We start from the raw sequence: 56,837 nt of genomic DNA, 5'->3' as shown, positions 1-56,837 counted from the left end.
GCAGGAGCGGAAGCCGAAAGCCCTGCTAGCGGCGGCCGAGGATGAGGGCCATGGCCTCGGCGCGGGTCTTGTCGCTCTCGCGGAAGTCGCCGCGCACCGCCGAGGTGATGGTCTTGGCGCCCGGCTTGCGCACACCCCGCATCGTCATGCACAGGTGCTCGGCCTCGATGACGACGATGACGCCGCGCGGAGCGAGCACCGCCATCAGCGCGTCGGCGATCTGCGAGGTCATGCGCTCTTGCACCTGAGGCCGCCGGGCGTAGACGTCGACGAGCCTCGCGAGCTTGGACAGGCCGGTGATCTGGCCCTTCTCGTTCGGTATGTAGCCGACGTGGGCGACGCCGTGGAAGGGGACCAGGTGGTGCTCGCAGGTGGAGAACACCTCGATGTCCTTCACCAGGACCATCTCGTCGTGGTCGGCGTCGAAGACGGTGGTGAGCACCTCTTCGGGGCTCTGCCCCAGCCCGGCGAACTGCTCGGCGTAGGCGCGGGCGACCCGGGAGGGGGTGTCGAGCAGGCCGTCTCGGTCCGGATCTTCACCGATCGCGAGCAGGATCTCGCGAACGGCCCTCTCGATCCGGGCCGAGTCGACCTTGAGCAGTTTGACCGACACCCGTCAGGCCTCGTCCTTGGGCGCCGGAAGGTGGTGGTCGTTGGTCAGACCGGACCCCGGGACGGCCTGGCTGCCGGCCGGGAGCGCCGCGCCGTTGCCGTTACCCGCGATCTCCTTGGGGGTCAGGATGGGCGGACGGTCGGAGGGGAGCCGCTTGCCGTACCCGGAGTAGGAGGGCCGCTTCTCGCGCACGACCACCGGAGCGAAGATCTCAAGGACCTGCTGGCGGGACAGGGTCTCCTTCTCCATGAGCTCCAGCACGAGGTTGTCCAGCACGTCGCGGTACTGGACGAGGATCTCCCACGCCTGGTCGTGCCCGGCCTCGATGAGACGACGGACCTCTTCGTCGATCGTGGAGGCGATCTTCTCGGAGTAGTCGCGCTCGTGGCCCATGTCGCGGCCGAGGAAGACCTCGCTGTTGCCGGTGCCGAACTTGCGGGCGCCGAGGTGCTCGCTCATGCCGTACTCGGTGACCATGCGCCGCGCGATCGTGGTGGCCTTCTCGATGTCGTTGGCCGCGCCGGTCGTCGGCTCGTGGAAGACGAGCTCTTCGGCGGTGCGCCCGCCGAGCAGCATGGCCAGTTGGTCGAGCATCTCGGACCGCGTGGCGAGGAACTTGTCCTCCATGGGAAGGGTCATCGTGTAGCCCAGCGCCCGGCCGCGGGACAAGATGGTGATCTTGTGCACCGGGTCGGAGTTCGGCAGGGCGTGCGCCACCAGGGCGTGGCCGCCCTCGTGGTAGGCGATGATCTTCTTCTCCTGGTCGGACATGACCCGGCTCTTGCGCTCGGGACCTGCCATCACGCGGTCGATGGACTCCTCGAGGGTGTTCATCGTGATGAGCTTCTGGTCCTGGCGGGCGGTCAGCAGCGCCGCCTCGTTGATGACGTTCGCCAGGTCGGCGCCGGTGAACCCGGGGGTGCGCCGCGCGATGACGTCGAGGTCGACGTCCGGCGAGAACGGCTTGCCGCGGCCGTGGACGCGCAGGATGCCCTTGCGGCCCTCGAGGTCGGGGCGGTCGATGACGACCTGGCGGTCGAACCGGCCGGGACGCAGCAGTGCGGGGTCGAGGATGTCGGGCCGGTTGGTGGCCGCGATCAGGATCACGCCGCCCTTGACGTCGAAGCCGTCCATCTCGACCAGCAGCTGGTTCAGCGTCTGCTCGCGCTCGTCGTGGCCGCCGCCGAGGCCCGCGCCGCGGTGCCGGCCGACGGCGTCGATCTCGTCGATGAAGATGATCGCCGGAGCGTTGGCCTTGGCCTGCTCGAACAGGTCGCGAACGCGGGACGCGCCGACGCCGACGAACATCTCGACGAAGTCGGAGCCGGAGATCGAGTAGAACGGCACGCCCGCCTCGCCCGCGACCGCGCGGGCCAGCAGGGTCTTTCCGGTGCCGGGCGGGCCGTAGAGCAGGACGCCCTTGGGGATCTTGGCGCCGATCGCCTGGAACTTGGCCGGGGCCTGCAGGAACTCCTTGATCTCCTGGAGCTCCTCGATGGCCTCGTCGGCGCCCGCGACGTCGGCGAAGGTGGTCTTGGGGGTGTCCTTGGTGATCAGCTTGGCCTTGGACTTCCCGAAGTTCATCACCCGGGACCCGCCGCCCTGCATCTGGTTCATGAGGAACAGGAAGAGCAGGACGATGAAGACGAGCGGCAGGAAGCTCACCAGCAGGCCGACGAGGAAGTTCTCGGTCGGCACGGTGACCTTGTAGCCGTGCGGCAGCTTCTTCGCGTCAACCTGCGCCTGGAGCTGCTTCTGCAGCTCGACGCCCTGCCCCTGGACCCAGTACGCGTAGAAGCGATCCTCTCCGTTGATCTTCTGGAGGGTCTTGATCTCTACGCGCTGATCCTTGTCGACGATCACCGCGTTGTCGACATTGCCACTTTGGATCTGGCTGATGACGAACGAGGTGTCCTTCTGGGCATAGTTGCTGTTGCCGCTCCAGAATGTGGAGGCGAGCAGGAGCAGCACGACGATGCCCAGGATCCACAGCAGTGGCCCACGTGTAAATCGCTTGAGATCCATCCGATGCGGAACCCCTGCGGGCCCGTCCCTTCCTGAACACGGCCTGACGCCCCGGGCGAACCCAGGGTTAGCGGCATCCCGAACCGCTCCTGCTAATGACCCCCCGGAGGCGGTCGTACCTCCGGAGACATCCGAAGGTACACCGGGCCGCCGCGCAGGGTCACTGCTCCGGCGACACCGGCTTTGTCCTACCAACGTACGTCAGGCGGTCCCGTGTTCCCCACGACGAGATCGATTGACGGCGTATTACAGCACTTGGCGCGTTGGAACTTCGCTCAGGGCTTACTCCGCGCCGTAGACGTGGCGCGCCAGAGTGCCGATGAAGGGGAGATTGCGGAAGCGCTCGGCATAGTCGAGCCCATACCCGATCACGAATTCGTTGGGGATGTCGAAACCGACATATTTCACATCGATCGGCACCTTCACCGCCTCCGGCTTGCGGAGCAGGGTGCAGATCTCCACGGAGGCGGGGTTGCGCGACTGGAGGTTGTGCACCAGCCACGACAGGGTCAGCCCGGAGTCGATGATGTCCTCCACCACCAGCACGTGCCGCCCGGCGATGTCGGTGTCGAGGTCCTTGAGGGTCCTGACCACACCCGACGACTTGGTACCGGCCCCGTACGACGAGACGGCCATCCAGTCCATCTGCACCTCGACGTGCAGCGCGCGCGCCAGATCGGCCATGATCATGACCGCGCCCTTGAGCACCCCGACGATCAGGAGGTTCTTGCCCGCGTAGTCGGCGTCGATCTGCCCGGCGAGCTCCTTGATCTTCGCCTGAAGTTCTTCCTCGGGAATGAGGACCTTTTCGAGGTCCGTGCCCATGTCGGCTGCGTCCACCTGCGGTTTTCCTTCATGTGAGGGTGCTGGCGAATATCAGGGTGCCATACCGCCGGACCACCTCCACCCCCCCGGGTAGCTCAACCATCCGCTGGCCCCGCCACTGGGTGATCAGGCGGTCGACCTGCTCGATGTGCACGGCCGCCAGCGACGAGCCCGCCGCGCCGGCCGCCAGGGCCGCCCGCTGGATCACCCGGCGGCGCACGGCGGCCGGCAGCGCGGCCAGCTCGGTGACCGTCAGCCCGGCGCCGAGGTCCCTGAGCCGCGCGTAGACCTCGTCCGCCCACTCGTCGAGCGCGTCGGCGTCGTCCCTGCACAGCCCGGCGGTGCGGGCCAGCGCCTCGGTCACGCCGGGCCCGAGGGCCGCTTCGAGCACCGGGAGCACGTCATGGCGGACCCGGACCCGGGTGTAGGCGGGATCGGCGTTGTGCGGGTCCTCCCAGGGCGAGAGGCCCAGCGCCTCGCACGCGGCCCTGGTGGCCCGCCGCGCGACGCCGAGCAGGGGGCGCCGGTAGAGGCCCGTGCTCGCCGGCATGCCGGCCAGGGACCGGGTGCCGCTGCCCCGCGTGAGCCGCAGCAGCACGGTCTCGGCCTGATCCTCGCGCGTGTGCCCGAGCAGCACGGCCGCCGCCCCGAGCCGCTCGGCCGCCGCCGAGAGCGCCTGGTACCTCGCCTCCCGCGCCGCGGCCTCAGGCCCGCCGGCCGTGCCCACGGTGACCGTGAGTGCCTCGGCGGGCTCCAGCCCGAGCCCGCCCGCCAGACGGACGACCTCCTCGGCGCGCTCGCGCGACCCCTGTTGCAGCCCGTGGTCGACGGTCAGCAGCCCGGCGCGCAGGCCCAGCCGCGGCGCGGCGAACCCCAGGCAGGCCGCGAGCGCCAGCGAGTCGCCTCCGCCGCTGCACGCGGCCAGCACCAGGGCGCCCTGCGGCAGGCCGGCCAGCGAGTCGCGCACGGCGCGGCGGATCTCCGCGACGGCAGGATGCGGTCCCATGCCCCCTAGTGTGGTGCGCCCGGCCGGCGGCGCCGACCATCGGCCGGAATCAGCGCCTCAAGGCCGGGACAGGAGGTCAGGGCCTCATAGCCGGAGCCTCAAGCCGGGGTCTCAAGACCCAGGTCTCAAGACCCCGCCTCAAGGTCAGGCGTGCCCGTTGGCCGAGGGCAGCTCCGGGGCGCGCACCACGCGGGCGACCCACGCCTCGGGGTTGCGGATCTCGTTGTGGTCGGGCAGCGTCGCGGGCGAGCCCCAGACGCGGTTGAACCCGTCGACGCCGACCTCGTCGACGACCTTGCGCACGAAGGCGGCCCCCTCGGCGTACTGCTTGAGCTTGAGATCGACGCCGAGCAGGCGTCTGACCGTCTTGTCGAACCGAGAGCCGCCGTGCCTGCGGTGCTGGAACTTGGCCCGGATGTCGGCCACCGAGGGCACCACGGCCGGCCCGACGGCGTCCATCACATAGTCGCCATGGCCCTCGACCAGGGTCATCACGGCCGTCAGACGGTCGAGGATCTCCTTCTGCTCGGGGGTCTGGATGGCGTCGATGAGGTTGCTGTCGCCGCCCTTGATCGCGTCGGCGACGGCGTCGGAGGCCGCGCGCAGGCGCTCGAGCATGGTGCCGAGGTCGATGTCGGAGGCGAGCAGGAACTGGGTCATCTGGCCGCGCACGTACTCGCGCAGCCAGGACACGCCGGTGAACTGCACGCGGTGGGTCTCTTCGTGCAGGCAGACCCACAGCCTGAAGTCACGAGGGTTCACGCCGAGCTCGCGCTCGGTGTGCACGATGTTGGGCGCCACCAGGGTCAGCCGCCCCGTCGGCGCCCGCCCGCTCGGGTCCGGGGGCAGGAACAGCTCGTACTGCCCGAGCACGCGCGTGGCCAGGAACGCCAGCACCGCGCCCACCTCCACACCCGTGACGCGCGATCCCACCGCGCCCACGAAGGCCGGGATCTGCGTGCGCTGGGCGTTCATGCGCTCGGTCAGCGGCTCGAGGACGACCCGGAAGCCCTCGACGTTCGCGCGGATCCACCCCGGGCGGTCGACGACCGTGGCCTCTTCGGGCTCGGCCGCGCCGTTGATGCGGGCGAACTCTTGCACGTGGCCCTCAGCCTCGCGCGAGAGCCGCCGGAGTTCGGTGACGGCATGCCGGGCCTCCTCTCGGCTCACCTGTGGCCCGGGTCGTACAAGGCGCACGCCGGTCGAGACGGCCAGATCCCAGTCGATCACCTGCATGTTCACCACCGTACGTCGTGCGGCGCGGTTATGGGCAACCGCATCCGCTGACGAGCGCGGCCAGCCGGTCGAGCGCCGCCACGGCTCCGTCGGGATCCTTCACCTTGTCGGCCATGAACGCGAAGGCCAGCAGCCGGCCGTCGGCGGTCCTGGAGAGCCCCGTCAGGGTGTTCACCCCGTTCAACGTGCCCGTTTTGGCCCGCACCACTCCCGCCGCCGACCTGCTGCCCTTCTCGTCGTACCTGTGGCCGAGCGTGCCGGTGAACCCGGCGACGGGCAGCCCGCTGATCACGGCGTGCAGGCGCGGGTTGGCCGGAGCGGCCGACAGGGCGATCAGGCGGGCGAGCGCGGCGGGCGTGATGCGGTTGCGGGTCGACAGCCCGCTGCCGTCGTACACCCTCACGCCGCCCGCGACGCCGAGCCGCTTCAGCGTCCCCTGGACGGCCTGGGCGACGCCCGAGAACGTGCCTCCCCTGCCTTCCTTGACCGCCACCAGGTGGGCGAGCGCCTCGGCCAGGTCGTTGTCGCTCTCGGTCAGCATGTGCTCGACCAGCTCGTACACCGGCGGCGACTCGACCCTGGCGACCTCGGCGGCCGTGGCCGCGGCGCCGGCCCGCTTGATCGACTTGCCGACCTTGACGCCGTCGCGGCGCAGCAGGGACGCGAACGCCTCGGCCGCCGAGCGCGGCGGGTCGCCGTACCGCGCCGAGCCTCGCGGATCTTGGCGGCCCTCGTCGATGGTCAGCGCCGTCACCGGGGCGACGCTGCCCTCAGGCACGTACCCCGGCTTCCAGCCAGGAGCGGTGCGCGGCCCGCCGAACAGCGAGTCGTCGTAGGACAAGGTCACGGACGAGACGCCCGCGGTCTTCAACGCGCGGGCGGTGCGGGAGGCGAGGACGGCCAGCGAGGCGAAGCGGGGCGAAGAGGCCGACCCGGTCGCCCTCGGCCCGGCGAGCGTCGGATCGCCGCCGCCGACCAGCGTGATCGCGCCGGGCCGCCGCTGGACGACACGGGTGGCCACGCGGGTGTCGGGGCCGAGTGAGGTGAGCGCCGCGACGGCGGTCGCCACCTTGGTCGTGGAGGCGGGGGTGAGACCGGTGTCCGCCTTGCTGCCGTACAGTGTGCTGCCCCCGGCGACGTCGACCACGACCGCGCCGACGCTGCCGCCGAGCGCGGAGTCGCCGAGGGCTCGGGAGATCCGGGCGGCCAAAGTGCCCTTCGCGGGGAGAGGCCCGTCCGGAGCCGGCCGCAACACCGGGCCGGCGGTCACGACGGCGACGGGCGGGCGCGTCGGTGCGGGGCTCGCGGCCGGGCCCTTCGCCTCCGGCGCGTCAGGCCCGCCACGGGTGAGGAAGTAGGCGCCGGCGGCGCAGACGAAGAGCTGGAGCAGGGCGAGGGTCGTCACAGCGACCAAGCGCTCGCGCCGCACCACCTCACCGACCTCTTTCCCGAATGCGTCATCCTGGATATACGCCTACGAGACATTAACGCCCACCCCGGAGTGTCCGGGAGGCTTGAGCGGAGGAACCGCAGTGGAGTTCGACGTTGTCGTTGAGATCCCCAAGGGACAACGCAACAAGTACGAGGTCGATCACAAGACGGGCCGCATCCGGCTGGACCGCCTTCTTTTCACCTCCACGCAGTACCCCGCCGACTACGGCTTCATCGAGCACACCCTCGGCGAGGACGGCGACCCGCTGGACGCGCTCGTCCTGCTGCAGGAGCCGACGTTCCCCGGCTGCCTGATCAGCTGCCGGGCCGTGGGCATGTTCCGGATGACCGACGAGAAGGGCGGCGACGACAAGGTGCTGTGCGTCCCGGCCACCGACCCTCGCATGGAGCACATCCGCGACATCCACCACGTGCCGGAGTTCGACCGGCTCGAGATCCAGCACTTCTTCGAGGTCTACAAGGACCTTGAGCCCGGCAAGTCCGTCGAGGGCGCCAACTGGGTCGGCCGGACGGAGGCCGAGATCGAGATCCACCGTTCGATCAAGCGCCATCTCGACCACGAGGCCACCATCGAGAGCGAGGCCACCGCCGAGAGCGGGTACCCGGACACCGCCGAGCACTGATCGCGCCCGCGAGGGCCGTCGCGGCGGGCCGGCACGTCGCGGCGGACCGGCGCGTCTCCGCGGACCGGCGCGTCCCCGCGGCGGGCCGGTGCGTCCCGGCCACTTCACCCGGCTCACGCGGCGCCTCGGCGCCCCGGCCGCACGGCGGCGTGCGTCGTGTGGCATCGCCCACCCCCCACCCGAATCGCCACGCGGAGAACGACCCCTGGGCGGCGAGTGCCGTCGCGCCCCCACCGACAGGCTTCCCCGCGGCGTCACCGCGCACACGCCCTTTGACTACTCCGCGTGACAGTCGAGGCGCAGCAGGCGGGAGATCCACGGGCGGACCCCGGCGCCCGTCGGCAGCGGGCCGCGAGGGTAGGTGAACACCGGCGCCTCGCGCTCGTACGCCGCGCCCAGTTCGGCGGCCTTGCACCAGTCGGCGACCGTGCGGCACACGGCCCAGGCCGCGCCGAGCGCGGGCCTGGCCTCCGGATGCCGCTCCCAGATGCGCATCAGGGTCACGGTGGCCTGGGCGGCGGTGTACCCGTCGTCGGGATAGGCGGTGCCGGCGAGATAGGGCGCCGTGACCTGGCCGGCGAACCGGGTGTCGAGCACCCACGTCCAGTTGGCGACCACCAGGGTGAGCACGGGGCCAGGGACGACGGAGGCGGCGCCGTACATGAGCTGCTGGCGCGGGCCGGCGAGACGGCGGCCCGGCCACAGCCAGCTCACGTCGGCGGGAGGCTCGCCGTTCGACAGCCACGACAGCACTGCGAGCCCGCGGGCGGTCTGCAGGCGGCACAGTTCGAGCACGTCGCGCAGCATGCGCGGCCCCGGGTCGAGCCAGACCGGCCAGTCGACGCGGTGGACACGGGGCACCAGGGCCGAAAGCGCGGGCGCGACCGGCCGCGGGAAGACCCGGGAGCCCAGAGGGGAATCGTCACTGACGGTGAACACGGCCGGCGGCCTGGGGCGGGATCGCCGGGACGGCCGGGACGCCGGCCGAGGACCCGCCGCCCGAGCCGGTGGGGGCGGCGGAGGACGTGCCGCCCGAGCCGGTGGGCGCGGGTGAGGAGGTGGCGGTCGGCGCGGGCCGGGTTCTGGGCGGGCAGGGGGTGCGCCTCGGATGGTGCTGGTGGGTGGCCGTCGGCGCGGGAAGAGGAGGCCGCTGACGCGGCGGGCGGGGAGGGGTCGGGGGCGGCGGGGCCGTGGGCGGCTCACCGGACGGGGGGCGCGGGGTCGGCTTGGCGGTCGGCGCGGGCGAGGACGACCGGGACGGCTTGGGGGCGCGCGTGGACGGGGACGGAGGCAAGGGCACGCGCGGCGGGACGAAGGCGGCCGCGTGGGGCCCGATGGCCGCGACGGGCGCCATCGGCCGGGCCGCCCGCGGGTCTCGCGTGCCGCCCGCGACCGGCGTGAGCGACGCGGAAGGCGTGGCGGGACGGGTGCCCGACGGCACGGGAGCGGCGGTGAGCGAAGGCCCTGGAACGGTCAGGGCGGCATATTCGCCGCTGGCGGCGGGGTTCTCGGCGTCGCGGACCGCGCCGACCAGCACGACGGCGACTACGACGATCGCGAGCGCCGCCACAGCGCCCGCAAGGACCGCAGGCCCCCGCCGAGCCCTTTTGGTCTCGCGAAGGGGAAACCCATGGGGGTCGAGCAGGCCGGTGCGGCGGGCGACGAACCGGCGGTAGGGCACGAGCTCGGGGTCGATGAAACAGCTCATCACGCGCACCCGCAGAGTCTCGGGCAGCTCGGCCACCGGCAGCAGGTTGAAGACCTTGGCGGCCGAGACCTGGCGCTCGCGGTGGGGCCCGCAGACGGCACAGTGCTCGGTGTGCTCGAGGAGCAGCTCGCGTGTCCGGGCGTCGAGCACGCGGGAGAACGCCTCGGTGTCCGCCGTACCGGACGACGCCTCGGTGTCCGCCGTATTGGACGACGCCTCGGTGTCCGCCTCGCGGGAGAAGTCCTCGGTGTCCGCCGCGCCGGAGACCTCCTCGCCGGAGAAGGTCTGGCCGTGCGTCCCGGGAGCCTCGCCGGGCGTGCCGGGGAAGGTCTCGGCGCCGGGCAGGCCCGCCAGGATCTGGGCCCGCTCCGCGCAGGCGGGCGAGGCGTTGCGGGCGAGGATCTCGGTGGTGACGAGGTCCTGCAGGCGGTAGGAGGCGGCCTGGCGGAGCTGCTCGGCCTGCGCGGCGGTGGTGCCGAGCACGGCGGCGAGCTCGTGCTCGGGGATGGCGTGCCGGGCGAGCAGGTCGAGGACCTCGCGCTCGTCCTCGGGCAGGGCCGCGACGGCGTTCACTGCCACCAGCCGCAGCTCGCCGTCGGAGGCGCCGCCGGCCATCGCGCCGATCTCGGTGTCGTCGCCGGCCGGCATCGCCTGGAGGGCCGAGCGCCTGCGCGCGCACTCGCCCCTCGCCAGCGCGTAGAGCCAGACCCGCAGCCGCTCGGGGTCGGCGAGGGCGTGCACGTGGGCCTCCGCCGCGATCAGCGTGTCGCGCAGGGCGACCTGGGCGCTGTCGGAGCTTTCGAGCAGTGTCCGGGCGTATCTGTAGATGCTCTCGGCGTGGGTGTCGTAGAGGGCAGCGAGGGCCCCAGGATCGCGGGCGCGGAGTGCCTCGACCAGGACGCTGTCATTCATGTGACCGACAGTAAAGGCTAGGTAACTGCTCGCTCCACCGTTTCCCGGTCAATGACCTGGCTTGTATTAATACCGTAATGAACACCGGCGAGATCGTCCGGGGCGACCTGCGGGCGATATGCACATCAAATTCGACAAATCACCATTCCGTAGGCAGCAGGGCCCCATGAACAGGGAAAAGACGCCGAACAAGCCGTGCGACCACACCGACCCCCACCCCTCTTCATCACCATTTGATGGCAATTCTTATGACGCGGGCAAGGCATGGCGCCGCTTTCCGTACGCGGGCCGTTCAGACCGCCACGCGCAACCCGGCCTGCTCGCATCCGCGCACGAGGGCGTCCAGGCCGAGGGCCTCCACAGGCCCCACGGCTCCGCAGGCGCTCACGCCCGCGGTGGCGGCGGTGATGGCCGCCCACGCCAGCACGCGCGCGGTGAAGTCGTAGGGATCACCGCCGTGCAGCTCGACCGAGGCGATCTTCTTGCCGCGCCGGTCGTACGCCTCGGCGACGATCTGCGAGGTGATCTCGGCGCCGTCCGGCGCCTGACCGCCCTGACCACCCTGGCCTCCCGACTTGATGACCCGGTCGGCGACGGCCTCGGTGACACGCTTGGCCCCCGGGATCGCCGCGATGAACGGCGTCGCCTTGGCCAGCACGCCCGCGGCCCTGGTGAGACCGCCGAGCCACCCGAGGTAGACGTTGACCTCGCGCAGGCCGGAATGCAGGCGGGGCAGGGCGAAATGCTCCGAGGCGCCGACGGACAGCGCGTGCCTGGCCCGGCCGTCCACGGTGAAGACGCGGGTGCGTCCCTGTTCGCGCAGGATGCGGCCGTCGCGGAAGCCGTACATCGGATCCAGGAGCATGCCGAGGGCCGAGGCCCGCGTCCCCGCGCTCGCCCGGCGCGCCATGTTGCCCCGGAGGAAGTATCCGACGTCCACGCGTACCGCTTCCGCCCCCGCCTTGCGCAGCGCGAGCGACGCCGCGAGGTTCCCGGGCACGTAGTCATAGCCGAACGCGGTCAGCAACGTGGCGCCCGACGCGGCCGCCGCCGGCCCGTACCGCTGGAAGATCCGCCGGATGAACGTCGGCTCCCCCGTGGAGTCCAGGTACACCCCGCCGGCCTCGATCGCCGCCTCGACGGCGGGCTCCCCCCAGCGGGCGAACGGCCCCACGGTGGAGATCAGCACGGTCCCCGGCTCGATGATCCGCCGCAGCGTGGCCGGCCTGTTCACGTCGGCGACCTCGGTCGGCAGCTCCACCGGCAACGACGAGACCAGAGCCTCGAGCCGCCGCGGGTCGCGTCCCGCCAGCACTGGGTGGGCGCCGCACGCGAGAAGCGCGTCGACGGTGAGCCTGCCGGTGAACCCGGTGGCTCCGAACAGGACTATCCGGGGGGACGTCATGTAAGTACCGTAACCCGCCGGTGATTTCAAGATCCATAGGGAGGTCGGCCGGCTGCCGCCGGAGATGGGAATGGTCAGGCCGGCGCTCACGGCCGTCGGTCGACCGGCATCGCCTGATATCCGCGATCCCTGGCGAACGGCGGGGTGCGCGGCCGGGCGCCGTTCGCGGAGATCGCGCCGCTCATGGCCAGTTCCTCGTACGGCCTGCCGCTCGAACCCCACGTGCGGGCGGTGATGTCGGTCCGCGCCACCGGGCCCGTCCCGTTGAGGCTGTCCACGGTGAGGACGAACCTGCGCGGCGCGCCGGCGTGCACGTCGTCCACGTACGTGCTCGCGCCGCCCACCAGCCTGCCGTCCTTGTCCCGGAGCAGCGCCGTCACCACCAGGCTGGTCGCCGCCTTCTGGTAGGGATTGCCGACCGCGCCGGTCACCAGGTGGGAGCCGTTGCCGAGCTTCTCGGTATTGGGCGAGGAGATCGGGAACGGCACGTACGCCGACGGGATGCGCGTCGCCTGCCGCCAGACGGCCGGCTTGTAGGTGAGCTTCACGTCCACCGGCCTGGCCGACGCCGTCGCCTGGCCGGTGAACTTCAGCGAACCCGACGGCGGCACGGCGTCCAGAGGCTGCTCCATGCGGACCACCTCCTTGCCGGCGGCGTCCTTGCCCACCACCGTCGCGGCGACGTTCTCGCCGAAGTACCAGCGGTTGGGGTTGCTGATGACGCCCGCCCACGTCACCACGTAGCCACCCGTCCCCTGGGTGACCGACGACGTCTGCTCCTTGATGACGAGCGGCTTGAGCTGCGGCCGCTTCGGCCCCTGCTCGCCACCGCCCCCGCACCCGCCTAGCGGCGCCGCCGCCGCCAGAGCGAGTGCCAGTGCGAGTGCTGTCGTGTGTCGACTACGCTGGGTCACAAGGCCGTCATAGCCCGGCCAGTCGGGCGTGACTCCTCCGACACGCGCAAGCCGCGCCAAATCTTTACGGCTCGGTCACCGTGTCCACGACTCGGCGCCGGTCAGCGCTCGCGGACCACCCGCGCCTCGTCCCACACCGGCTCGGGCGCCTCGTACACCCGGCCGTCGGCGCCGAAGACCAGGAAGCGGTCGAAGTCGGCGGCGAACCAGCGGTCGTGCGTGACGGCCATCACCGTGCCGTCGAAGAGGCCGAGCCCTTCCTGGAGCGCCTCGGCGCTCGCCAGGTCGAGGTTGTCGGTCGGCTCGTCCAGCAGCAGGAGCGTCGCGCCCGACAGCTCCAGCAGCAGGATCTGCAGCCTGGCCTGCTGGCCGCCCGACAGCGTCTCGAAGCGCTGCTCGGCGGTGCTCCCTGCCAGCTCGTAACGGGCCAGGGCCTTCATCGCCTCGTTCTTCAACCTGGCGTGCTCGGTCATGACGATCTCGCAGGGAGTGCGTCCCCGCAGCTCGGGCCGGGCGTGGGTCTGCGCGAAGTGCCCCGGGACCACCCGCGCGCCGAGCCGGGCGACGCCGGTGTGCCCGACCTCGTCGCCGCCGAGCAGGCGCAGGAAGTGCGACTTGCCCGACCCGTTCGAACCGAGCACCGCCACCCGCTCGCCGTACCAGACCTCGAGGTCGAAGGGCCGCATGAGGCCGGTGAGCTCGAGGCCCTCGCAGATCACCGCCCGTTTGCCGGTGCGCCCGCCGCGCAGGCGCATGCTGATGAACTGGTCCTTGGGCGCCACCTCGGGCGGCCCGGCCTCCTCGAACCGCCGCAGCCGCGTCTGGGCGGCGTGGTAGGCCGGGGCCATGCCGTCGTTGTACATGGCCTTCTGCTTGAGCATCGCGACCAGGCGTTTGATCTTGGCGTGTTCCTCGTCCCAGCGGCGGCGCAGCTCGTCCAGTCGCTCGTTGCGCTCTTTGCGCGCGGCGGCGTAGGTCGCGAAGCCGCCGCCGTGGATCCACACGTTGCCCGACTCGACGGTGACGATGCGGCCGGCGGCGTTGGCCAGGAGCTGGCGATCGTGCGAGACGAGCAGCACCGTCTTGGGCGTCTCTCTGAGCGCCTGTTCGAGCCACAGCTTTCCGGGCACGTCGAGGTAGTTGTCCGGCTCGTCCAGCAGCAGGACCTGGTCGGGGCCGCGCAGCAGGGCCTCCAGCACCAGGCGCTTCTGCTCGCCGCCGGACAGCGTGTTGACCTCGCGGTACTTGACGTTGTCGTACGGGGCGCCGAGCGCCGCCATCGTGCAGGTGTCCCAGAGGACCTCGATGTCGTACCCGCCGGCGTCGGTGAAGTCGGTGATGGCCTGGGCGTAGCGCATCTGCGTCTTCTCGTCGTCGCGCTCCATCATGGCCAGCTCGGTCTCGTTGAGCCGGTGCGCCGCCTCGCGCACCCGCTCGGGGGCCACCGACAGCAGCAGATCTTGTACGGTGCGGCCGTCGCGGATGCCGCCGATGAACTGGCGCATGACGCCGAGGCCGCCGGAGGAGGCGACGCTGCCCTCGACCGGTCGCACATCTCCGGCGATGAGACGCATCAGCGTCGTCTTCCCCGCCCCGTTGGGCCCGACCAGGGCCGCCTTGACGCCCTCACCGACGCGGAAGGAGACCTCGTTAAGCAACGGGCGTCCATCCGGCAGTACGTACGTCAGACGGCCGACCTCTACATGCGCCACGACGACCTCCCCAGCCTTCTCGCGGAGGGTACCCATCGCAGGCCCGCGCGCGCACCCCGATTTCCCGCCCGAATATCGCTTTCACCGCGCCCGCGCCACGACGTAGGGTGCGGTCATGACATGGCGACATTGATCCTCACCTGAGTCCAGACTCGCCGGAACGCTGTACGCCTACGCGTTCTTCGACGATTTCGTGCTGCTCTACCCGGTGTACGCCCTGCTGTTCGCCGACACCGGGCTGTCCACGGCCGAGATCTCCTCGCTCTTCGTGATCTGGGCGGTCGCCTCCCTGATGGTCGAGGTGCCGTCCGGGGCGTGGGCCGACGCCTTCTCGCGCCGCCGGCTGCTGATCATCGCGCCGATCGTCACCGCCTCGGGCTACGCGGCGTGGACGTTCTTCCCGTCCTACGCCTTCTTCGCGCTCGGCTTCGTCCTGTGGGGCGCCGGTGGCGCGATCAGCTCGGGGACGCTGCAGGCGCTCGTGTACGAGGAACTGGCCGCCATGGGCCGGGCCGGCTCCTACGCCCGCCTCGCCGGCCGCGCCGAGGCGATCCGCCTGGTCGCCGTCATGGCGGCGACCGGCCTCGCCGCGCCGGTGATGGCGGCGGGCGGCTACCTCGCGCTCGGCGTCGCGAGCATCGCGGCCACCCTCATCGGCGCGCTCGTCGCGTGGCGCTTCCCCGAGTCCCGCGCCGCGCCCCGCGCGGACGCGTCCTCCCTGCCGCGAGAGCCGGACGTGGCGTCGGAACCGGAGGCCGCCGCAGAGGACGAGGAGGGCTTCGTCGCGGTGCTCCGCGCGGGTTTCGCGGAGGTGCGGCACACCCCCCGGGTCAGGAGCGCCCTGGTGCTCGTCGTGGTGCTCATGAGCGTGTACTCGCTGGACGAGTACCTCCCCCTGCTGGCCGGCGCGACCGGCGCGGACGCGGCGGACGTGCCGCTGCTCGTGCTGCTGATCACCGCGGCCACCGCCCTCGGCGGGTGGTTCGCGGGGCGGGGCACGCGGTGGGCGGCGCCGGTGCTGGCCGTCGCCGCCGCGTGCCTGGCCGCCGGCGCCCTGAGCGGCCGTCCCGCCGGCATGGTGCTCGTCGCCGTCGCCTACGGAGCCTTCCAGTGGGCGATGACCGCGGCCGAGGCCCGCCTGCAAGAGCGCATCGCCGACCGGGCCAGGGCGACGGTGACCTCGATGGCGGGCCTCGGCGCGGACCTGGTGACGGTGCCGGTCTACGCCCTGTACGGCCTGGGGTCCACCCGGTTCGGCCCGGGCACGCTGTTCGCCTTGGCCGCCGTCGCTTACCTGCTCATCGCCCTGGGCCTGTGGCGGGCCGGCTCGCGTACCGCTAGGGAGTGATCTCCATCTGGGCCATCATCCCGATCGACGAGTGCTCCAGGTAGTGGCAGTGGTACACGTACCGCCCGACGTAGTCGGTGAAGGTCACCTGGATCCGGACCGACCCGTTCGCCGGGAGGTGCACGGTGTCCTTCAGGCCGGCGTCCTGCGGCAGCGGCGGCGCGCCGTTGCGGTCGAGCACGCGGAACTGCTCCAGGTGCATGTGGAAGGTGTGGTCGACGCCGATGGTGTCGGCGTTGGTGACCCGCCAGATCTCGGTGGCCCCCCGTTTGACCTGGAAGTCGGCCCGGGCGGGGTCGAACGGCCGGTTGTTGACCATCCCGACGGGGATGGCCCCGGACAGGTCGAAGCTCATCGCCACGTCGCGCACCACCGTCGCCGCGGGGAGGGCGGGCAGCGGGCGCAGCACGTCGGGCAGGCGGCTGTCGTCGCTCGCCGTCCGCGTGACGTCGAACCGCAGGATGGGAGTGCTGCCGTTGGACAGCACCAGCTGCGAGCCGACCGGGTAGCGCGCGAAGTCCACCACGATCTCGGCGCGTTCGGCGGAGGCGAGCACCAGCTCGGTCGACGGCACCGGCGCGGGCAGCAGGCCGCCGTCCGAGGCGATCTTCATCATCTCGCGGCCGCCCAGGTTGAGCTGGAAGACGTGCTCGTTGGAGGCGTTGAGCAGCCGGAACCGGTACTTGCGCGCGGCGACGGGGAAGTACGGCTGGATCTTCCCGTTGGCGAGGATCGTGGTGCGGTTGGCCGGATCGTCGAAGAAGATCAGCTCGCCGTTCGCGTCGAACTCGATGTCACGCAGCATGATCGGGACGTCGTACGCGCCGGTCGGCAGGCGCAGCGACTTCTCGGCTTCGTCGTCGATCAGGTAGAACCCGTGCAGGCCGCGGAAGACGTGCTCGGCCTCCATCTGGTGGCTGTGGTCGTGGTACCACAGCGTCGCTCCCTGCTGGGTGTTGGGATAGTCGTACAGCCGCGCCTCGCCGGGCTGGATGACGTCCATCGGATGGCCGTCGCTGACAGGGGGCACGTGGCCGCCGTGCAGGTGCACGTTGGCCGGCGTGTCCAGCCGGTTGCCGTACACGATCTTCACGGCCCGTCCCGTCCTGGCGCGGATGGTGGGGCCGACGAACTGGCCGCCGTAGGTGAGCACAGGAGTGCGCACGCCGGGGATGATCTCGGCCTCCGCGGGCTTGATGACCATCTTGTAGACGTCGGCGGTGCTGGTCCTGTGTGCCGGCTCCAGTACCTGCGGCACGGGCATCCGCACCGAGAAGGGGGCGACGGCCGGCCGTACGCCGGTGGCGGTCCCGCGCGCGCCGAAGCGGCGGGGCTTCTGGGCGGGCGCCTTCACGTCCTTGGCGCCCACCGGCGTCAGGCCGGTGAACGGGAGCAGCATCACGCCGCCCACGCCCGCACCGGCCGCGAGTAAGCGTCGTCGGTTCAGCATCGGATCCCCAATCGCCGCGCGTCCGGGGCGCGGTCCCCGCGGACCGCCGCGTCACCCCCAGGCGAGAATTCGCCACCAAAAACGTCCCACCCACGCGTCTTGCGGCGCTTCCTTCAGATTGCTCGTCCCGCGACCGGACAAGACGTCAACCCGGCGGTGAAGTCCGCAGGCGCCCGCATGGCCCCTGGCCTGGGAGCTCATAGGATGGAGGTCCGGCTTGGACGACGCGTCCCGGGGGCCGCGATGCAGACCTTCCTTCCCTATGCCGACTTCGCCTCCACGGCGCGGGTGCTGGACCCGCGCCGGCTCGGCAAGCAGCGGGTCGAGGCGCTCCAGGTACTGCGCGCGCTCACCGTGCGGGGGTACGGCTGGCGCCACCACCCCGTCGTCCGCATGTGGGCCGGCTACGAGGAGGCCCTGGTCGCCTACGGCCTCGCGGTGTGCCGCGAGTGGTGCTCTTCCGGCCGGGCCGACACCTGCTCCTCGACGATGACCCGCGAGCTGGCCGAGCACTGCGCCGTCGCCGCGCCCCGCTCGCAGGAGCTGCTGGACGCGGCCGGCGAACTGCCGCCGTGGCTCGGCGACGACGCCCTGCATCTGAGCCACCGGTCCGCCCTGCTCCGCAAGGCTCCCGAGTTCTACCGGCCGATCTTCGGCGACGAGCCGGACGACCTGCCGTACCTCTGGCCCGCCTCGGGCCGCGTCCCCGCCTTCCTGCCTCCCGGATGACCCGCGGAAGATTTCAGCAAGCCCGTCGGTGACGTCGCGGCGGCCCGCGGGCGGCCCGCCCGGCGAGGGACGCCGGGGTTCACAGTGCGACCTGGCCGATTGTGCTGAAAGTTTCAGGCATAGCACCGGTCGCCACGGGGCTCTTCCTGCGGCTATGGCGGCGCGGGACCGCCCTCGGCCGAGCGGGCCTTCTGGCGGCGGTGTACCGCTGCCTACCATCCGTCAGAGCGGTGGGAGCGCTCCCACCTAATCGGACGGGAGTTTTCGCATGGCTCGTAAAAGGCCCCTATGGGCGGTTGTCCTCGCCACGGCCGCCACGGCCGCGGCCGGGGCGCTCGTCTTCGTCTCACCCCCCGCCCAGGCCGCCGACTCGGCCTTCTACGTCGACCCGACGACCAACGCCGCCAAGTGGGTGGCCGCCAACCCCAACGACGGCAAGACCGCGGTGATCAGGGACCGCGTCGCCGCCGTCCCGCAGGGCCGCTGGTTCGCCAGCTACAACCCCAGCACGGTGCGCTCCCAGGTCGACGCGTACGTCGGCGCGGCCGCGTCCGCCGGCAAGATCCCGATCGTGGTCGTGTACGAGATGCCGAACCGCGACTGCGGCGGCGCGAGCGCGGGCGGAGCGCCCGACCACGCCTCGTACCGCGCCTGGATCGACCAGGTCGCGGCCGGCCTCGGCGGGCGCCCGGCGACCATCATCCTGGAACCCGACGCGCTGGCGATCATGCCGAACTGTATGAACTCCTCCCAGCAGGCCGAGGTGCAGGCCTCCATGGCCTACGCCGGCAAGAAGTTCCGGGCCACGTCCTCGCAGGTCAAGGTCTACTTCGACATGGGCCATGACGCCTGGGTCTCCGCCTCGGACGCCGCGAACCGGCTGCGCGGCGCGGACATCGCCAACAGCGCCAACGGCATCGCCCTCAACACCTCCAACTACCGGTCGACCCCGGGCCTGGTGTCGTACGCCAAGAGCATCATCTCCGCGACCGGCATCCAGGGGCTCAAGGCCGTCATCGACACCAGCCGCAACGGCAACGGCCCGGCCGGGAGCGAGTGGTGCGATCCGGGTGGGCGCGCCACCGGCACCTGGAGCACGACGAACACCGGTGACTCGGCGATCGACGCCTTCCTGTGGGTGAAGCCGCCGGGCGAGTCGGACGGCTGCATCGGCCCCGCCGGGCAGTTCGTGCCGCAGCGGGCCTACGACCTGGCCATCGCCGCGCCGCCGCCCACCAACACCCCCACCCCCACGCCGACCCGCACGCCCACGCCCACTCCCACCCCGACGCCCACCCCGACGCCCACCCCGACGCCCACCCCGACTCCGACTCCGACTCCCACGCCGACCCCGACTCCCACGCCCACTCCGCAACCCGGCGGATGCTCGGCCACCTACACGGTCATCAACAGCTGGGGAGGCGGCTTCCAGGGCGAGGTCACGGTGCGGGCCGGCAACGCCGGCATCAGAGGCTGGCGGGTCCAGTGGGCCTTCTCCGGCGGCCAGTCGATCTCGCAGGTGTGGAACGGCACCCTCTCGGCCAGCGGCGCCAACATCTCGGTGACGAACGTGAACTGGAACGGCAACCTCGCCGCGAACGGGACCGCCACCTTCGGCTTCCTCGCCAACGGCAACAGCAGCCCCTCTCCGAGCCTGACCTGCACCGCGTCCTGAACCCGAGCCCTCCACGGCCCGTCTCCTGACGGCGTCCCGGCCGGCCCTTGAGTGCCCGGCCGGGACGGCCCGTCCCTGACCGGGAGCCGCCCGCCGTCGACGGCCCGCACCGCCGAGCCTCTGCGCACCGCCCGCCGCGCAGAGGCTCGGTCATGTCCGGGGACCGCCGGCGCGTTCCCGCGACGCGCCGCGGACCCATCCGCCCCTTTCCCCCTCCGCCGTACCCGCTCAGGCCTGCCGAAGCCTCCGACGCGCCTCCATCAGGGCGAATCCGAGCAGGTTGAGGCCCCGCCAGAGCCGCGGCCGCTCGGCCCGCTCGTCGTCGGCGGCGAGCCCGATGCCCCAGACGCGGTCCACAGGGCTCGCCTCGACCAGCACGCGGTCGCCGGTGCCCAGGAGGAACTCCCGCAGGTCATCGTGTTGCCCGAACTTGGCGAGATTCCCGCGGACCACCAGCTCGAAGCGCGCCGCCTTCCAGGTCTCCTCGTCGAAGCCCCGCACCACCCGTCCGAGATCCTTGGCCTGCTTCGGGTGGCCTGCCGCCACGATCGCCGCGGCCGCCTCCTCGTCGCCGAACAGCCGCGCCTTGCCCGCCATCATGAAGTGCTCCGCGGTGCGGTAGACGACGCCGTCGACGGTGAAGCCGGCCGGCCACCACTGCGACAGGCAGCCCGCCCCGACCCCGCCGGAGCGGGAGGGCCGGTGTCCCCAGAACATCAGGTACTTGATCCGCCCGCCGCCCTCCGCGGCCGCGACCAGGCCCGCCACATCGCGTGCGCTCAGCGCCTTCTCCATGGGGGCACCATTCCAGAGAGTCGCACCCGGTGGCCACCTGATTCGCCCGGCCCTCACCCGGGCGGAGGCAGGCGGAAGGGCCGCTTCCGAGGGGGGAAGCGGCCCTTGAGCGGGTCGTCGTGGCGGGTCGCCGTTCGTTATGCCTTGGCGGGCTCGCTGTCCGTCGAGCCGGCCTTGACGGGCTCGCCGCCGGGCGGGTCCACCTTGACGGGCTTGTCGTCGGTCCATTCCGCCTTGACGACGGCGTGCCACCAGGTGGCGGTGCCGGGCTTCGCCCAGGCGTAGGCGCCGCTGGGGTGCACGGCGACGATCTGGTCGGTCAGCAGGATCCCCGTCGCCGGGTCGATGATGATCTGCCGTTCGAAGTCGCCGCCCGACCAGTTCTCGGCCCGGGCGATGCCCTGCCCCTCGCGGCCCAGCGCGTCGGTGACCTCGCCCAGCGACCGGACGCCCTCCAGTCCGGCGAGCACCTTGTAGGCAGCGGCCCGCACGGCGGGCTTCACCGGCATGTCGCTCAGCAGCCCCGAGGTCACCTGGTAGAGCCAGGAGTCGGCGTCCATGCTCTCGCCGGACTCGGTGCCGTGACCGGCGTACCCCTGGAGCAGGCGCGCCTTGAGGGCGCCGGCGGTGGCGGGCAGGGAACGCAGCTCGGCGACCGACACGTTGCGCCCGGCCAGGTCGAAGACCTTGTCGCCGACGTTGATCGGGTTGCCGGACGGCCTGCCCGCCTTGTCGTCGAGCTCGATGCGCTTGCTCGCGCCCTTGTCGTCCGCCTTGGGTGCCGGCACGTCGATCGTCCACGTGGTCGGCGATCCGTCCCGCTTCCAGGCGTCCTCCGAACCCGGCGCGGGCTTCGCGCCGAGGTCCTGGCTGACCCACCAGCTGGTGCCGTGCGGCGAGCGCGCCACCCAGGTGCGGCCGCGGCCCGTGCTGTGCACGACGTACCGGACCTTGTCGCCCGCCTCGTAGGCGGATCCGTCCTCGGACTCGATGTACCAGTACGCGCCGGTCGTCGCCGGGGCCTTCAGCGACGACTCGGCCGCGGCGAGCAGGACCTGCTTGGCCGAGAGCCGGACGACCGGCCGGTCGGACGAGGGCGCGGACAGGGCGGCGTGCGGCGTCGTCAACGGCACGGGACCGCCCGTGCCCGTGAGGGTCACGGCCACGGCGGTGGCGGCCGCCGCGGTCGCCAGGCCGCCGAGGACCCACGCCGGCCTGGCGTTCCTCGTCCGTCGCGCTCGTCTCGCCTCATCGCGCCGCGGTCCCGCCATGGCGGCGGAGAGCTCGGCGGCCCTGGTGCGCGCGTCCACCGGGGTGTCCAGGTGGGCCGGGCGTGCCGCCCGGAGCTGATCCATCGGGTTCATGACCACTCCTCACTGAGATTGCGCACCCGGGCGGGGCGGTGAGCCGCCGGTGCCGTCTTCATCGCCTGGACCAGCCGTTTGCGTGCCCGGTGCAGGCGCACGCGGAAGGTCGCGTGAGAGCACCCGACGACCTTCGCCGCGTCGCGTGGCGACAGGCCGTCCCAGGCCACGAGGATCAGCAGCTCGCGATCCTCGTCGGCGAGAGAGGTCATCGCCGCAAGGACGGTGAGCCGCTCGGCCACCTGCTCGGCCGGGTCCTCCTCGGTCCAGGCGCGCATTTCGGCGGCGAGCGACTCGCGCCTGATCTCGGCGCGGATGTTGTCGCGCATCACGTTGCGTGCGACGACCAGCAGCCACGGCAGTGCGGGCTCCGGCACGTCGTCGAACTTGCGCCAGGCGATCGCGAACGTCTCGCTCACCACCTCGTCCGCCACCTGCCGGCCCGCTTGGCCTACCACGTAGGCCCATACGCGCCGGCGGCACTCGTCGTACATGGTGGTGAACCGCTGGGCATCGTCCGTCACCGCCCGCCCCCTTCGTCCCGGGTGTTCGTTCCGACACGAGGAAGTGGGCCGAGCCCCCCGACTGTTACAAGAAACTTCAAAACTCTTGATGACCCCCGATGACCCTCGACGGTACCAACCGGGGCACTACGCTCCGTCACTCCTCCAGCGCTGGACACGTCCCGCTCATCGGCGCACGGCCGCCGGAAGATCGTCGGGCCGGCCCTCGGCCGGGCGTGGAGTTCTAGGCGAGTTCGGACAGATATGGACCGTTTCCTACGGAGGCCAAGCGTGGCACGATAGGGAATCGCCCGAAGGTTTCGAACAGGAGAAATCTCGCGGTGTACCTGGTCGACCGGCACACGGAGTAGTGCACAGCACTTCTGCGACCGATGATCGCATCGATCGCATCAGTTCTCTGAGCTCTGGAAAGTGGTGCGATCCATGCCAGCTGCGATCGTCGGGCGTGAAGGTCCTCTCGCCGGTCAGCGGTTCCCGATCAGTGACGCCCCGATCACCTTCGGCCGCAAGGACGACAACAATGTGGTGATCGCCAGCGGCAGGGCCTCGCGCTATCACGCACAGGTGCTCCGGGAAAGCGGAGAATACGTCCTGCGAGACCGGGGAAGCCGCAACGGCACCCTGGTCAACGGCGACCGCGTCACCTCTCACGTGCTCCAGCAGGGCGATCTGATCACCATCGGCGATGAGACCTTCCGTTTCGAGGCGTTCGGCGAAATGGAAACGGTCATGGACGCCCCGCTGTTGCGGGCGTTCACGAAATCGGCGGCACAGGCCGATCCAGGACCGGTGCTGAACGTCACGGTCTCGGGCGGCGGCCCCGTCGGGCTGAGTTTCGCGCTGCTCCTCGAACACCTCATGGGCCCGCGCGTTTCGGTGACGATTTACGACGGCCGGTGGACGCAGGACGGGTCACGCGTCGTGTGGAAGAGCGAGAAAGAGGGCAATATCCGGCGGCAGCAGGTCGTGACGGTCCAGAGCCGCCAATATCTGAATCTCCCGGAAGGCGTCCAGGAGCGGCTGTTCACCACCGGCTCCTACACCGAGATGTGGCCGACCGGCCCCGACTCCATCCGCGGCTACGGACCGCGCAACATCCGCATCGCCTACATCGAGGACACGCTGCTCGAGATGGCGAACGAGAGACCCGGCCGCATCCGGCTGGTCCCCGCCGGCTTCTACCCGACCGAGCACCACGAGACCGTGGTCAAGGATCATGTGCTCGCCATCTGCGAGGGAGGGCGCTCGGGAACGCGGGACTACTTCACCCACAAGTTCGGCAACGCCGACAAGTCCATCTACTCGCTGGACGGCCTGCACATCCAGGACGTCGTGCTCGGCCTACGGGTGAAGTCCGAGCTGTCGGACCCGATGACCGTCCTGCTGACCGTGGCCCAGAACCGTTTCCTGCTGAACGCCCTGCGCGGCGAGGGCTTCCTGAACATGCGCCTCACCGACGAGGAGGCCAAGGAGGTCATCGGCATCGACCCCGTGCGGCACGTGTTCACCGAATGCATCGCCTCCCGCCCCTGCCTGATGGGCCGGAGCGAACAGGGCGAGTTCCACTGCTCGACCCACAGCACGCTGTTCCTGCCCGCTCTGATCAAGAGCTCGGCGTTGTGGAAGCGGGTGATGGAAGGGCTGGCGCTCTTCGGCGTCAAGGAGGAGAACCTGAGCGCCGTCACCGCCTTCCGGCTGGACATGGTGCAGCGGCCGAGGTTCACCGCCCAGCTGTACTCCGCCACGTCGTCCACGCCGGGCACCTACGGCTTCCTCCTCGGGGACGCCGCCAACGCCATCCACTTCTGGCCGGGGCGCGGCCTCAACAGCGGGCTTGCGTCGGCCATCTCGCTGGCCCGGGCGCTCAACCGCGCCTGGCGCGGCCGCCCCTTCCGCGACGCCGACTTCCTGCGCCACGAGGCGGCCATGTCGATGCTCCAGTACCGGCACAAGAGCCGCGCGTGGAAGGCCATGGTGACCACCGACGAGCACGGGGTCACGTGCGCGATCAAGGACAAGATCGTGCAGGGCATAGAGGAGGGCCTCGCCGACGCCGACAAGGAAGCCGACATCGAAGCGCTCATGGAACGGCTGCGGCAGATCAGGAGCCGCCTGGCGCCGCGCATCCCGGGCATGCCCGACGACGAGACCCTCGACGCCCATCTGCGCAGGCTGCGCGGCGAGACGCTGCGAACCCTGCTGGTCAGCGGAGCGTGGGAGACGCTGATCGTCGGAGGCGAAGAGGTCGACATCGACATCTTCGACCAGGACCCGCCCACCGCCCCGCAGCCCGAACCGGCTCCGCCCCCCGCTCCGGCTCGCGCCGAAGAGCGCCACGAACACACCAGGTTGATCGCCCGGGGATCGAGCGACTCGATCTCGCCGGGCTGACGCCCGCCAGAGCTCCCCGCCGGCCCCGGGCAAGGCGGCTCAGAGAGATCGATTCTCGGCCCAACTTAACGGGGTCGGCCGGCATCTAAGTGAACATGGAGCAGACAAAGCCTGTACGGATCCTCACCTCGGTGGCCGCGCTCGCCGCCGCCACGATGGTCTGGACCTCGCCGCCCGCGCTCGCCGCGACCGCGCCGATCGCACCCTTCAGTGAAGCCCCCATCGCCACGGCCGGCCTGCTCACCACCTCGGCGGCTCCTGCCACCAGCGAGGCGAAGACCGAGTGCGTCCGCGTCAGAGGCGCGAGGGCGTGCGTGGGGCCGGACGAAAGCGACCGGCCCGGGATCTCGATCGAGGACACGCAGTCCGACAGGCTTCATGCCACGGTCGAGTACTACGTCAACGGCTACCTCGGCACGAAGTACGTCATTCACAACCTGGCCGGCGAGGGCGCGATCCGGGGAAGCCGCGAAATCGGCAGGACCATGACCTTCAGAGCCGCGATCTACCGGGGAAACCACCGGATGAAGTTCAGCCGGTGGAAGACGGTCAGCGGCGCCACCAAGTATCCCGTGAAGAGGGAGACCCGCCTCACCCCGTCCACCGCCCGTGCGCGGTCGAAGGTCTGCACCTCGACGAAGGGCGTCGCCAGCACGTGCTTCTCCGAGAAGGACACGTTCGTCTACGCGTGCGACACCGGCGCCGACAAGCATCAGGCCCGTGCGGAGTACTTCGTGGCGGGCGACCCGACGGCGCGTTTCGAGATCCACCAGCTGGCCGGGGTCAACACGTGCGGAAAGGCCCCGCACGGCGACCTCCCCGTGAGCAAGTACCGCGCCTCGGTCTTCGACCACAACCGCCGGGTCGCCACCAGGCTGTACAAGTACAACTGATGCCGCGCCGGCAGAGCACGCCCGATCCGGTATGACAGGCCCTCCCGGCCGCGGCCCTGAGGGGCGCGCCACGGCCGGGACGGTCCTGGTGACGGATCTGGGCACGCGTACGCCACCGGCACCCGGTCACAGGGGATCCACCGGCGCCCGGTCACACGAGATCGCGAACAGGGTGGACGACCATCCGACGCGACACTCGATTCTTGACTGATTCCAGAAAATGAGCCACTCTGTGGGACGTGCCCACGACCTCGGACTTCCAGCAGATGCTGCGCGGCGCCGCTCTGCGTGTGACCCGTCCTCGGGTGGCGGTGCTGAGCGCGGTGTACGCGCATCCCCACGCCGACACGGACTCGCTCATCCACGCCGTGCGCCGCGATCTTCCTGAGGTCTCCCACCAGGCCGTGTACGACTCGCTGCACGCGCTGACGACCGCGGGTCTAGTGCGTCGCATCCAGCCGTCGGGCTCCGTGGCCCGCTACGAGTCACGCGTCGGGGACAACCACCACCACGTCGTGTGCCGGTCGTGCGGCATCGTCACCGACGTCGACTGCGCGGTCGGGGAGGCGCCCTGTCTGACCGCGTCCGACGACCACGGCTTCTCGATCGACGAGGCCGAGGTCATCTACTGGGGCCTGTGCCTCGGCTGTTCCACCGCCCGCAGTTCATGAGCACCCTTAGCACCTTGATCACCCCTAGTCCCTAAGGATCCCCATGTCTGAGAATCATGATGCAATCGTCACAGACGCGAAGACGGAGGGCGAAGGCGGCTGTCCGGTCGCGCACGAGCGCGCCCCGCACCCGGTTCAAGGCGGCGGAAACCGCCAGTGGTGGCCGAACCGCCTCAACCTGAAGATCCTCGCCAAGAACCCCGCCGTGGCCAACCCCCTCGGCGAGGAATTCGACTACGCCGAGGCGTTCACGAGCCTCGACCTCGCGGCCGTGAAGCGGGACATCGCCGAAGTGCTGACGACCTCGCAAGACTGGTGGCCGGCCGACTTCGGCCACTACGGCCCGTTCATGATCCGGATGGCGTGGCACAGCGCGGGCACCTACCGGATCAGCGACGGCCGCGGCGGCGCCGGCGCCGGCCAGCAGCGCTTCGCCCCCCTGAACAGCTGGCCGGACAACGGCAACCTCGACAAGGCCCGCCGCCTGCTGTGGCCGGTCAAGAAGAAGTACGGCCAGAAGATCTCGTGGGCCGACCTCATGATCCTCACCGGCAACGTCGCCCTGGAGTCGATGGGCTTCACGCCCTTCGGCTACGCCGGCGGTCGCGCGGACGTCTGGGAGCCCGACGAGGACGTCTACTGGGGCCCCGAGTCCACCTGGCTCGGCGACGAGCGCTACACCGGCGACAGGGAGCTCGAGACCCCCCTGGCCGCGGTCCAGATGGGCCTCATCTACGTCAACCCGGAAGGCCCGAACGGCAACCCCGACCCGCTCGCCTCGGCCCGCGACATCCGTGAGACGTTCCGCCGCATGGCGATGAACGACGAAGAGACGGTCGCCCTGATCGCGGGCGGTCACACCTTCGGCAAGACCCACGGCGCGGGCCCGGCGGACCACGTCGGCGCCGACCCCGAGGCCGCCCCGATCGAGGACCAGGGCTTCGGCTGGAAGAACACCTTCGGCACCGGCAAGGGGGCCGACACGATCACCAGCGGCCTCGAGGGCATCTTCACCCCCACCCCGGTGCAGTGGGACAACACCTTCTTCGAGACCCTGTTCGGCTACGAGTGGGCGCTGACCAAGAGCCCCGCCGGCGCCTACCAGTGGCAGCCGAAGGACGGCGCGGGGGCGGACACCGTCCCCGACGCCCACGACCCCTCGAAGCGCCACGCCCCGACGCTGCTGACGGCCGACCTCGCGCTCCGGTTCGACCCGGTCTACGAGCAGATCTCGCGGCGCTTCTACGAGAACCCCGACGAGTTCGCGGACGCCTTCGCCCGGGCCTGGTACAAGCTGACCCACCGCGACATGGGCCCGATCGTGCGCTACCTCGGCCCGGAGGTCCCGGCCGAGACGCTGCTGTGGCAGGACCCCATCCCCGCCGTGACGCACGAGCTCATCGACGCCGAGGACATCGCCTCCCTCAAGAGCAGCGTCCTCGCCTCGGGCCTTTCGGTGTCCGAGTTGGTGTCCACCGCGTGGGCCTCTGCCGCGTCCTTCCGCGGCAGCGACAAGCGCGGCGGCGCCAACGGCGCGCGCATCCGCCTCGAGCCGCAGAACGGGTGGGAGGTCAACGACCCCGACCGCCTCGCGACGGTGCTGCGCACCCTGGAGGGCGTCCAGCAGGCGTTCAACGCGGCTCAGACCGGCGGCAAGCAGGTCTCGCTCGCCGACCTGATCGTGCTCGCCGGCGCCGCGGCCGTCGAGCGGGCCGCCAAGGACGCCGGGTTCGACATCGTGGTTCCCTTCACGCCCGGCCGCGCGGACGCGTCGCAGGAGCAGACCGACGTCGAGTCGTTCGCCGCGATCGAGCCCGCCGCCGACGGGTTCCGCAACTACCTCGGGAAGGGCAACCGGCTGCCGGCCGAGTACCTGCTGATCGACCGGGCGAACCTGCTGAACCTGAGCGCCCCCGAGATGACGGTCCTCGTCGGAGGCCTGCGCGTCCTCGGCGCGAACCACCGGCAGTCGCCGCTCGGCGTCCTCACCGCGACCCCCGGGTCCCTGACCAACGACTTCTTCGTCAACCTGCTCGACCTGGGCACGACGTGGAAGGCGACGTCGGAGGACGCCAACTCCTTCGAGGCCCGCGACGCCACGGGCGAGGTCAAGTGGACCGGCAGCCGTGTCGACCTGGTCTTCGGGTCGAACTCCGAGCTGCGCGCGCTCGCGGAGGTCTATGCGAGCGATGACGCGAAGGAGAAGTTCGTGAAGGACTTCGTCGCGGCGTGGGACAAGGTCATGAACCTCGACCGGTTCGACCTCGTCTGATCGCGACGTCCGGGCCGGCCGGCGACCGGCCGGCCCGGACGTCCCATCTCCTGCCCGGCGCCGCCGCGCGACGTCATCGGCTCGTCCTGCGGGCCGGCGGCGCGGCCGGCGAGCGGCGGCGCCGCAGGGCGAGCGAGGGGAACGACTCGAATGAGCTTGGAGGTCGAGAGCCGGCCGTCCGATTCGCCGTACATCGAGCGGGTGTGGCGGAGCCGCAGCCATGGCGTCGGGCAGATGACGTCGATCGCGACAGCGCACTGGGATCTGGTCTTCTGGGAGCACCGTGGCCGGGTCAACGTGGCCGTCCAAGGACCTGAGTCCAAGGCGAGCCCGGCGCCCGTCCCCGAAGACGCCACGTTCTTCGGCATCAGTTTCTCCCTCGGCACCTCGACGCCCCATCTTCCGATCGGCCGGCTCGTCGACGGCTCGGTGGAGATCCCCGATGCGACGCCCAGATCGTTCTGGCTCAAGGGTTCCGCCTGGCGCCTTCCCGACTACGACAACGCCGAGGTCTTCGTGCGGCGGATGGTGCGTGAGGACGTCCTGGCCCGCGACCCCGTCGTCGGCGCCGTGCTCCGAGGCGCGTCGCCGGAGCTGTCCGAACGCACCCTCCAGCGGCGCTTCGTGGCGGCGACCGGACTCACCCGCGGCGCCATCCGGCAGATCGGCCGTGCCAGGCGGGCGGCGGTCCTGATCCAGGAGGGGGTGCCGGCCCATGACGTCGTCCACCGGCTCGGATACTTCGACCAACCGCACCTGGCGCGGTCGCTGACCCGTTATATCGGACGGACCGCCACGCAGCTGAGCGAACGTGAACCGTCTTCGCCGCTGTCGCTTCTGTACAAGACCTGAGCTCTCGTTCCCGTCTAACCTCCCAGTCGCGGGTCATCGGGCCGGGCTGCCGCCCAGGGCCACGACGACGTGATCTCAACGACAAGGACAGAGCCATGGCCAAAATCATCTCTAACTTCTTCATCTCCCTGGACGGCGTGGTCGAGTCGCCGGACCAGTGGCACTTCCCGTACTGGAACGACGAGATGGGCGCCGCGGTCGAGGCCGGCATGCAAAGCGCGGCGGCGATGCTGATGGGCCGCAAGCTGTACGAGGAGTGGTCGGCGTACTGGCCGGAGACCGGCGAGGACCAGGACGCCGCCATGTCCCTCAACAACGTCCGCAAGTACGTCGTGTCCAGCACCCTTGGGAAGGCGGACTGGAACAACACCACCGTCATCTCCGGTGACGTCGCGGCCGAACTGCGCGATCTGAAGAAGCAGACCGACGGCGACATCCAGATGTCCGGCTCCGCGACGACCGTGCGGTGGCTTCTCGCCAACGGGCTGCTCGACGAGCTGAGGCTGCTCGTCCACCCGATCGCCGTCGGCCGCGGCCGGCGGCTGTTCGAGGACACCCCGGCCCACCCGCTGAAGCTGGTCACCTCCGAGACGTTCCAGACCGGCGTGCTCAACCTGACCTACGTTCCGGACGACGGACGGCCGGCGTCCGCGAGCTGACACGCCGGGCCCGGGCGAGCCGTCACCTGGGCCGGGCGCACGTCGTCACCCCGGCTCTTCCTCCGCGGGCACGTCGCGGGCCGGGCCCTCCCAGGTCAGAAGTACTTCGGGAAGAGATCGGTGGCCGGCCACGTGGTGACGCCGTTCCACGCGGTGTTCATCCGGGAACTGAGCACGTCGTAGTCCGGGGTGCCGGACTCCTCCCGCCGGTTGAAGACGGCGGCGTAGGTGAAGCCCTGCTGCAGCCGGGCCATGTAACTGGAGGTGCCGGGCAGGGCGCCGCTGTGCCAGGTGTTGAGGTGGCCCGTGACCTGGCGCACGTACCAGCCGCAGCCGTACCACGAGCCGTCCGCGCTGACGCCGATCTCCGGCTTGGCGAACGCCCGGGTGATCGAGGTGGCGTTCAGCACCGGTCCGGCGGCGTCGAAGATCCGGGCCCACCTGACCAGGTCGACCGCGGAGGCCAGCCAGCCGCCGTTGGCGTCGTGGTTGAGCATGTTGAAGCCGCCGTACTGCGAGGGCACCACGGTGCCCGAGTCGTCCAGCACGGTCTTGGTGGTGTACTGCGAGTAGTACGGCACCTCGCCCGGCGCGGCCTGCGTCTTCAGGCTGCGGCCGAGCCGCATCCGGGTGATTCCGGCCGGGGCGAGCAGCTTCTGCTTCACGTACGACTCGTAGCTCTGCCCCGACACCTTCGCGACGACCAGGCCGAGCAGCATGTAGCCGTAGTTGCTGTAGGCCATCTTGGTGCCGGGGGCGAAGTCCAGCGGCCGGCCGCCGGCGTACTCGGCGATGTCGTTCTTGCCGATCGGCAGCGGCACGCCGAGCTTGGCGGCGATGGTCCGGTCGGCCATCAGCTGGTCGCCGGAGATCTCGCGGTCCCAGCCGCCGGTGTGCTGCATCAGGCGCCACAAGGTGACGTTCTTCAGCCGGGGGTCGACCGTGGCCGGCAGGCCGAGCAGGTCGGCCACCTTCGCCCCGAGCGACACCTTCCCGTCCTGCGCCAGCCGCAGGATGGCCGCGGCGGTGATGCTCTTGCTGAGGCTCGCGACACGGAACGGCGAGGTCGGCTGCACGGCCGGGATGGTCGTGTCGCTGCTGTACCGGTATCCCCGGGCCAGCACCAGCTTGCCGTTCTTGACCGCGGCCAGCTGCGCGCAGGAGATGTCCCGCTCCTTGATGTACGTCTTCATCACGTTGTCGAGGGCGGCCAGTTGCGTGGGCACGGTCCCGGTGACCGTCATGGCCGGCGCGGCGCCCGCGTACGCCGGCGAGCCGGACAGAGCGACCGCGGGCACCAGGCCGGCGCCTACTTTGAACACATCACGCCGACTTAGCGTCACTCGTGTCTCCCCCGCCCCATAAGTAACTTTCGGGTGATCCTATATGTCCGGAACGCCACGAGAAGGGCCTTTAGGTAGCCGGGCGGCGCGATCACTACCGGCTCCACGCGAACGCCCCGGCCGGTCACGTCACCGGGCTCGCGAGAGACCGGATCGGACGGGCCGGGGCGCGGGATCAGCGCCGGAGCGCGGAGTCAGCGCGCGGCGTGCGCGTCGTCGCGGGTGTAGGCCGGCGGCGCCGCCGAGCGGGCGGCGACCGCGGCGGCGCGGTCGGGGATGGAGCGCAGGTTGAAGGCGTACCTGGCGGTGGAGTCGGCGATCGCGTCGGCGTCGACGTCCAGCGCGGTCAGGTTGAGGTTGGAGATGGTGTCGCAGGCCGCGTGGTAGCACGGGTCGTACGCCACGCCCGCCGTGCCGCCGAACAGGGCGGCCTCCTCTGCCGTCTTGATGCCTTCGGCGCCGGTGAAGATGCCGCCGGCCGGGATGCCCGCGGCGATGAACGGCCCGTAGTCGGAGCGGCCGTCGAAGTCGGTGCCGACGGTCGCCAGGCCGCGGCCGGAGAAGAACTTGGCCAGGCGCTTCTCGATCGCGTCCGACCCGGGCGGACCGGCGGGCGAGCCGACGGCGTCGGAGTCGTCGCCGTCGTACAGCTTGTAGGCGTGGTTCGGCGAGGCGACCATGTCGAAGTTCAGGTAGAGCCGGATGCGATCACGGTCGGCCGGCGTCAGCTTCTCGACGTACTGGTCGGAGCCGAGCAGGCCGAGTTCCTCGGCGGCCCAGAAGGCGAACCGCGTCTTGTACCGCACCGGGTAGAGGCTCATCTGCAGGGCGGTCTCCAGGATGGCCGCGCTGCCGGAGCCGTTGTCGTTGATGCCCGGGCCTTCGGGCACGCTGTCCAGGTGGGCGCCGACCATGACGACCTCGTTCGGGTCGCCGAAGCGCGACTCGGCGATGACGTTGTCTTCGGTGCCGAGCCGCAGGTTGGCGTCGACCTTCAGATGCACGGTCGCGCCGGGCGTGCTCGCGAGCTCGTTGCCCACGGCGAAGTCGGCGAACAGCATGGGAATGCCGGCCCGCCACTCGCCCAGGTCGACCGAGTACGCCTCGGTGCGGCCGGGCTGGCCTTCGTTGAAGACGATGACGCCCACGGCGCCGGCCGCCGCCGCATTCTGGATCTTCTGGACGAACGCGCAGGTGCCGCGCTGGATGAGCGCGATGCGGCCGGGCACGAACCCGGCGAAGTCCGCCACCTCACACCCGCTGGTCGAACTGGGCGCCGGGGTGGGCGGCAGCGTCACGTCGACGGCCTGCACCTGCGCGGTGACCTCACCCGAAGGTGACGGCGGGAAGGTGTAGAAGTCCTCGTTCGCCGCGTAGGTCTTGGCGTTCGGCGCGGTCTGGGCGAGCACAGGCGCGCTGTTCTCGCTCCAGCTCTCCACGTAGTTGATGGGCTGGAGCGTGACCTTGTATCCGGCCTTGCGGAGCTTGCCGGCGACGTAGTCGCGGGAGGCCTTGTAACCGGGGGATCCGGCGGCGCGGTTGCCGCCGTTCGCGGTCGCGATCGCCTGGAAGGCGTCCAGATGCTTCTTGACGTTCGTCCCCTTCACCTGCTTCACCAGCAGCTTGGCGAACACGTCGTCGAGCGACGTCGCCGAGGCGGGCAGGGACGGGGTCAGGGACAGGACGAGCACCGTGACCATGGTGACGAGTTGGGCGACGCGCTTGCGGACGCCACGCTGTGGTGGTGAATGCATGCTTCTCCAAGACGGCAGAATTCGTACAAGATCCTTGAGTGGTGCTTCAAGGAACGTAACCCCGAGAGCGTCCGCCGCATAGGGATTCACGCCGTCCGGCATGTCACGACCGTCCGCTCTCCACCCGGCGCGCACAAGACACCCGCCCGGAGCCTGCTTGAGCACTTTTCGCCCACCTGGGGCTCACCTGGGGACACCGTGGCCGCCGCCTTGGCGGCCGAGTATCCCGGCGTCCGCTCCGGATACGGATGCGGCGGACGCCGGGGCCGCCCCTCACCTCGGGTTTCTCAGCACGCGCCGGCTATTCGCCGGGCAGCAGGTATCGCCAGGAGATCACGAACAGCGCCCCCGAGCCGGTCCTGAAGAGCGACCGGCCGTACTCCTGCCCGGCGGGAACGGCCTTGGTGAGCGCACTCGCGGCCGCCCCGTCAAGGTCCTTGCGCCAGACCGGGTCCACCGTGCCCGAAGGCTCGGGGACCCCCGCGGGCCACGGGGCCGGCTTGCCCTCCGCCGACGCGGCCCCTTCGGCGACCATCCGGACGCGGGTGGCGACGTAGTCGGCGCCCTTCTCGGCGGCCCGGGTCGCCAGGTCCTCCATCAGCTTCTTCGCCGCAAGGAGCTCGCCGGGGTAGTAGTCCTTGAGCTGCTCCAGGGCCGGCACCCGGACCAGCGACATCTTTCCGTCCTTCCCCCGCACCCCGAGGACGGTGGCCGGAACGTCCGTCACCATCGGCGCACCCGGCTTGGGCTCGGCGGTCGGCGGACGCCCGGTCAGGTACTTCTCCATCGACGCGACCGTCTGGCTCGTCTCGGCATCGGTCAGCTTCAGTCGCCTCCTCGCGTCAGCGATCACCAGGCCGTCGCTGTACAGCACCGCCCTCGGCGGACGCAGCACGTTCGTGGTCGCGGTCACGAAGCCGCCTTCGGCGCTCCACAGGGCGACCGGCTTCGCCGGCCCGTCGTCGACGGCGGTGGCAGATATGTCAGGCTCCGCTCCTCCGCAGGCCGCGGTCAGCGACAGCAGCGCGAGGAGCAGGATCTTTCGTAGTCCCATGCCCCCAAAACGTAAGCCGCCTTCACGCGGTTCGGTGGTGTCGCGCAGAGGGCCGAATCGTGGCTCGACCAGGCCGGACGAGCCGGCGGCCCTGTGAGGTGCGGGTCAGGTCGATCTCGCCCCTGCTCATCGCCCGGCGCGGGGGATCAATGGCCGGCCCCCTCGAACTCATGGGTGCTGTCCGGCCGGGCCGGGAGGAGCAGGGCGGTGACGACCACGATCACGGACAGCACCGCGCCGATGACGAAGGCCAGCCGCATGCCGTCGAGGATGGCGACCGCCTCCGTGGCTCCGGCGGACCTCAGGGCATCGGCTCGCACGCCCATCACGGTGATCACGAGCGCGGTGCCGATGGCGGCGGAGACCTGCTGCAGCGTGCTCAGGATCGAGCTGGCGTGGGAGTAGAGCGGCGGCGGAACCGCCCCGAGCCCAATGGTGAACACCGGGGTGAAGGTCGCGGCCAGGCCCACCATCAGCAGCGCGTGCAGCCCGAGGAGCTGCCAGAACGGCATGGTCATCGTGACCTGGGTGAAGCCGGCGAGCGCGATCATGATGCCGATCGCGCCGGGAATGACCAGGACCCGGCCGCCGAACCGGTCGAACAGCCGGCCGATGGTCGGACCGAGCAGCCCCATCGCGAGGCCGCCCGGCATCACCAGGAGCCCGGTCTGCAGGGCGCTGAGCCCGCGGAGGTTCTGCAGGTACAGCGGCAGCAAGATCATCGAGCCGAGCATCGCCATGAAGGACACCGACATCAGGATCAGCGCGACCGTGTAGGTGCGGTGGCGCAGAGTGCGCAGGTCCATCAGGGGCACGCCGCGCTTCTGCAACGACAGCTGGCGGACGACGAAGACGGCGATGGCGACCAGGCCCGCCACCGTGATCGCGGAGGCGGTGACCACGTCACCGCCCTCGAACCGGCTGAGCCCGTAGACCAGACCGCCGAAGCCGGCGGCGGCGGTGACCACGCTCGCCCAGTCGATGGTGCCGAACCGGGGCTCTCCGATGTTCTCGAGCTGCTTCAGGCCGCGCCAGGTGATCACGCCGGCGATGGGGAGCACCACGGCGAACAGCAGCCGCCAGGACCCGAACTGCAGGATCACCCCCGAGACGGCCGGGCCCATCGCGGGCGCGACCGAGATGGCCAGGCTGACGTTGCCCATCACCCGGCCCCGGTCTTCCTCGGGCACCACCTGCATCAGCGTGGTCATCAACAGCGGCATCATCACGGCCGTGCCGGACGCCTGGATGATGCGGGCGCCCAGCAGTACCTCGAACGACGGCGCGATGGTGGCCAGCGCCGTGCCGAGCAGGAACAACCCCATCGCGGCGGCGTACGCGTGCCGGGTGGACACCCGCTGCAGGAGCCACCCTGTGATCGGGATCACGGCGGCCATGGTCAGCATGAACGCGGTCGAGAGCCATTGGGCGGTCTGCTCGGTGATCTGCAGCGCGCCCATCAGCCGCGGGATCGCGTTGATCATGATCGTTTCGTTGAGGATGACCACGAACGTGGCGAGCACCAGCAGCCGGATCACGGCCGGGGTGCGACCTGGAACGACGGTCGCGGGCTTGGCGGGTGAGTCGAGCTGGGGGATGGTCACGGCACCTCGATCAGGGGTTGACGGACGAACGCGTTCATGGCCGGCGTTCCAGCCGGGAGTCTCACAAGAAGTAGTGGTCATGCAAAGACTGACCGATGCCACCGACAAAATTCGGCGCCCCCCTACCATCCCGGCAAGCGACGCGAAATGTCACCCGGTTTTCCTGTGAGCCCCAGAACCTCGTCCACCCTCGTGACCTGCTGCCGATCCACTCGTCGCGGGCGCCCCGGCCGGGTCTGCGCGATCCACGCCGCGAGCGCCCTCACGCCCGCCTTCCGTCAGCCCGCCTGGAGCGCCGTATGGGCTCGCCCGGCTCCTTCGTCACCGGCGCTCCGGCAGGGGTTGCGCCGGGGCGCGGTTCAGGCGTTGTAGCCGCCGTGGGCGTCCAGCACCGCGCCCGTGACGTACGAGGCGGCGGGGCTCGCCAGGAAGGCGATCGCCGCGGCGATCTCGTCGGGGTGGCCCATGCGCTGCAGGGACAGCGAGCCGAGCAGGGCCTTGAGGGTCTCGGGGTCCGGCGGCTCCATTCCGCTCTCCATCAGCCCGGCCTCCACGACGTTGGCCGTGATGCCCCGGCGCCCGAGGTCCCGCGCGACGCCCATGGTGTAGCGCTCGATGCCCGACTTGGTCGCCGAGTAGTCGGCGAGGCCCGGGACGCCGACCCGGGAGCCGAGGCCGGAGCTCACCGTGATGATGCGGCCGTCCGCGCGCAGCACTCGCGAGGCGGCCCGGATGACGGCGATCACGCCGAGGTAGTTGGTGGCGTGCATGCGGTCCAGGGCGGCGGTGTCGGCCTCCGGGTCGTCCACCGTACGGCCCTGCTCCACCGAGATCGCCGCGTTGTTGACGAGGATGTCGAGACCGCCGAACCGGCCGACCACCTCGTCGATCAGCGCCTGCGCCCGGCTCGTGTCCGCCTGGTCGGACTTGAAGGCGGCGACCTTCGCTCCCTTCGCGCGCGCCTCGCCGGCGACGGCCTGGGCCTGCTCCTCGGAGCTGACGTAGGTGAACGCGACGTCGGCGCCCTGCTCGGCCAGCAGCCGAACGGTCGCGGCCCCCAGTCCGCGGGACCCCCCGGTGACCAGGGCGACCTTGCCCGTGAGCGGCTTGTTCATATCTCTTCACCTCGCTGATCGACCCCGTTGTTGCCATCGCAACGCTAATGGTTACAACAGCGTGATCGCAACATTAATTGTTACGACAGCGTCTGTCGTAACATGGGGTGTTACGGCTGAGGAGAGAGGGTTCATGAGCGCCAACAGCAGGTTGACCATCGCCGCCCACGCGCTGGTCTGGATCAGCCTCTACCAGCGCCAGGGTCGCGGGGTCGCCACTTCCGAGCAGATCGGGGGCAGCGCGAACACCAACCCGGTGGTGATCAGGCGGCTGCTCGGCGACCTGCGCAGGGCGGGGCTCGTGGAGTCCCGGCGGGGCGTGGGCGCGGGCTGGTCGCTGACGCGCGAACTGGAGTCGATCACCCTGCTCGACGTGTACGAGGCGATCGAACCCGGCCCGCTGTTCGCGATGCACCGCGCCACCCCCAACCAGGGGTGCGTGGTGGGATACGGCATCCAGCCCGCGATGCGGGGCATCTACGAGGGCGTCGAGGAGACCCTGAGGCGCGAGCTGGCCCGCGTCACGCTGGAGGACGTACTGCGGGACGTCCTCGCGGCGCCTCGCTAGAGGCCTGGGCCACGCGGTTCCCCCGGCTCCCGGGAGCCGGGACGCGAACGCCTCCAGGAAGACGGAAATCGCGCACCAGTCCGAACCGGCTCGGCCGACGAACAAGGACTGTGCCCGGTGGAGTGCCGGCGCGCGACCCGAAAAGGGAGTCCGTATGAAACTGGTGATCAAGGTCGCGGCACCGCTCGCGGTCCTGCTCCTCGCAGCGGGGTTGGCGGGCGCATCGGCGGCCGTGGCCGCCCCCTTACCCCCGAAAGACCCCTACCCGGCCGTCGCGATCGACGCCACGATCTGCAGGCTCGACGCGCTTCGGGTGAAGAAGGCCAAGGTCAGGCGGGACTTCGCCGCGAAGAGGTACGACCGGGCCGAGGATTCCCTCAACAAGGGCGTGGGGTCCCGCGACGACTTCCGTAAGGCCGAGGCGGACCTGGCCAAGCTCGACATCGAGCTGACCAACGCGAAGTACGCCGAGGCGAGCTGCCAGCTCAACAAGGGCGCCAAGCCCAAGCAGTCCTGTGAGGTGATGTCCCTGGAGCTGAACCGGCTCCTCGACCAGCTGGCGAACCGCAAGAAGGTGGAGGCGTCGGCCAAGGACGCCTATCAGAAGGCCAGGACCATTCCGCAGGCGACCGCCGTCGAGCGGCTGGAGGCGCTGGAGGAGGAGGCGCTGATCGCCGAGATCGAGCGCCAGGAGACCGAGCAGGCCATCCAGGACCAGCGCGACCTGATCAAGGCCGACCCCGCCTGCAAGGATTTCCGCAGCGAGCGCCCGGAGGTCCTGCCGCCGCCCCGGGAAGTGCCGCCGGGCAATGACGCACCGGCCACCCCGGCGCCCACTGCCCAGCCGACGACCACCGCCGACCCGGCGACCACCCCGCAGCCGACGACCACCGTCGCCCCGACGGCGACGGCCGACCCGACGATGACCCCCGGCCCGGTGAACGCGCAGACCCATTAGGTCCTTCGTGGACAGTGACCATCAGGTCCTTCGTGGACAGTGACCGGCTCCCCGGCCACTGTCCACACGGGAAGGCCGGTCGAGCCGAGGCCGTCCCGGCAGGACCCCGAACGAGCTCCAACGAGGTTCGGGCCCGTCGGTCGCGCGAGTCAGCGTCCCCGGCGGTCGTCCGGCGCGAGCCGCTCCCGTACGGCGTCGCGGTCCACGCCCAGGTGGTCGAGCAGCTCGGTCACCGGATCCGGTCTTCGGTGGGCGAGCAGCGCGAGGAGCAGCTGATTCGCGGCCTCGGCGTTCCGGTTCTTGCGTGTCGTGGCCTTGATCGCCTGATGGACGGCGGCTCTGGCGCTGGTGCTGAGCGCGGTGGCCGGGACCGCGGGATGCCTGCGCGGCCGGCTGCTGGCCGAAAGGTACCGAGCCGGCCGGGTCTTTCTGGCCGGCGACGCCGCCCATCTGTTCCCCGCGGGCGGTTCGGCGCTCAACGTCGGGATGACGGACGCGATCAACCTTGGCTGGAAGCTCTCGGCCCGGCTCGGCGGCCGAGCGGGTGACGGCCTGCTCGACACCTACGAGTCCGAGCGCCTCCCCGTCGCCGAACGCGCCCTGATGCGGACACGCGCCCAGGTGGCGCTCGATCGCGTGACGGGCGAGGAGGGAGAGGCCCTGCGGGCGCTGCTCACCGAGGTCTTCGCCTACGAGCAGCCGGTGCGCCACCTCGCCGGGTTGCTGGACGGCTCCGACCTGTCGTACGGGACGGCCGGCCATCCCCTGGTCGGCCCTCTGGCCCCGACCTCCGGCTGACCACGGACAGCGGGGAGTTTGGTTCGGCCCCGCGGCCGCTCATGAGTGACGCCCGGTCCGTCCCTCCGCCCTGCCGGGTGGAGGGGCACCTGCGCGAAGCTCTCGGCGGCAATCGGTGAAACCCGGCCGAGGGTGCCGTGAAACCGGCACCACCGATAGTGGAGCCATGAGCATCACAGAACTCGGACGTACCGGGGGCGGCCCGCCCCCCGACGGGCCCGCCGATCTGGCCGTACGCGCGGAAGGGCTGGTGAAGGCCTTCGGCGGGCACCGTGCCGTCGACGGGATCGACCTGAACGTACGCCCGGGTGAGATCTTCGGCGTCCTCGGGCCGAACGGCGCCGGCAAGACCACCACGCTGCGGATGCTGGCCACCCTGTTGAAGATCGACGCGGGCCGCGCCGAGATCTTCGGGGTCGACGTGGCCGGCAACCCGCACGTGATCCGCCAGCTCGTCGGCGTCACCGGACAGTACGCGTCGGTCGACGAGAACCTGACCGCCCGCGAGAACCTCTACCTTTTCAGCCGCCTGCAGGGCATCGCGGCGCCGCGCGCCCGGCGCATCGCCACCGAGCTGCTCGGCCAGTTCGGCCTGGAGGACGCCGCCGAGAAACCGATCTCGCAGTTCTCCGGCGGCATGCGCCGGCGCCTCGACCTGGCCGCGAGCCTGATCACCAGGCCACCGCTGATCTTCCTCGACGAGCCGACCACCGGTCTCGATCCGCGCACGCGCGGCCAGATGTGGGACACCATCCGCGGGCTGGTCGTCGACGGCTGCACGGTCCTTCTGACCACGCAATATCTGGACGAGGCCGACCAGCTCGCCGATCGCGTCGCCGTCATCGACCATGGCCGTAAGGTCGCCGAGGGCACGCCCGACGAGTTGAAGAGCGCGGTCGGCGACTCCACCCTCCAGCTGCTGCTCACGGAGCCGGGCAAGGTGCCCGCCGCCATGGAGGTCGTGCGGCGCGTCCTCGGCTCCGACCCGATCGCCAGCCCGGAGCAGGGCCGCCTCAACGTCGCCCTCGACCAGGCCGACCTGGCCGCCGACGTACTGATCGCGCTTCGCACCGCCGGAGTGTCGATCTCCTCGGTGAGCGTGGCGAAGCCCAGCCTGGACGAGGTGTTCCTCGCCCTCACCGGCCACGAGACGGACCGGGACGACGCGACCGGCACGGAGGAGAACCGATGAGCACCATGATCGCGCCCGCCCGCCAGACGGTCAGGGCCGCCGAGCGTGTGGCGGCCGCCCGGCGGCGCGTCTCCATGGGCGAGACGCTCGGCCAGACTCTGATGATGGCGTGGCGGGCGCTCAAGAAGATGCGCCGCAACCCGGAGCAGTTCTTCGACGTGGCGCTGCAGCCGATCCTGTTCACCGCGATGTTCGCCTTCCTCTTCGGCGGCGCCATCTCCGGTGACGTGCAGAGCTACCTCCCCCTGATGATCCCCGGCATCCTCGCCCAGACCGTGCTGACGACGTGCATGGCCACGGGCACGCAACTCCGCGAGGACATGGAGAAGGGGGTCTTCGACCGGTTCAAGTCGCTGCCGATCGCCCGTATCGCGCCGCTCGCCGGCCCGATGGTGGCCGACCTGCTGCGCTACACGATCGCGGCCACTCTGACCTTCGGCATGGGCCTGGTGATGGGTTACCGCCCGGGCGGCGGAGCGGGCGGCGTGCTCGCCGCGATCCTGCTGGCGATCTTCACGGGCTGGTCGCTGGCGTGGGCCTTCACCTGGGTCGGCACGATCGCCCGGAGCGCCCAGGCCGTGCAGGGCATCTCCATGATGATCTTGTTCCCGCTGACGTTCCTGTCGAACGCGTTCGTCCCCATCGAGACCCTGCCCGGCTGGCTGGCCGCGTTCGTGCGGGTCAACCCGGTCTCACACCTGGTCACGGCCGCCCGCGACCTCGCCAACAACGCCGTCGTCAGCGGAGAGGTGGCCTGGACGGTCCTGGCGTGCCTGGTCGTCATCGCGATCTTCGCGCCGCTGTCGGTGCGCAGCTACAAGCGGCACATGTGAACTGCGCCCGTCACCGGCGGAGACCTGCTCGACGAGACCCCGCGCCTCGTCGAGCAGCTCGGGGCCGCGCCGATCGCCGTACTCGGCCCGAATGGCGGCGATCATCCCGGGCTCGGCCCGCTCCGCGTACGGCTCGACGTGCTCCAAGGCCATGCTGGGCATGCCGCTGTTGTAGGCGAACCGCTCGGCCAGCACCAGCAACCTGATCGAGTCGCGGGGGACCATGGCCCCCCGCAGCAACCCCCATGCGCCGAGCGCGAAGAGCATCGACCCCCACAGCGGATAGTCGAGGATGGGGTTCTCCGCGCCCAGCGGGTCGAAGCCCCGGATGGTGGAGAACAACTCCTCGCCGTACCGGACGTCTTCCGGCGGGGCGTGGTAGGCGTACGCCGTCAGAGTGACCGACACCGCGACGATCGTCCACGGCGTCAGGTCCGTGTGCGTCACCCCCGGCAGACGCAGATCGCGTGCCTGCTGGACGGCCAGGCGGTACTTCGCGAGCGCGGCGTCCGTCTCGCCGCGGACGAGAGCGAGCTCGGCCGCGCACAGCGAGACGATCGCGATGCCGCCGAGCACGGCCTCGTTGTCGTTGATCAGGGTGATCTCGGCGAGCTCGGCCTCCGCGGCGCCGAGGTCGCCCTCGGCGATCGCGGAGGTCAGCAGCACCGCGCGCAGCTGGGTCTCGTCGTCGGTGGCGCCGAGCCGGCTCAGCATCGGGATGGCGATGCGCGCGTGTTCGACAGCCCGCCGGCGGTCGCCGGCATGCATGACCAGGTTGGCCAGCGCCGCGTGCGTGATCGCGGCGGTCCACGGCCCCTCCTCCTCACGGAGCAGCGTCAGCGTCCGCTCGGCGGCCTCGATCGCCCCCGGCACGTCCCCCGCGTTCTCCAGGACGTGGATGCTCATCTGCGTCGCCGCCATGGCGACGTCAGGGTCGGCGCTCTGGCGCAACTCCGCCAGCCGGCGGCGAACCTCGGCGCCGTCGGCCGCGTCGCACGCGAGCAGCACCGTGGCCATCGCCGCCACGCGGGAATCCGTCGTGTCGCTGGCGGGCAGCGAACGGAGGAGATCGCGCAACGGGCCGCCCCGGCGATCGGGGATGATCATGATGTTCGCGAGTGTGATCAGCGCGGCGGCCCTGGTCGCCTCCACGAGATGCGGCGGCGGCACCCAGCCTGTGGTCACCTGCACGATCGCCTTGAAGTGAACGAGGATCCGGGAGTGGTCGCCGCGGATCGACCACAGCGCGCCGAGGCCGGCCAGCAACTGGACCGTCGTGACGGGATCGGATTCGCCGAGAGCCCGCCGGAGCAGATCGGCGAGGTTGCCCTCCTCGGCGCACAACGCGTCGGCCGCCGCGTACTGCGCCGGGCTGAACAGCCCCAAGGCGTGTTCATGGGCGTACGCCGTCGCCCAGGCGAGCTGCGCCGACCGGGCGGGTTCCTCCTCGCCGGCCTCCTTCAGCCGCATCCGCCCGAACTCCCTGACGGTCTCCAGCATCCGGTAGCGGAGGCCGTACGTCGTCTCGCGGGCGCTCAGCATCGACTGCTCGGTCAGCATGTCCACGACGTGCAGGGCGTCCGGACCGAGGACGTGCTCGGCCGCGGCCAGCGTGAAACCGTCGCCGAACAGCGACAACCACCGAATCGCCCGCCGTTCCGGCTCGTCCAGCAGGTTCCACGACCAGTCGATGACCGCGAGCAGCGTCTGGTGCCGGTCGGGGGCCGTACGGTTTCCGCCGCGCAGCAAAGCGAACCGGTCCGCCAGGCGCCGCGCGATCTCCTCGACCGACATCACCCGCACCTTGGCCGCGGCCAGCTCGATCGCGAGCGGCAGGCCGTCGAGGCGGGCGACGACCTCTTCGACCGCCCCCTCGCCGATACGCGCACCTGGGCGGGCGGCCGTGGCGCGCTGGAGGAACAGCTCCACCGCGTCGTCCTTGGGCAGCTCGCCGAGCAGATAGACGCGTTCGGCGGGGATCGACAAGGGGGCGCGCGAGGTGATCAGCACCCGCAGGTCGCGGGTCGTCACGGTAAGGAACGCCACCAGATCGGCGACGGCGTCGATCAGGTGCTCGCAGTTGTCCAGGATGAGCAGCGCCGGAACCTGGTCGAGATGCTGGGCGATACGGGCGCGGACGTCGGAGCGCTGCTCGACGGTCAGGACACGACGCCCGCTGACCGAGTCCCGGACCCCGAGCGCCGAGCCCACCTCGGCCACCACACCCTCAGGGGAGGAGACGCCGACCAGCTCGACGAAGTGAGCGACGGGCTGCGCCGCGTTCCTGCCGACGACATGGGCCAGCCGCGTCTTGCCCAGCCCGCCGGGGCCGATGATGGAGACCACCCGGTTGGTCCGTAACAGGGCGTGTACCGCACGGATGTCGCCGTCGCGGCCGAGCAGCGAGGAACCGTCGAACAGGATGCCCTCACGCACCGGCCGATCGGCGACGAGGAGTTCGGCGTACACGCGGGTGAGCTCAGGCCCTGGCGCGGTGCCGAGCCGCGCGGCAAGACCCGTGCGATAACGCTCGTAGCGCTCCAGGGAGGCGGCGGCGCCTCGTACGGCGGCCTCGCTGCGCAGCAGGCAGGCGAGCAGCTCCTCGTCGTAGGGCCGATCGGCCGCGGCCTCCTCCAGCAGCGGCAGCGCGCTCTCGTGAGCGCCGCCCCGGCCCTGCGCGATCGCCGCCACCCGCCGCGCCTCGGCCACCCACCCCGCGGCGACGTCCCTCAGCTCGGCGAGGGGGCCGGTGGCGTCATCCAGGCCGCCGGCCACCAGACCCATGGCCTCTTCGGCCCGGCGGCGCGCGAGCGCTATGTCGTCTTCGCCCAGCGCGGCGCGCGCCTGCTCCACCAGCGCGCCGAGCAGCAGCGCGTCCACCTGGCCGGCGGGCAGCCCGAGCCGGTAACCACGCGGGAGGCGCACCACGATGTCGGCGCGGGTGGCCGCCCTGGTGCGCGAGACGACCACCTGCAGCGCCTTCGTCGGGTTGGCCGGCGCCTCGTCGGGCCACAACTCGTCGACCAGGCGCTCGTCGCTGACCCCTGCCCGGCCGTGCATGGCGAGCACCGCCAGCAGGGTTCGGGCGCGATCGCCGGTAACGCGCACACCCTGCCAGCGCACGCCGTCGAGCAGGACCAGTGCGGGGGACACACTCTCAGCTTACGGACGAGTCACCTTCAACGAGCATGAGGCGCGTATCCCGCCGAGTGGACCAAGGCGATCTGAGACGCACAGAGGAACGACAGGCCGCGCCCATCGGCATGGTCCCGCTGGAGCCTCAGACCGCGTACACGGGTGCGAGGTCGACGAATATGCGGTAGTCCGAGACCAGGCCGTCGTCGCGGGTGCGCCAGATCGACACGGCCACGACGCTGACGTCCTTGCCGTCCAGCCGCCGATAGGTCACCTCGGTCTCGGCGATGATGTCGGCGTCCACCTGCCAGTGCCTGACGATTCGATGCCGCAGGCCGCCGATGGTGGCGAAGAACGCCCCCAACCCGGCGACGATGGCCTCACGTCCTGCCAGCGGCTCGGCGTTGCCGAACACCAACGTGGCGTCCTCGGCCAGCAATCGCGCGAACTCCTCAGGGTCGAACGAATCGGCCGACCGGAAAACCCGCCGCACCACATCGTCGGTCATGCCGATCCTTCCTCGCACAGCCGGGATCACTGGTGGGGACGATACGGGGCCAAGGACGGCGTACAACTATCCCGAAGGTGGGGATCTCGTCGCTCCGCGCCATCGCCCGCGCCGCGTCACCGCGATCGTGCGGGCCGTCCTCGTCTCGCCCGGCGGCGGAGCCGGCCGCCACCCAGGGCACGAGAGCTGGTTCATCCCGTCGCCAGGGCTTCGGTCGGAGTGAGGGCGGCGGCGCGGCGGGCCGGGTAGAGGCCGGAGACGATGCCGACCAGCACGGCCGCGGTGACACCGATGGTGACGACCTGGGCGGGAAAGGCGAGGGGCCAGCCTTGGGCGACGGCGAAGAGCAGGCTCGCGGCCAGGCCGATGATGGTCCCCGTGATGCCTCCGCACAGGGACAGGGCCACCGCTTCGACCACGAACTGCAGACGGATCTGCCCTCGCGTCGCCCCGAGGGAGCGGCGCAGGCCGATCTCCTGGCGTCGTTCCAGCACCGAGATGACCATGACGTTGGCTATGCCGATGCCGCCGACGAGGAGGGCGACCGCGCCGAGTCCGAAGAAGAGGGCGTTGAAGGCCGCACGCGCGGCCAGTTCCGCGGTGAGAGCGTCGGACGGGCGGCTGACCTGGACCTGGTCGGGATGTTCGGGGTCGGCGGTCGCGGCGAGCATCTTCGCGATCGTGGTGACGCGGTCGTCGGCCGACCGTTCGTACACGATGGTGGGGTGGCCGTCGAAACCGAGTTCCCTCTCCGCGTACGGCCAGCCGACGAGCGCGGCGTTGTCGAGGTCGGGGGCGAGCGGAAGCGGGTCGAGTATGCCGATGACCGGCATCCACCGGCCCGCGATGTAGATCTGCCGCCCGGTCCGGTCGATGCCGAGCCGGTCGGCGGCGTACGTGCCCAGGACGACGACCGGGTACCGGGCGGTGGCCTCGTTGAGGAACGTGCCCGACCTGACCGTCCCCTTCAGCGTCGCGAGGAGGTCCAGCCGCGCGGCGGCGACTCCCACGCCGTTGGTGATCGCCGGGTCGATCAGCTTGGTGCGGCGGGCGGTCGCCCCTTCCACGTACGCGATGGCGCTGGCGCCGATCACACCGGGGATGTGGGAGACGCGGGCGACCGATTCGAGGGGCAGTGACGCCTCCGTCCCGCTGATCGAATGTCCCGGCGCCACGGTCAGCACGTTCGTCCCGACACGGGCGAGTTGCTCCTGGAGACCGGCGCCGCTGACCGTGCTGATCCCCATCATGGCGACCATCGACGCGATGCCGATGGCCACTCCTAGGGCCGACAGCACGGCCCTGCCCCGGCGTGCCCGCAGCCCGGCCAGCCCGACGGCGACCAGGTCCCACGCGCTCAGCCGGGCCGGCGCGGGAATCACGGAGGCCACGGAGGTCACGGGAGTCGCCGGAGTCGCGGGGGTCACAGGAGCCTTCCGTCCAGGAGGTCCACGCGGCGTGGGAGCGCCTCGGCCAGGTCGGTGTTGTGGGTGATGACCACGACGGTGGTGCCCTCCTCGTGCAGTTTCCACAGGATGTCGACGATGCCGGCGCCGGAGGCCGTGTCCAGGTTGCCGGTGGGTTCGTCGGCGAACAGCACCATCGGCCGGGCGACCAGGGCGCGGGCGATGGCCACCCGCTGGCGTTCGCCGCCCGACAGCTCGTGGGGGCGGTGGGTGAGCCGATCGCCGAGCCCGACGCGTTCGAGCGCCTCGTGCGCGGCCATGATGCGGCCGCGGGCGGGGACGCCCAGGTAGAGCAGCCTGGTGGCCACGTTCTCCGCGGCCGTCAGGTGAGCGGTGAGGAAGAACTGCTGGAAGACGAACCCGATCCAGTGCGCCCTCACCGCCGACAGCCGCCGGTCGGACAGCGTTGCCATGTCGTGGCCGAGCAGCTTGACGCGCCCCTCGCTCGGCCGGTCGAGCGTCCCCATCAGGTTCAGCATGGTGGACTTGCCCGACCCGGACGGCCCGCAGACGGCCACCAGCTCCCCGGGGCCGATCGTCAGCGTCGCGTCCCACAGGGCCCGCACCCCGCCCGGATACGTCTTGGACGCGTGCTCCAGCTCGATCACGCTCATGGCCTGGGCACCTGGACCGGCGTGCCCTCGGCCACTCCCGTGACCTCCACGAGCCCTCCGGCGAACAGGCCGATCTCGACCGGGACGAGCCTTCCCCCCACGTTGACCGCGAACGTGCCGTCCGCCTGCCCGAGCAGGGCCTCGACGGGGACGGCGAGCACGCGCTTGTGAACGGCGCCGGCGAACCCGGCGGTGACAGGCGCCGCGACGAGACGTCCTGCGGCCTTCGGGCGGTCCAGGGTGATCGTGACGGCGATGGTGGCCGTCTCGGTGCCCTGCCCGGTCTGGCCGCCGGTCGCCGCCTTCGCGATGGTGCCGATGCTCGTGACGTGCCCCGTCGTGGTCTTTCCGCCGGGAAGCGTGATGGTGACCTTTCCGCCTTTGACCGCGAGTTGCTGCTGGTCGACGGGAATGTCGACGACGACCTGACGTCTCAGGCCGGTGACGGTGAGCAGCGGGCCCGACGCGGGCCCGCCGAGCCGTGCGGTACGTGAGGCGACCCTGATCGGGCCGGGTTCGACGACGACGTCCGACGGGGTGAGCGTGCCGGTCTGGGGCCGGCCGAGGTGGCGCTGCCATGCCCTGACCGCCTGTGCCGTCGCCCAGGTGAACCGGTCGTCCACGTCCAGCGAGTGGCCCAGGGCGGCGAGATTCCGCTCGACCACCCGCACATCCCGGCCGCGCATGCCGGCCGACAGTGTGCGCCACAGCGGGGTCCGTCCGTAGATGAGCGGAACGGTGCGCCCGTCGGCCGCATAGACCCGCTTGCCGCGCCTGATGATCCGGCCGTCCGCGGGCAGCCACGTCACGATCCCCGAGCCGCCGGCCACGGTCCTGCTGCCGGCGTAGCCGAGCGCGCCGTCCACGTTGGTCCTGCTGACCAGGTCCGTACGCACCACGGGTGTGGTGGGGAACGACGGCGTGGCCGCCTGTGTCGGAGTGCAGGCGGTCAGCACGAGCGCGACGGCGATCAGCCGTCTCACTCCCCCACCTCTTTCCGGCAGGCGGCCATGATGGCGTCGACGTTCTTGCCGTCCTTCGGCCGGCCTACTTTGATCCCCGGCTCGGCCGCCGTCGGGTCGGAGGCCTCGATGCCGTTCCTGCGCAGGCAGGCGGCCGTCTTGCGCATCCTGTCGAGGTCCTCCGCGCTCGGGGGTTCCTGCTTCGGGGCGTACTGCTTGCAGGTCTTCAGCGCGGCTTCGACCTTGTCCCTGGGCAGGCCACGGGCGTCCAGGTTGAAGCTGTTCTCGCCGGGCGGCGGGTCGGTCGCGTTGACTCCCTGCCCGCGGAGGCACTGGGCGTACTTGACGAGCTGGTCGTGCTGCTCGCCGTCGGCGCCGAGGCCCGGGATGGCGCCGCATCCCGCGACCAGGAACGCCAGGGCGATGACGAGTCTTCTCATACGGCAGACGATCGCGGAGGGGACGTTTCGCGGCCGTCTCCGCGCCCATTAACGTCCAGGTAACCCCTGATCGGGTAGGACTTGGGTCATGCGTGTGCTTGTGGCCGAAGACGAGAAGGCTCTCGCGGACCTGGTCGCCGAAGGGCTGCGCAGGTACGCGATGGCGGTCGACGTCGCCTACGACGGCACGACGGCGGCCGAACGGCTGAGCGTCAACGACTACGACGTGCTCGTCCTGGACCGCGACCTACCCGGGACGCCTGGCGACGCCATCTGCCGTGACCTCGCGCAAGCGGGCGCCCGTACGAGAATCCTGATGCTGACGGCGGCGGCGTCGGTACGCGAGCGGGTCGCCGGGCTCGGCCTCGGCGCCGACGACTACCTGCCCAAGCCGTTCGACTACGAGGAGCTCGTGGCACGGGTGCAGGCACTCGGACGCCGCAGCCAGGCGCCCGTCCCGCCACTGCTGACCCACGGGGACATCGTCCTTGACACCCCGCGCATGCAGGCGTTCCGGAGCGGCCGCTATCTGGCGCTGTCGCGCAAGGAGTTCGCCCTGCTGGAGGTCCTCATGCGGGCGGACGGCACGATCGTGAGCGCGGAGGAACTGCTGGAGCGCGCCTGGGACGAGCACATCGACCCGTTCAGCGGGGTCGTCCGGGTCACCATGAGCAAGCTGCGCGCCAAGCTGGGCGACCCTCCGGTCATCGAGACGGTCGCCGGCAGCGGATACCGCCTGTCATGACGCTCAGGGTCCGGCTCGCCGCGCTCTACAGCGTCCTGTTCATCGCCACGTCCATGGCCGTGCTGGCCGCCGTCAACGTCTTCTTCACCTACGGCGCCGTCGTGCGCCAGTCGCAGACCGCATCGGCCGCCGTCCATTTCGCCCCCGACGGCACACCCGTCGTCGTGCGGCACGTCACCAGGATCGATGACGGCACCTCGGTCGTCACGGTGGTCGCGGGGGTCGCGCTGATCGGCGTCTCGCTCTGGGCCGGGTGGTGGCTGGCCGGGCGCACACTACGTCCGCTGGGGCGGATCACCGCGACCGCCCGGCGGTTGTCGCTGACGAACCTGGACGAACGGATCGCGCTCAAGGGACCGAAGGACGAGTTGAAAGAGCTGGCCGACACCTTCGACGCCATGCTCGACCGCCTCGAACGCGCGGTGACCGCACAGAGCAGGTTCGTCGCGAACGCCTCGCATGAGCTGCGGACGCCGCTCGCCATTCAGCGGGCGGCCATCCAGATCGGCCTGGCCGACCCGACACCCGACCGCATCGAGCGCTTCAGAGCGGAGCTGCTGGAGGCCAACCGGCGGACGGAGCGCCTGATCGACGGACTGCTGGTGCTGGCACGCGGCGACCACGGCCTCGACGAGGTCGAGACCGTGCGGTTCGACCTGGTCGCCGCGGACGTCGTGGCCGGCTTCCCCAGGGTCACGCTGCGGTCCCGGCCCACCGCCGTGCCGGGGGACCCCGTGCTGCTCACCCAGCTGGTGACCAACCTGGTGGAAAACGGGGTCCGGCACAACGTGCCCGACGGAAGCGTGGAAGTACAGGTGACACCGGATGACGGGCTGGTCGTGTCCAATACCGGTCCGGAGGTCCCGGCGGACCGCATCCCCGAGCTGTTCGAGCCCTTCCGCCGTATGGCGCCCGACCGCACGCGAAGCGCCGACGGCGCCGGCCTGGGCCTTTCCATCGTCGCGTCGATCGCGAGAGCCCACGCGATGACCGTGACGGCACGACCGAATCCGGGCGGCGGCCTGATCGTCCGCTGCCGCCTCCCAAGATCCGCGGGCCCGAGCCTATTGCGGGGAGGAGGCGGCGCGCTCGCCGGCGGGCCGGCGGCGGAGGTCGGGGCGCCCTAGGGCCGGAGGCAGGTAGGCGGACTGGTCGGGCACGCCGACGTCGGCGCCGGGTGGGACGATCTCGTCGATCAGGTCGAGGATCTCGTCGGTGAGCGTGACGTCGACGCCGGCGAGCAGGTCGTCGAGCTGCTCCATCGTGCGCGGCCCGATGATCGCGCTGGAGACGCCGGGATGGGCGATCGCGAACGCCATCGCAAGGTGCGTCATCGGCAGGCCCGCCTTTTCGGCGAGCGGAACGAGCCGTTCGACGGCGTCGAGTCGCCGCTCGTCACCGAAGCTCGTGAACAGGGTGGCGCGGCGGAGGTCGGTCTGCCGGCCCTTGCGGATGCGGCCGGTGAGCATTCCTTTCGCGAGCGGGCTCCACACCAGCGTGCCCATTCCGTAGCGCTGGGCGACGGGCAGCACTTCGGTCTCGATGCCGCGGTTGAGGATCGAGTAGGTCGGTTGTTCGGTGCGGAACCGTTCCAGGCCGCGCCGCTCGGCCACCCACTGGGCTTCGACGATCTCGGAGGCGGGCATCGCGGACGACCCGATCACCCGGACTTTTCCACTGCGGATCAGATCCGAGAGCGCGGACAGCGTCTCCTCGATGTCGGTGTCGGGGTCCGGCCGGTGAATCTGGTAGAGGTCGATGTGGTCGGTCCGCAAGCGACGCAGCGAATTCTCGACCGCGGTCATGATCCAGCGCCTCGAGTTGCCCCGCTGATTGGGATCGTCACCCATCGGATGATGCAGCTTGGTCGCGAGGACGACATCGTCGCGACGCCCCCTGATCGCCTTTCCCACGATCTCCTCCGACTCGCCGCGGGAGTACGCATCGGCGGTGTCGACGAAGTTGATCCCCGCGTCCAGGGCCTTGTGGATGATGCGGATCGAGTCGTCGTGGTCGGGGTTGCCGATGGCCCCGAACATCATCGCGCCGAGCGCGTAGGGGCTGACCTTGATGCCGGTCCGGCCGAGAGTGCGGTACCGCATGCGGTTCTTCTCCTGAGCTCGTGGTCGGAACGAGGGTGAGCGCTCGTCCGGATGGCGTACCCTGAGACCGAAGCGGAACGCCTTTCCAGAACTATACGGAAAGGCTTTCCGGTTATGCAAGCGAAGGAGTGTCGTGACCGAGAACACGGCGCCGGCCGGAGCCGGCTCGACCGGCTTCGCGGGTCCGGGCACAGGCGAACGCGCGCCGCGCCGGCTGCGCGCCGACGCGCAACGCAACGTCGACTCCTTGCTCGAAGCGGCGAAGGCCGTCTTCGGCACGTCGGGCGTCGACGCGCCCGCGAAAGAGATCGCCGATCTGGCCGGGGTCGGCGTCGGAACGCTGTACCGGCACTTCCCGCAGCGCTCAGACCTGGTCAAGGCCGTGTTCCAGCGTGAGGTGGACGCCTGCGCCGACGCGGCCCCGGCGTTGACCGCGGCGCACGAGCCGGCAGTGGCACTGGCGAAGTGGCTCCACCGGTACACCGACTTTCTCGCGACCAAACGAGGACTCGCCACAGCCCTCCACTCGGGCGATCCGGCGTTCGACGCCCTGCCCGGCTACTTCATGCAGCGACTCGGGCCCACCCTCGGGTCACTGCTCGAAGCCGCGCGGGCCAGCGGCGAGATTCGTGCCGGCATCAGCCCCAGGGACCTGCTGTACGCCGTCGCCAACCTGAGCCTGCCCGCGGCCGAGGAGGGGGTCGCGTACAGCCAGCGCATGGTCGCGCTCCTCATCGACGGGCTGCGCCACGGCGCCGACACGGCCCGGGACGGTTGATCACCCGCCGGCCGCGGGGCCCTGCCGGCAGGCGCGCCGGCAAGATCGGGAGATTATCCGGACGGACAAAGGCCCGGCCCGGACTTTCCCTGGTGAAAGGCTTCTAACCGGCGCGACCGAGAGGACTCGAAGCCCTGGTCTGATTCGTGGCGGATGGGTGAATGACTCTTCCACCGCGACCGAAGCACATGATCACGCGACGGAATCCACGGTCGCGAAGATGCACAGGAAAATGATCTACGACTGGCCGGTCCGCAGCGGCGAAAACGGGCCGGGCTTCATGGCGATGGGGACGTGAACTCTCCAGAAAAGGCACCTATGCTCGCCCATTTCGCCCGCCGCTCTTGGTCAGAGCTTGAGTGAATACCGTGGGCGCTGTTAGCTTCACCCGGTGGACGACATGCTTGCACGGGCGGAGACGATTGAGGACTTCGCGACGGCACTGCGAGAGCTTCGCAAAGCGGTCGGCAACCCACCTTTTCGGGAGATGTCCGGCCGATCGGGGGCGATCTCCCACACGACATTGCACGAAGCGACAAAGGGCAACCGGCTCCCGAGCTGGGAGACCACCGTCGAGTTCGTCAAGGCCTGCGGCGCCGACCCGGCCGCGTACCGCGAACGCTGGGAGAGGGCGAACCTGGCGGTCAGATCGGCGAGCGCCGGGGATCCCTCGATCCGCGCGGGCACCCTGGCGGCCCGTCCGCCGGGTGAACTCGCGACCTCCGCCACAGGCGCCGCGGAAGGCCGAGCCGTCTCCGCCACAGGCGCCGCGAGAGGCCGTGCCGTGCATCTCGCCATCGGGCCGCAGGCGCCACGGCCGGCCGGTGCGACCCCGGAGTCCGGGTCCACGCCGCCGCCACCGCCCGGCGAGATCGCGGGCGGCGACCGGCCGGTCCTCCCCGTGCCGCGGGGCCGAGGGCGATCCCGGCTGACCCGCCCGGTTGCGGCCGTCCTCGCGACAACGGCCGTCGGCGTGGGGACGGCGGTCCTCATCGTGACCGTCGTCAATCGCGGCTCCGGGACCGACGGGCGCGGCCCGAACGTGTCCGGCGGCCCAGCGGCGACCGCGCCGTCGGCAGCGGACTGCCCGGTGCGTGCGACCAACCCGCCGTGGGCCCCGCCCGCGCACAAGGGTGATTCGGCGAGGTTCATCGCGGACATCACGCTGCCCGACTGCACGCACGTCGGCCCCGGCCAGACCAAGACCAAGGTATGGCGGCTCAAGAACGCCGGCACCGTGCCGTGGGAGGGCTATTCGCTGCATCGCCTCGACCTCCCGCAGCGGCCTGACCAATGCCAGACCATCTCCGACGTACCGATCAGGGACGCGCGCCCCGGAGAGATCGTCGACATCCGGACCGAGATCACCACGCCGAGGAACCCGGGCTTGTGCTACGTGCGGTTCAAGATGATGGACGGTTCTGGACAGGTCGCGTTCCCCGGAGGCAGGCCGCTGAACTTCCAGGTCATCGTCGAATGACGCCCGTTCCCCGCCGCGCGTCACACGGCGGGGAACCAGGGATGGACGGCTCTGCGGGGTCTCGGGAGTCGAGCATGATCCATCGAAGGCCGCGACGTGCTAGCGGACGTTGTAGCCCTGGGAGGCCCAGAACGAGTTCGGGTTCGGGTTGCTCAGAGTCGAGTCGCCGACGCTCTTGGCGGCGAGCTTCTGCCGTCCAGGGCGCATCTCGACGTGGGTGTGCGCGGCCCCGCTGGAGGACACCCCGTGCCACGCCTCGTCGGCGATGACCTGGCCGCGCGAGATCTGCTGGCCCACCCGCAGGGAGGACAGCGGGGCGGAGTGCAGATAGATGATCGTCTTGTTCGACGAGGCGTTGTAGATGGCGATCGTGGAGAGCCCCGAGCTGCCGTTGCGCCCGCGCGCCAGGTTGATGACCTGGCCGCTCACCAGGGCGTGGACGTCCGAGCCCACGCTGCGGGCGATGTCGATGCCCTCATGCCGGCCGGACGTGTGGACGTAACCGTCGAAGCCGCAGCTGATGTGGCCGCCGGCGGCGGCGTACAGCGCGTGCGACATGTTGACGCGCGCCGACGACGACGGGCTGAACTGGTGCGAGGCGTTCTGGTTCTTCAGGCCGGCCTTGAGGTCGCCCTTGGCGCCGGGCGCGAAGTCCTGGTAGACGCTGCCGCCGTAGTTGCTGTTGAAGTAGACCCGGACGGTCTTGGCGCTGCGGTTCCAGACGGAGGCGGCGGCGTTCTTGACGCACTTGCCCTTGCCGGCGCCGGGCCCCTTGAAGTCGAAGCAGGAGGGCTGCCTGGTGCCGTAGTCGCCGGCCGATCCGGTGAAGTCGGAGACCGATCCCTGGTTGCCGCTGTTGAAGTAGTAGCAGAACTCGCCGGTCTCGCACACGCCGTCGCGGCCCGCCGCCGAGGCGGGCGAGGCGGTGGCGAGCACCGTCCCGCCGAGCACCGTCGCGGCGGCCGCCGCGGTAAGGATCTTGTCGAGCGTTCTCATGATGCTCTCCCTTGTGTTCGTGCAGCCTGGATTTCGGATGGTCCTTGTGTTCGTGCGGCCCGGTTCCGGACGGTCAGCCGCGCTGGTACTCCTCCCAGGTGCGGATGGTCACCTTCGGGCCGTCGTCAGGGCCACGGCCGGCGAGCCCGTTCAGGCCGAGGTAGTAGTCACCGATCTGGTGCTGGGCCTGGCTGGAGAGGTCGGTGTCGTTGATGGCGGCGGCGTGGATGTGCCACGGCCAGTCGGCTTGATCGGGGCTGCGCAGCCATGCGGCGAACCCGACACGTCGCAGCGCGCGGACGACCGCGGTGCGGGTCGCGGAGTTCATCCCCTCGACCGAGATGTCCACGACGCCCCCGCCGTCGTGGGTGCCTGCGGACGTGGGGTCGCCGCCGGGGTTGTACGAACCCTGCAGCAACACGAGACCGCGGCCGAGCAGCCGCTTCGCCTCGGCCAGCATGCCGCGCGTACGGGTGTCGATGACGAAGCCGCCGGCGGACACCCGGGCCCCCGGGCCGATCAGGTGGGTGACCCTGAAGCGGTCGGCTCCGAGCCTGGTGAGCGACGCCTTGCCCGGCAGGCCGTTGGCGGCGAGACCGGTGAAGCCGAGCGACTTCTGGAACTTCGCGAAGGCGGCGACCGTCGTGGTGCCGAAGTACCCGTCCACCCACTTCGCGTCGAGCAGGTTCCGGTCGCTCAGCGCCCGCTCGACGAGGAGCACGCCGGCCTTGGCGCCCGGGGTCAGCTCGTCGTCGGACCGCCGCGGGTCGATCTGGGCCGCCTTGACGGTGGCCTCCATGTCCACGCCCGGAAGGGCGCCGGCGCCGGCCGCCCGTGCCGCCGGCGTCCCGGCCGCTCCGGTGAAGGAAGCGAGCAGGGCGGCCGCCACAGGGACGGCGGCGTATGCGGGCAGCTTCATCGTTTCTCCTGGTGCGGGGCGCTGGGGGGATGGTTCCTGCGATGAGCCCACGGTTCCGGGTCGCTCACGCTGTCCACAACACGATCGTGTTGTCAGCCTGTTCGACAGGCTCCCCGTACAGGCGTACGCGCCGCTTGGCAGGTGATCCGTAACATCCGATCCGGACGAAGCGCCCTTGATGCACTTTCGCCACTGAATACCTACTTATTGGCATCAACACCGCTTTCCCATATCGGAGATGTCGGCAGAAAAGACGGATAAGCCCCTACCAAAAAAGGTAAAGTCGGCGCGACCGCACTACTTGGCCATTCGATGGGAAGAACATGCGTCCGTACCGCCTGCCGCTCGTCCTTCTGCTGTCCTCCCTGGCCATCGCAGGCTGCGGCAGCGGTGAGCCTGAGGGAGCGGACACGCCGCAGGAGACATTGACGAGACTCACCGCGTTCGTCGCCGACGACAAAGGCGAGGACGCCTGCGATCTGATGTCGCCGGCAGCGCAGGAGTTGTTCGCGCGGGAGAACGACATGAGCACCTGTGAACAGGCCGTCAACCTGTTCCACGGCAGGATCACCGATGCGGACGCCTATCGGAAGATGGTTCCCTCCGGCCTCGAAACGAAAGGGGCCCAGGCCGAGGTCAGTGGATACTGCGGCAAAGGATGGACCCTCCCCGAGGGCGAGAAGCCGGTGGAGACCCCCAACAGGCTGGGAACGTTGACCCTGCGCAAGACCGAGAAGGGCTGGCTGATCCACGACTACCTCAGCAGCAAGAGCTACTCCTCCTGCGGCGGGTGAGCCGACGCGACGCGCAGCTCGCTGAGCGCCATGTACGCCGTCGTGGTCACGCCGTACCGGGTGAGCGCCTCGTCCAGACGGGCCCGGATTCGACGCTCCAGGCGGTACACCGGATAGCTCAGGCGCGATGCGGGCGGCCGGTCGGTTCGAGGGGTACGGCGAGGGGTCACCAGGAGAACGATGACGTGCGGCCCCTCGGCTGAAAGTTTCGCGACCTCTACATCAAGCTACTTGATAACAAGTTGCTTGATATGCAGCGGATAGGCGTCTTTTCGGGGGTGCGCGACGCCACGCCCCGTCCGGCGGCGCCTTGACCGCCGGGTCAGACCGCTTCTATACCGGCTGCTTACAAGGCCTCGTGAGTCGGCGGCGCCGCGCGTGAGCAGAGAAGAACCCGAAATCGAGCAAAGGAGAGCGGATGAAGCGAGCCATCGCAACGCTGGGCGGCGCCTGCGCCGTGCTGCTGTCCGCTGTCGCGGCCCTGGTGTTCGTGCACCCCGCCGCCGCGGCCACGCTGACCGAGGTGACCAACTTCGGCGCCAACCCCGGCAACCTGCGCATGCATCTGTACGTACCGGACAACAGACCCACCAACCCGGCCATCGTGCTGGCCATGCACCCCTGT

At 70.7% G+C, this 56,837-nt stretch carries 51 protein-coding genes and 2 pseudogenes; 22 read left to right on the top strand and 31 right to left on the bottom strand.

The window, feature by feature from the left end; translation table 11 throughout:
* Window positions 1-25 precede the first annotated feature (25 nt).
* From folE to dacB, 6 genes are all read right to left on the bottom strand, one after another.
* Window positions 26-613, bottom strand: coding sequence for a GTP cyclohydrolase I FolE (folE, locus tag ACFO60_RS23395; protein WP_380843451.1), 588 nt, complete (start codon window positions 611-613; stop codon window positions 26-28).
* Window positions 614-616: 3 nt separating this feature from the next.
* On the bottom strand, window positions 617-2,638 hold the full coding sequence (ftsH, locus tag ACFO60_RS23390; RefSeq protein WP_380843449.1) for an ATP-dependent zinc metalloprotease FtsH: 2,022 nt from the start codon (window positions 2,636-2,638) through the stop codon (window positions 617-619).
* Between the two features lie 282 nt (window positions 2,639-2,920).
* Window positions 2,921-3,478 carry a hypoxanthine phosphoribosyltransferase gene (hpt, locus tag ACFO60_RS23385; protein WP_380843447.1) on the bottom strand — a complete coding sequence of 186 codons (558 nt, stop codon included), beginning with the start codon at window positions 3,476-3,478 and terminating at the stop codon, window positions 2,921-2,923.
* Between the two features lie 13 nt (window positions 3,479-3,491).
* Complete coding sequence (tilS, locus tag ACFO60_RS23380) at window positions 3,492-4,469, bottom strand: tRNA lysidine(34) synthetase TilS (RefSeq protein WP_380843445.1); 978 nt, start codon at window positions 4,467-4,469, stop codon at window positions 3,492-3,494.
* A 144-nt stretch (window positions 4,470-4,613) separates the two neighbouring features.
* Window positions 4,614-5,705 (bottom strand): zinc-dependent metalloprotease, encoded by a 1,092-nt coding sequence (locus ACFO60_RS23375; RefSeq protein ID WP_380843443.1) that lies wholly within the window; start codon window positions 5,703-5,705, stop codon window positions 4,614-4,616.
* A 28-nt stretch (window positions 5,706-5,733) separates the two neighbouring features.
* A complete protein-coding gene (gene dacB, locus ACFO60_RS23370; protein ID WP_380843645.1) occupies window positions 5,734-7,110 on the bottom strand; it encodes a D-alanyl-D-alanine carboxypeptidase/D-alanyl-D-alanine endopeptidase in 1,377 nt (458 codons plus the stop codon).
* Between the two features lie 127 nt (window positions 7,111-7,237).
* On the opposite strand from dacB, the gene ACFO60_RS23365 reads away from it, so the two are divergent.
* Window positions 7,238-7,780, top strand: coding sequence for an inorganic diphosphatase (locus ACFO60_RS23365; protein WP_380843441.1), 543 nt, complete (start codon window positions 7,238-7,240; stop codon window positions 7,778-7,780).
* Window positions 7,781-8,056: 276 nt separating this feature from the next.
* Here the strand turns inward: ACFO60_RS23365 and ACFO60_RS23360 are convergent, their stop codons facing one another.
* From ACFO60_RS23360 to ACFO60_RS23340, 5 genes are all read right to left on the bottom strand, one after another.
* Window positions 8,057-8,719 carry a hypothetical protein gene (locus tag ACFO60_RS23360; protein ID WP_380843439.1) on the bottom strand — a complete coding sequence of 221 codons (663 nt, stop codon included), beginning with the start codon at window positions 8,717-8,719 and terminating at the stop codon, window positions 8,057-8,059.
* Complete coding sequence (locus ACFO60_RS23355; protein ID WP_380843437.1) at window positions 8,703-10,400, bottom strand: hypothetical protein; 1,698 nt, start codon at window positions 10,398-10,400, stop codon at window positions 8,703-8,705. The genes ACFO60_RS23360 and ACFO60_RS23355 overlap by 17 nt, the downstream gene beginning before the upstream one ends.
* Before the next feature lie 292 nt (window positions 10,401-10,692).
* Window positions 10,693-11,805 carry a saccharopine dehydrogenase family protein gene (locus ACFO60_RS23350; protein ID WP_380843435.1) on the bottom strand — a complete coding sequence of 371 codons (1,113 nt, stop codon included), beginning with the start codon at window positions 11,803-11,805 and terminating at the stop codon, window positions 10,693-10,695.
* Window positions 11,806-11,891: 86 nt separating this feature from the next.
* Entirely contained in the window at window positions 11,892-12,719 is an 828-nt protein-coding gene (locus ACFO60_RS23345; protein ID WP_380843433.1) for an FxLYD domain-containing protein, read from the bottom strand.
* Between the two features lie 101 nt (window positions 12,720-12,820).
* The gene (locus ACFO60_RS23340; RefSeq protein WP_380843431.1) at window positions 12,821-14,431 is read right to left on the bottom strand and encodes an ABC-F family ATP-binding cassette domain-containing protein; all 1,611 of its coding nucleotides are present in this window, start codon (window positions 14,429-14,431) and stop codon (window positions 12,821-12,823) included.
* 163 nt (window positions 14,432-14,594) lie between these two features.
* Here ACFO60_RS23340 and ACFO60_RS23335 point away from each other — a divergent pair, with 163 nt between their 5' ends.
* Window positions 14,595-15,779, top strand: coding sequence for an MFS transporter (locus ACFO60_RS23335; protein WP_380843643.1), 1,185 nt, complete (start codon window positions 14,595-14,597; stop codon window positions 15,777-15,779).
* Here ACFO60_RS23335 and ACFO60_RS23330 read toward each other — a convergent pair.
* The gene (locus tag ACFO60_RS23330) at window positions 15,769-17,229 is read right to left on the bottom strand and encodes a multicopper oxidase family protein (protein ID WP_380843429.1); all 1,461 of its coding nucleotides are present in this window, start codon (window positions 17,227-17,229) and stop codon (window positions 15,769-15,771) included. The two genes, ACFO60_RS23335 and ACFO60_RS23330, sit on opposite strands and share 11 nt — an antisense overlap.
* A gap of 204 nt (window positions 17,230-17,433) precedes the next feature.
* Here ACFO60_RS23330 and ACFO60_RS23325 point away from each other — a divergent pair, with 204 nt between their 5' ends.
* Window positions 17,434-17,958: an MSMEG_6728 family protein gene (locus tag ACFO60_RS23325; RefSeq protein WP_380843428.1), complete on the top strand. Its 525-nt coding sequence runs from the start codon at window positions 17,434-17,436 to the stop codon at window positions 17,956-17,958.
* A gap of 268 nt (window positions 17,959-18,226) precedes the next feature.
* Window positions 18,227-19,633, top strand: coding sequence for a glycoside hydrolase family 6 protein (locus tag ACFO60_RS23320; RefSeq protein ID WP_380843426.1), 1,407 nt, complete (start codon window positions 18,227-18,229; stop codon window positions 19,631-19,633).
* Between the two features lie 228 nt (window positions 19,634-19,861).
* On the opposite strand, the gene ACFO60_RS23315 is transcribed toward ACFO60_RS23320, so the two are convergent.
* The 3 genes from ACFO60_RS23315 to ACFO60_RS23305 form a co-directional block, all read right to left on the bottom strand.
* A complete protein-coding gene (locus ACFO60_RS23315; protein WP_380843424.1) occupies window positions 19,862-20,428 on the bottom strand; it encodes an NADAR family protein in 567 nt (188 codons plus the stop codon).
* 137 nt (window positions 20,429-20,565) lie between these two features.
* The gene (locus ACFO60_RS23310) at window positions 20,566-21,792 is read right to left on the bottom strand and encodes a CU044_5270 family protein (RefSeq protein ID WP_380843422.1); all 1,227 of its coding nucleotides are present in this window, start codon (window positions 21,790-21,792) and stop codon (window positions 20,566-20,568) included.
* Window positions 21,789-22,316 carry an RNA polymerase sigma factor gene (locus tag ACFO60_RS23305; protein ID WP_380843420.1) on the bottom strand — a complete coding sequence of 176 codons (528 nt, stop codon included), beginning with the start codon at window positions 22,314-22,316 and terminating at the stop codon, window positions 21,789-21,791. Before ACFO60_RS23305 ends, ACFO60_RS23310 begins: the two co-directional genes overlap by 4 nt.
* Before the next feature lie 423 nt (window positions 22,317-22,739).
* Here ACFO60_RS23305 and ACFO60_RS23300 point away from each other — a divergent pair, with 423 nt between their 5' ends.
* From ACFO60_RS23300 to ACFO60_RS23275, 6 genes are all read left to right on the top strand, one after another.
* Window positions 22,740-24,707 (top strand): FHA domain-containing protein, encoded by a 1,968-nt coding sequence (locus ACFO60_RS23300; RefSeq protein ID WP_380843418.1) that lies wholly within the window; start codon window positions 22,740-22,742, stop codon window positions 24,705-24,707.
* Window positions 24,708-24,802: 95 nt separating this feature from the next.
* A complete protein-coding gene (locus ACFO60_RS23295) occupies window positions 24,803-25,600 on the top strand; it encodes a hypothetical protein (protein WP_380843416.1) in 798 nt (265 codons plus the stop codon).
* Between the two features lie 266 nt (window positions 25,601-25,866).
* Complete coding sequence (locus tag ACFO60_RS23290) at window positions 25,867-26,271, top strand: Fur family transcriptional regulator (protein WP_380843641.1); 405 nt, start codon at window positions 25,867-25,869, stop codon at window positions 26,269-26,271.
* 43 nt (window positions 26,272-26,314) lie between these two features.
* Window positions 26,315-28,543, top strand: coding sequence for a catalase/peroxidase HPI (gene katG, locus ACFO60_RS23285; RefSeq protein WP_380843414.1), 2,229 nt, complete (start codon window positions 26,315-26,317; stop codon window positions 28,541-28,543).
* A 150-nt stretch (window positions 28,544-28,693) separates the two neighbouring features.
* The gene (locus tag ACFO60_RS23280; protein WP_380843412.1) at window positions 28,694-29,395 is read left to right on the top strand and encodes a helix-turn-helix domain-containing protein; all 702 of its coding nucleotides are present in this window, start codon (window positions 28,694-28,696) and stop codon (window positions 29,393-29,395) included.
* 95 nt (window positions 29,396-29,490) lie between these two features.
* Window positions 29,491-30,054 (top strand): dihydrofolate reductase family protein, encoded by a 564-nt coding sequence (locus ACFO60_RS23275; RefSeq protein ID WP_380843410.1) that lies wholly within the window; start codon window positions 29,491-29,493, stop codon window positions 30,052-30,054.
* Between the two features lie 95 nt (window positions 30,055-30,149).
* Here the strand turns inward: ACFO60_RS23275 and ACFO60_RS23270 are convergent, their stop codons facing one another.
* The 5 genes from ACFO60_RS23270 to ACFO60_RS23250 form a co-directional block, all read right to left on the bottom strand.
* Window positions 30,150-31,376 (bottom strand): serine hydrolase domain-containing protein, encoded by a 1,227-nt coding sequence (locus ACFO60_RS23270; RefSeq protein ID WP_380843408.1) that lies wholly within the window; start codon window positions 31,374-31,376, stop codon window positions 30,150-30,152.
* Window positions 31,377-31,591: 215 nt separating this feature from the next.
* The gene (locus ACFO60_RS23265) at window positions 31,592-33,151 is read right to left on the bottom strand and encodes a M28 family metallopeptidase (RefSeq protein WP_380843406.1); all 1,560 of its coding nucleotides are present in this window, start codon (window positions 33,149-33,151) and stop codon (window positions 31,592-31,594) included.
* Between the two features lie 301 nt (window positions 33,152-33,452).
* Window positions 33,453-34,205, bottom strand: a complete 753-nt coding sequence (locus ACFO60_RS23260) for a hypothetical protein (protein WP_380843404.1) — start codon at window positions 34,203-34,205, stop codon at window positions 33,453-33,455.
* Window positions 34,206-34,351: 146 nt separating this feature from the next.
* Window positions 34,352-35,809, bottom strand: coding sequence for an MDR family MFS transporter (locus ACFO60_RS23255; RefSeq protein WP_380843402.1), 1,458 nt, complete (start codon window positions 35,807-35,809; stop codon window positions 34,352-34,354).
* Window positions 35,810-36,168: 359 nt separating this feature from the next.
* Window positions 36,169-36,924: an SDR family NAD(P)-dependent oxidoreductase gene (locus ACFO60_RS23250; protein ID WP_380843400.1), complete on the bottom strand. Its 756-nt coding sequence runs from the start codon at window positions 36,922-36,924 to the stop codon at window positions 36,169-36,171.
* 133 nt (window positions 36,925-37,057) lie between these two features.
* Here ACFO60_RS23250 and ACFO60_RS23245 point away from each other — a divergent pair, with 133 nt between their 5' ends.
* Together ACFO60_RS23245 and ACFO60_RS23240 are read left to right on the top strand one after the other, a co-directional pair.
* Window positions 37,058-37,492, top strand: coding sequence for an Rrf2 family transcriptional regulator (locus tag ACFO60_RS23245; protein ID WP_380843398.1), 435 nt, complete (start codon window positions 37,058-37,060; stop codon window positions 37,490-37,492).
* A 154-nt stretch (window positions 37,493-37,646) separates the two neighbouring features.
* Window positions 37,647-38,450, top strand: coding sequence for a hypothetical protein (locus tag ACFO60_RS23240; protein ID WP_380843396.1), 804 nt, complete (start codon window positions 37,647-37,649; stop codon window positions 38,448-38,450).
* Window positions 38,451-38,599: 149 nt separating this feature from the next.
* On the opposite strand, the gene ACFO60_RS23235 is transcribed toward ACFO60_RS23240, so the two are convergent.
* Complete coding sequence (locus ACFO60_RS23235; RefSeq protein ID WP_380843659.1) at window positions 38,600-38,929, bottom strand: hypothetical protein; 330 nt, start codon at window positions 38,927-38,929, stop codon at window positions 38,600-38,602.
* On the opposite strand from ACFO60_RS23235, the gene ACFO60_RS23230 reads away from it, so the two are divergent.
* The 3 genes from ACFO60_RS23230 (at window position 38,811) to ACFO60_RS23220 (ending at window position 41,273) form a co-directional block, all read left to right on the top strand.
* Window positions 38,811-39,248 carry an FAD-dependent monooxygenase gene (locus tag ACFO60_RS23230; protein WP_380843639.1) on the top strand — a complete coding sequence of 146 codons (438 nt, stop codon included), beginning with the start codon at window positions 38,811-38,813 and terminating at the stop codon, window positions 39,246-39,248. The genes ACFO60_RS23235 and ACFO60_RS23230 overlap by 119 nt on opposite strands.
* Window positions 39,249-39,414: 166 nt before the next feature.
* Window positions 39,415-40,440, top strand: coding sequence for an ATP-binding cassette domain-containing protein (locus ACFO60_RS23225; protein ID WP_380843394.1), 1,026 nt, complete (start codon window positions 39,415-39,417; stop codon window positions 40,438-40,440).
* Window positions 40,437-41,273 carry an ABC transporter permease gene (locus ACFO60_RS23220; protein WP_380843392.1) on the top strand — a complete coding sequence of 279 codons (837 nt, stop codon included), beginning with the start codon at window positions 40,437-40,439 and terminating at the stop codon, window positions 41,271-41,273. The genes ACFO60_RS23225 and ACFO60_RS23220 overlap by 4 nt, the downstream gene beginning before the upstream one ends.
* 2,043 nt (window positions 41,274-43,316) lie before the next feature.
* On the opposite strand, the pseudogene ACFO60_RS23215 reads toward ACFO60_RS23220, so the two are convergent.
* From ACFO60_RS23215 to ACFO60_RS23190, 6 genes and pseudogenes are all read right to left on the bottom strand, one after another.
* Window positions 43,317-44,333, bottom strand: a pseudogene (locus ACFO60_RS23215) (BTAD domain-containing putative transcriptional regulator); the annotation flags it as partial.
* 220 nt (window positions 44,334-44,553) lie between these two features.
* Window positions 44,554-44,916 (bottom strand): nuclear transport factor 2 family protein, encoded by a 363-nt coding sequence (locus tag ACFO60_RS23210; protein WP_380843390.1) that lies wholly within the window; start codon window positions 44,914-44,916, stop codon window positions 44,554-44,556.
* Between the two features lie 191 nt (window positions 44,917-45,107).
* Window positions 45,108-46,307 (bottom strand): ABC transporter permease, encoded by a 1,200-nt coding sequence (locus tag ACFO60_RS23205; RefSeq protein WP_380843388.1) that lies wholly within the window; start codon window positions 46,305-46,307, stop codon window positions 45,108-45,110.
* A 32-nt stretch (window positions 46,308-46,339) separates the two neighbouring features.
* Complete coding sequence (locus ACFO60_RS23200) at window positions 46,340-46,996, bottom strand: ABC transporter ATP-binding protein (protein WP_380843386.1); 657 nt, start codon at window positions 46,994-46,996, stop codon at window positions 46,340-46,342.
* A complete protein-coding gene (locus ACFO60_RS23195) occupies window positions 46,993-47,979 on the bottom strand; it encodes a peptidoglycan-binding protein (protein ID WP_380843384.1) in 987 nt (328 codons plus the stop codon). Before ACFO60_RS23195 ends, ACFO60_RS23200 begins: the two co-directional genes overlap by 4 nt.
* Window positions 47,976-48,398, bottom strand: coding sequence for a hypothetical protein (locus ACFO60_RS23190; RefSeq protein WP_380843382.1), 423 nt, complete (start codon window positions 48,396-48,398; stop codon window positions 47,976-47,978). The genes ACFO60_RS23195 and ACFO60_RS23190 overlap by 4 nt, the downstream gene beginning before the upstream one ends.
* Before the next feature lie 88 nt (window positions 48,399-48,486).
* Here ACFO60_RS23190 and ACFO60_RS23185 point away from each other — a divergent pair, with 88 nt between their 5' ends.
* Both ACFO60_RS23185 and ACFO60_RS23180 read left to right on the top strand, forming a co-directional pair.
* Window positions 48,487-49,143 (top strand): response regulator transcription factor, encoded by a 657-nt coding sequence (locus tag ACFO60_RS23185; protein WP_380843380.1) that lies wholly within the window; start codon window positions 48,487-48,489, stop codon window positions 49,141-49,143.
* Window positions 49,140-50,270 (top strand): sensor histidine kinase, encoded by a 1,131-nt coding sequence (locus tag ACFO60_RS23180; RefSeq protein ID WP_380843378.1) that lies wholly within the window; start codon window positions 49,140-49,142, stop codon window positions 50,268-50,270. The genes ACFO60_RS23185 and ACFO60_RS23180 overlap by 4 nt, the downstream gene beginning before the upstream one ends.
* Here ACFO60_RS23180 and ACFO60_RS23175 read toward each other — a convergent pair.
* Window positions 50,208-51,245, bottom strand: coding sequence for an aldo/keto reductase (locus ACFO60_RS23175; protein WP_380843376.1), 1,038 nt, complete (start codon window positions 51,243-51,245; stop codon window positions 50,208-50,210). The two genes, ACFO60_RS23180 and ACFO60_RS23175, sit on opposite strands and share 63 nt — an antisense overlap.
* Window positions 51,246-51,378: 133 nt before the next feature.
* Between ACFO60_RS23175 and ACFO60_RS23170 the strand changes: the two genes are divergently transcribed.
* The 3 genes from ACFO60_RS23170 to ACFO60_RS23160 all read left to right on the top strand — a co-directional run bounded on the left by ACFO60_RS23170 (window position 51,379) and on the right by ACFO60_RS23160 (window position 53,503).
* Window positions 51,379-52,023, top strand: coding sequence for a TetR/AcrR family transcriptional regulator (locus tag ACFO60_RS23170; protein WP_380843374.1), 645 nt, complete (start codon window positions 51,379-51,381; stop codon window positions 52,021-52,023).
* Between the two features lie 157 nt (window positions 52,024-52,180).
* A complete protein-coding gene (locus ACFO60_RS23165; protein WP_380843372.1) occupies window positions 52,181-52,321 on the top strand; it encodes a hypothetical protein in 141 nt (46 codons plus the stop codon).
* 225 nt (window positions 52,322-52,546) lie between these two features.
* On the top strand, window positions 52,547-53,503 hold the full coding sequence (locus tag ACFO60_RS23160) for an NBR1-Ig-like domain-containing protein (RefSeq protein ID WP_380843370.1): 957 nt from the start codon (window positions 52,547-52,549) through the stop codon (window positions 53,501-53,503).
* Window positions 53,504-53,602: 99 nt separating this feature from the next.
* Here the strand turns inward: ACFO60_RS23160 and ACFO60_RS23155 are convergent, their stop codons facing one another.
* The gene (locus tag ACFO60_RS23155) at window positions 53,603-54,499 is read right to left on the bottom strand and encodes a peptidase inhibitor family I36 protein (RefSeq protein ID WP_380843368.1); all 897 of its coding nucleotides are present in this window, start codon (window positions 54,497-54,499) and stop codon (window positions 53,603-53,605) included.
* A 73-nt stretch (window positions 54,500-54,572) separates the two neighbouring features.
* Complete coding sequence (locus ACFO60_RS23150; RefSeq protein WP_380843366.1) at window positions 54,573-55,418, bottom strand: peptidoglycan-binding domain-containing protein; 846 nt, start codon at window positions 55,416-55,418, stop codon at window positions 54,573-54,575.
* Between the two features lie 323 nt (window positions 55,419-55,741).
* Between ACFO60_RS23150 and ACFO60_RS23145 the strand changes: the two genes are divergently transcribed.
* A complete protein-coding gene (locus tag ACFO60_RS23145) occupies window positions 55,742-56,212 on the top strand; it encodes a hypothetical protein (protein WP_380843364.1) in 471 nt (156 codons plus the stop codon).
* Here ACFO60_RS23145 and ACFO60_RS23140 read toward each other — a convergent pair.
* Window positions 56,191-56,382 carry a hypothetical protein gene (locus tag ACFO60_RS23140; protein WP_380843362.1) on the bottom strand — a complete coding sequence of 64 codons (192 nt, stop codon included), beginning with the start codon at window positions 56,380-56,382 and terminating at the stop codon, window positions 56,191-56,193. The genes ACFO60_RS23145 and ACFO60_RS23140 overlap by 22 nt on opposite strands.
* Before the next feature lie 248 nt (window positions 56,383-56,630).
* On the opposite strand from ACFO60_RS23140, the pseudogene ACFO60_RS23135 reads away from it, so the two are divergent.
* Window positions 56,631-56,837 (top strand): annotated as a pseudogene (locus ACFO60_RS23135) (extracellular catalytic domain type 1 short-chain-length polyhydroxyalkanoate depolymerase); the annotation flags it as partial.

It is taken from the genome of Sphaerisporangium dianthi (assembly GCF_042654065.1).
GTDB classification, from domain to species: domain Bacteria; phylum Actinomycetota; class Actinomycetes; order Streptosporangiales; family Streptosporangiaceae; genus Sphaerisporangium; species Sphaerisporangium dianthi.
This window is presented reverse-complemented; position numbering and strand designations above follow the sequence as displayed.

Coding starts and splice junctions, on each gene's coding strand:
- ACFO60_RS23260 (WP_380843404.1), bottom strand. CDS start 34,205: ATGGGACTACGAAAGATCCTGCTCCTCGCGCTGCTGTCGCTGACCGCG.
- ACFO60_RS23155 (WP_380843368.1), bottom strand. CDS start 54,499: ATGAGAACGCTCGACAAGATCCTTACCGCGGCGGCCGCCGCGACGGTG.
- ACFO60_RS23225 (WP_380843394.1), top strand. CDS start 39,415: ATGAGCATCACAGAACTCGGACGTACCGGGGGCGGCCCGCCCCCCGAC.
- ACFO60_RS23145 (WP_380843364.1), top strand. CDS start 55,742: ATGCGTCCGTACCGCCTGCCGCTCGTCCTTCTGCTGTCCTCCCTGGCC.
- ACFO60_RS23290 (WP_380843641.1), top strand. CDS start 25,867: ATGCTGCGCGGCGCCGCTCTGCGTGTGACCCGTCCTCGGGTGGCGGTG.
- ACFO60_RS23190 (WP_380843382.1), bottom strand. CDS start 48,398: ATGAGAAGACTCGTCATCGCCCTGGCGTTCCTGGTCGCGGGATGCGGC.
- ACFO60_RS23310 (WP_380843422.1), bottom strand. CDS start 21,792: ATGAACCCGATGGATCAGCTCCGGGCGGCACGCCCGGCCCACCTGGAC.
- ACFO60_RS23265 (WP_380843406.1), bottom strand. CDS start 33,151: ATGCATTCACCACCACAGCGTGGCGTCCGCAAGCGCGTCGCCCAACTC.
- ACFO60_RS23355 (WP_380843437.1), bottom strand. CDS start 10,400: ATGAATGACAGCGTCCTGGTCGAGGCACTCCGCGCCCGCGATCCTGGG.
- ACFO60_RS23280 (WP_380843412.1), top strand. CDS start 28,694: ATGAGCTTGGAGGTCGAGAGCCGGCCGTCCGATTCGCCGTACATCGAG.
- katG (WP_380843414.1), top strand. CDS start 26,315: ATGTCTGAGAATCATGATGCAATCGTCACAGACGCGAAGACGGAGGGC.
- ACFO60_RS23210 (WP_380843390.1), bottom strand. CDS start 44,916: ATGACCGACGATGTGGTGCGGCGGGTTTTCCGGTCGGCCGATTCGTTC.
- ACFO60_RS23180 (WP_380843378.1), top strand. CDS start 49,140: ATGACGCTCAGGGTCCGGCTCGCCGCGCTCTACAGCGTCCTGTTCATC.
- ACFO60_RS23250 (WP_380843400.1), bottom strand. CDS start 36,924: ATGAACAAGCCGCTCACGGGCAAGGTCGCCCTGGTCACCGGGGGGTCC.
- ACFO60_RS23320 (WP_380843426.1), top strand. CDS start 18,227: ATGGCTCGTAAAAGGCCCCTATGGGCGGTTGTCCTCGCCACGGCCGCC.
- ACFO60_RS23150 (WP_380843366.1), bottom strand. CDS start 55,418: ATGAAGCTGCCCGCATACGCCGCCGTCCCTGTGGCGGCCGCCCTGCTC.
- ACFO60_RS23375 (WP_380843443.1), bottom strand. CDS start 5,705: ATGCAGGTGATCGACTGGGATCTGGCCGTCTCGACCGGCGTGCGCCTT.
- ACFO60_RS23330 (WP_380843429.1), bottom strand. CDS start 17,229: ATGCTGAACCGACGACGCTTACTCGCGGCCGGTGCGGGCGTGGGCGGC.
- ACFO60_RS23185 (WP_380843380.1), top strand. CDS start 48,487: ATGCGTGTGCTTGTGGCCGAAGACGAGAAGGCTCTCGCGGACCTGGTC.
- tilS (WP_380843445.1), bottom strand. CDS start 4,469: ATGGGACCGCATCCTGCCGTCGCGGAGATCCGCCGCGCCGTGCGCGAC.
- ACFO60_RS23325 (WP_380843428.1), top strand. CDS start 17,434: ATGGAGGTCCGGCTTGGACGACGCGTCCCGGGGGCCGCGATGCAGACC.
- ACFO60_RS23315 (WP_380843424.1), bottom strand. CDS start 20,428: ATGGAGAAGGCGCTGAGCGCACGCGATGTGGCGGGCCTGGTCGCGGCC.
- ACFO60_RS23220 (WP_380843392.1), top strand. CDS start 40,437: ATGAGCACCATGATCGCGCCCGCCCGCCAGACGGTCAGGGCCGCCGAG.
- ACFO60_RS23200 (WP_380843386.1), bottom strand. CDS start 46,996: ATGAGCGTGATCGAGCTGGAGCACGCGTCCAAGACGTATCCGGGCGGG.
- ACFO60_RS23350 (WP_380843435.1), bottom strand. CDS start 11,805: ATGACGTCCCCCCGGATAGTCCTGTTCGGAGCCACCGGGTTCACCGGC.
- ACFO60_RS23175 (WP_380843376.1), bottom strand. CDS start 51,245: ATGCGGTACCGCACTCTCGGCCGGACCGGCATCAAGGTCAGCCCCTAC.
- ACFO60_RS23240 (WP_380843396.1), top strand. CDS start 37,647: ATGAAACTGGTGATCAAGGTCGCGGCACCGCTCGCGGTCCTGCTCCTC.
- ACFO60_RS23245 (WP_380843398.1), top strand. CDS start 37,058: ATGAGCGCCAACAGCAGGTTGACCATCGCCGCCCACGCGCTGGTCTGG.
- ACFO60_RS23275 (WP_380843410.1), top strand. CDS start 29,491: ATGGCCAAAATCATCTCTAACTTCTTCATCTCCCTGGACGGCGTGGTC.
- ftsH (WP_380843449.1), bottom strand. CDS start 2,638: ATGGATCTCAAGCGATTTACACGTGGGCCACTGCTGTGGATCCTGGGC.
- ACFO60_RS23300 (WP_380843418.1), top strand. CDS start 22,740: ATGCCAGCTGCGATCGTCGGGCGTGAAGGTCCTCTCGCCGGTCAGCGG.
- ACFO60_RS23295 (WP_380843416.1), top strand. CDS start 24,803: ATGGAGCAGACAAAGCCTGTACGGATCCTCACCTCGGTGGCCGCGCTC.